Source organism: Streptomyces zhihengii, assembly GCF_016919245.1.
Taxonomy (GTDB): Bacteria; Actinomycetota; Actinomycetes; order Streptomycetales; family Streptomycetaceae; genus Streptomyces; species Streptomyces zhihengii.
Genome location: NZ_JAFEJA010000003.1, coordinates 115,343 through 173,013 on the forward strand (window position 1 = coordinate 115,343; position 57,671 = coordinate 173,013).

Genomic DNA, 57,671 nt, shown 5'->3' on the forward strand with positions numbered 1-57,671 from the left:
CCGGCACCGGATGTCTCCCCGTGCCCGCCCACACGTCGGAAGGCTCGACCAGGCCTTGGAGCGCTGACTCGAAGGCATCGGCCAAGCATCCCTCCACCCTCAAAGTTGCCCACGCCGGCCAGGGCTACGTCGACGAAGTGCTGGACCGGTGCGGGAGGAGTTCTGTTCTCCACGCTGTTGCGTTGAGGCGAGGATGACACCTACATCCCAAGCAAATGGGTGTGCGTAGCAGTCCTGGCTCCTGGTTCGCGTCTCAATGCTGTCCCGCGGGCCGGGAGACATGGTCAGCTGAACTCACCTGCCGATCCGACGGCTCTCTCTGGCTCCGCCAGTCGAGGGACTACCTGCGCCGATGTGCCGGAGGGCCCGCGCCGTCTGGCGCACGACATGCGCATCAGGCGGCGCGGGCATCCGCTGGCCAGCTCCCCGGGGGCACCTACTCCCGGGGAGCTGGCACAGAGCCGTACCAGGGCTACTCCCCCAGTAGTTCGCTCAACTGCTGGCGGAACTCCCTACTTGTTCCGGCCCTGAGATCCTCCACGAAGGCCTCAGGACCGCCGACGAGTTCGACATAGCGGGATAGGGCGGCCTGACGCTGACCGCTGCGAGTCAACTTGTCAAAGGCGATCTCCATGGCCGCTCCCCCGTCGTCCCACGGCATCTTGATCTGAGGCTTGGTCAACGGTTCAGGCCTGGGCTCTGGGACGTGAACCGCCTCCGGTTCGTCCGCCGCTACCGGTGCGGGGGCTGCCTCCTCGCCAGTGGCTACCTCCGTCATTACGCCGTAATGAACACCGTGACGGGTCGAGGGCGCCGCTTGGCCATCACTCTGTGCCGCTGACGCAGGAGGAGACAGGGGACCGGGAGGCGTCTCAGCTCCGTTCTGCGCGGTCGGCGCCGGGGCAGAGGGGGCGGCGAGCGGCGGTGCTGCCGCCTTCCGCTGCCTCTCGCTCTTGAGACGCTCAAGGTGCGCTTCCTGCTCCTCGGGCTTCTTGTTTCCCACTCGGCGCAGAAGATCCGCAGGCTCCTCTCCAGATGCCAGCTTCTCCTGAAGCTCCGGAGTCAGGCCGAGGAGGGCAAGACGCTGGGAGACCCACCCCTGCGAGCGGTGCAGACGTGCGGCAAGTGCCTCCTGGGTGCCGTGCACGGACAGGAGTTGCTGCAGGGCGCGGGCCTCGTCGAGCGGGTCAAGGTCGCGCCGGTGAATGTTGGCAACAAGCGCTGATTCAAGGACTTCGTCGGGATTGCTGCCGAGGTCTTCGTTGAGGGTGACGTTGATGTCCGCGAGTCCGGCTTCCCGGGCGGCTGCCAGGCGTGAGTTGCCGTCGATGGCAACGTACTTGGTGCCGGCCTCGAGCTCGTCTTCCTTGCCTGGGTTAGCTTCCAGGTAGGAGAAGCGGGACATGATGCTAATGGCCTGCTTCTGCCCGTGGTCGCGCAGACTGCCTGCCAGCTGAGACAAGTCACCCAGCTCAGTGCGGGGGTTGCTTGGGTTGAGACTGATCAGGCTAAGGGGCAGCGTTACCGGCGGCGGGGCGCCGTCGGTGGGGGCGTTTGTCGCCGCGTTGATGGCCTGGCGCCGGGCGCTGACGGGTTGCGTCTGCGCGAAGGACGCGCCCGTCCCCAGCTTGGATGCCTTACTCATACGATCTCCCGTGCCAGCGCACGCAGGGCGACTGCTTGTGTGCAACGCGGAGCGTATGCCAGAAGCGGCTGCTTCATACGGACGGCTTCCTTTTGTTCCTTCAAGTCTCCAATGAGGCCGACGACGCGTGGGTCCCTTATCGCCATCCAGCTGTCGAGGGATGAGGTGGCGATGTAGCCGCGGCGGGCGTCGTAGTGGTTGACGACGATGCCGAGGTAGTCGAGCTCGAGGTTCATGTCCGCACGGAGGTCGCTGATCTGTGCGGTGAGGAGACCGTAGGCGTCGGCTGAGCTGTCCTCAGCCTGGACGACAACCAGGACGCCGGAGTTCCCCGGACCTTCGCCGTCGCGACGCCGGCCGTAGTAGACGGCCGCGTCCATGCTCAGTCCGAGACTCGGCGGGCAGTCGATGAGGATGACGTCGTATTCCTCTTCGAGCGGCATCAGCGCCCGTTCGAGAGCGGCTTCACGGGCCCGTACGCCGGACAGCTTGACGTCAAGGAGAAAGGCGTCAGTGCACGAGGGCAAGAGGTGCAGGCGGTCGCCGAAGCGGTCGTCGTCGACGCAGACGACGAGGTCCTTCAGCTTGCCCTTGGAGTCCCCCGCCATGTGCTTGGTGAGGCTGTCACCGTCCAGTGGCAGGAGTTCGTGGCCGAGCTGCTTGGTGAGATGGCCCTGCGGGTCGAAGTCGACGAGGAGCACACGCAGGCCAAGGCCAGGAAGTTGCTCATGCGCGGCATCTTCCCCCGTCGCATCGTGGGTGCCAGCGCGGGCGTGGGCGAAGTGCTTTGACACCCCGACAGCGTGTAGCTGATCAGGGTCTTCAGCCAACGCCTGACCGGCGCCAGCGGTGATCGCGGTCTTGCCCACCCCACCCTTTTGGTTGCAGACGATCATCCGCTTAACGACCGAGGGCCGCTGCACGCCAGGGGCTGGGTTCGTCTCCAGCCACAGGGAGACGGATTGTGCGAGCCCTTGGACGAGGGACAGACCTCGGGCTGCGCAGTCACTGCGGAAGCCTTCCCATTGCCCGTAAGGCAGCCAGGTCGAGAAGGATTTGGCACCCGTTGTGTCGATGGGAGAGAGATTGGCTCCCAGACCGCGCCACGCGGTGATGCCTTCTTCGACGGCGTGCTGGATGTCGATGCCGCGCTGGGCGGTGCGGATCTTGAGTTCTTGCTGAAGGGGGCCGGGCAGTTTGGAGACAACCTTCTCCCGGTCCCCAGATGTTGGCGACGTCATGGGGACACCTTACTAACCTCAGAGATCAAAAGCTGCATCGGCGCGTTACCAAGTAGCTAGTGGCGGAGGCTCAGGGTGCGGTTGACCCCGAAGTACGCAACGAATGCGCTAAGAAGGGCAGCCCCAGGTGGTCTACCTGAACCTCAAGCGCCGTCCCGCTCTCCACGTCCACCTGTCGATCACAGCAAGGCGTCGCATGAGGCTGCGCGTTCGGCTGGGGACTCCAGATACGCCTTGGCACGACTGCGCGGCCGCTGCGCCGAAGTGTGCCTCGGGTGACGAGTGTTCGACATCTTCTACGATTCTCGCTCCTGCCCCTCCTCGCCAAGAGCGGCACCCGGAGCTTAGGCTCCGCAGCCAGCGTCGCGAGAGGCGCATTATTACGCCGTAATAGTTGGTCCATCTCGGCGAAGCCTGACAACACCGCCCGGCTGCCGACTCCGCCAGCGCCGACGACAGATGTGAGCCCGATACCGGCCGAAAGGATGTGGTTCGACGGGAACTTCGGCTATGGGCGCCCGGTGACCTTATACCGATGCCAGCTGTCAACCGTGATCACCATCGAATGCCTACCTCAGCAAGCGAGAGGACCTGGCCTGGGCCGGCCACTTGTCAGCTCTCGCCCTGCATGAAGAGCGGTTGCCTCGACGCGTCTCTGTCCCAAGGAGCGTCTGCGGGGTCGACCGCTGTATGAGGGCTGAGGAGCTGGCTGCGGTGCGGGGGCGGCTGGAGGAGTTCGTTTCTGAGGTGCGCGCCTCTGACACGGTGGGACCAGCGCTTGAAGGGGTGCCTTCACCTGCCCGCCACTACTGTTGGAGGGTCGGCGGAAGTCGACGCAGCCGATCGGCTCGGTGCCGACCATCAGCAGTTGCAGCAGTTCGTGACGTCCTCGACCTGGCAGGTCATGGACGTCCAGGCGCGGCTGGACTGGTGGGCGGTGGCAGAGGTGCGACCACGGCAATACTCCGGACTCTGGGGCGGCGACTGCCTGATTGGTGTCAGTGTCCATGCTGCCTCGGACACGGCTTCGTGTCCGCTGTTCCGGTGCCTGTTCCTGCCCGCAGTCGTGGGGCAGGAACAGGCACCGAGACCCGCCGCCGGGCTTGCCGGAGACCGGGGCTCACCCAGCCGAGTCCCGGCTTGCTCTCGGCATGCTGAACGAACTGGCCGGCCACGGGCTGTGGACCGCCGTGCTGGTCCTGAACAGCGGATGCGATGCCAACGCAGACTTCTGCCACGGCCTGGAGGACCGAGGCATGGCCTACGTCCTGCAGGCCGAGACCGAGATAATCACCCACGGAGAGAAAGCAGCGCCTCATCAGCCTGAATACTCGGGGCTCTCGGCTCCCGCCCGCTGCCCCGCTACCGCACTCCGCCCGGTCTCCTTACGCGAGCGATCCTCTGCTGGCGGCCGGATGCCACCACCGGCGGACCGTGACCTGCCGCAAGGACTCGAAAGCAGCGATGAGTTCGCGCTTCGTCCACCTGTGAGTCCGCCTCGCCGGGCGCCATCCGGAACCAGCCGTAGACGGCACGATTGCACTGGTCTGCTGATCGCGCAGTGGCCCGAGGGCAGAGAGGTACCGGTGACGTACTGGCTCTCGAACCTGCCCGCCGACATCCCGGCGTTCTGGCTCGTCTCGCGAAGGTCTGCTGGAGGATCGAGCATGACTACCGAGAGCTGAAAAAGACGTGTCAGTCAGGACGGCGACGCGTATTACGTCGTAATGAAACCCGGTGTGCTACTCCGAGCACTGCACCAGCGCTGCGCGCTGCTGCAGCCTGGGTGTCTGAGGCCGCGGCCGCCTCTGGCGTGTGCGACGCTCTCCCGCAGCGAAGGCCAGCACGGCCGGGAGGTCGAACGTCGGCACATCATCACCCATAGCCCATGCCAGCAGTCAGCTACGACCGAGATAGCGATGCTGGGTCTGCAGATGATCGGGCACCTCAGCGATCGTGCCGCTGACCACGATGCACCGTCTGACGATTGCGCCTCTCGTCGTGGTGTCCGGAGAACCCAAGGTTGCGAGTCGGCTCAGATGTCGAACGAAGCAGACAGGTGGAGCCTCGTATCTGCCCGCAGCTGCCATGAGTGATGGCGCCCTGCAAGTGACTGCCTCTGGAGTACCAGCCTCCTGTGGCCACTCGCTGCCGCAGAGGATTCTTGAGTTGCTTCACCGAGCGCAGGTCAGCGTGCGCCAGGGCTGGAGGGCGAGCAGGCGACTATTACGCCGTAATACCAATGCGGTGGGAGCAGCGCTCGTCTGTTGCTTGGGCTCACCCCCTCCTAACCCCGGTCGTGTCGTCGGACCGGATGGGGAACGGCAGACTGTATGAGCTTCCGAGCATCGACTCCGGCTGGTGGCCTTCAGGAGCTCGCATCCCTGTGTACAGGGCTCCCTGAGCGCTCGCTAGTAGGGCAGTTCCTGCCAGTGGTCGCCGAGGGGGCCGGCAGGTGCAACTTGTGCAGGTCCTCGCTTCAATGCGGGCACGCTTGGTGCTGCCTAAGAGCCTCGGGAGTCTTCGCCGAGTCAGAACTCGAAGACTCGTTCGTGGGTCATTCGGCGGCGGTGGAGGGATGGCGTGGCCACCCATGAGGACGCCATGGCGCGGCAACTCGATGGGCATGGGCAGCCTCACCTGGTGTTAGGGCTGACAGCTCCGCTACGGGATCGGCGACAGACCGGGCGGGGCGCGCGCTCCTCCCTATTACGCCGTAATGGAGAGCCACGCCGAGCCGACCAGCTGCGCTCCGCGGTGTGGGATGCATCGGCTCGAGGAGCATCGCGACACCGGTGAAAGCTGTGTCGGGGCAGACGTATGCGAGCACCTCGTCCTCTTGGCCGCGAGCTCAGGCAGGTTGCAGGATTGGTAGACGTCGACCAGGTCGACTTGCTCCTCGAATCTGGGAAGCGACCCAACGTCTGCGTGTCGACATGCTGCCGACCATCTCTGCCTCGGCACGAACTCCGACCGCAGCCCGCCGCTCGGGACGAGTATCGACATCCGCTCTCGTGGATGCACTAGCCATCACGGGCTTCCCGGCCGGGCCGACTGCTTCCGCACTCTCTGAGTGGCAAGCCTGCGTCGGAATCTCACTCGATCCCGTGAATGACCACTCCTTCGTTGGTATCACCGCCACGACGGCCATGCCGTCGTGCGTCGCAGCTCGAAGTCACCCTCTGCCCCTGCCTACGTGCATCATTCGCGAGGAGCTTGACAGCTGGGTGCTTGTCAGGCGGTGCCGATAGCGGACCCGTGCCGTATGAGCAGTGGGGGTCGGGGATCACCGATCAGCTCCATGTCCTCGCTACGTGAGTGAGTATTACGCCGTAATACGAACCTGACGTCGGCTAGCTGGCGCATGTCATGGTTGCCGGTCGGTGGGGATGAGGGGTAGGTGCGGGAGGTTCTACGTGCAACCTTGACTTGGTGGGCTGCGAGAGCGGAAGTTCCGCTAAGAGGCACTGGTGCCGGATATCCGAGCCGATGCCTGCCGCTGCGTGCAACCAAGACCAGAGCGTGTCCAACAGTTCGAAGAGAGGCGGCGATACGGCGAGGCCGCAGGACGCAGTCGTGCCGTGAACCACCTGGGCGCGGCATAATGCCGATGTGCTCACCTGGGCCATGGCTGAGTGCTGGCTGGACGGGTCGTTCTTGTCAGGCACATGCAGTAGGTCGAGCAATACGACGGCCCTGCAGCGTGCACAGAACCTGAAGTGGGACATGTCTTCAGGTGTGAGTTGATGCCTTGGTTCCGGTAGGTCTCGTAGTCTCACAGGGCCCAGCGTGAAGGCGCGGCATGGCGGTAGCCATCCACGCTTCTGACGCGCTGGCGGATGGAGTTAGCGACCTTGCCGAATTCTGCGAGGTGCTGGTGGGAACCGGCGGTTGAGCAGGTTGACTGGGCGGAGTATGCCCCCTCCCTGGCTGGCCGCCCGGACCTGCGATGAGTCACCACGCATTGACTCGTAGCCTGACTTACTCGCGTACGAGGCCAGAGCCCGATTGAATGAGAGGCCGTGTTGCGCAGGACGCAGCCCTCCCCTTTCGCGAGTTGTGACCGAACTGATGGATAGGCCATCTCTGTCCTTGCGGCGGCGGCTCTCGCTGTCGCTCTTGGTCAGCATTCGCGCAGATTGTCTCCCGTTGGCATTTGGTCCGCTGGTCTCTGCGATCCGGGATGGACACGCCTACGCGCCTGGCGAGCATCTCAGCGGTGAGAGGACGAGGCATACGCCGCCGTGCGCGATGCGCACCGATGTCCCGTGCGTCACACACGTGGTGGGTGCCTTCCAGATTGCGTGGTGAGCGCCAGCCGCAAGGCGCCCTGTCAGCCAACAAGCTAGGGGTTGGTTGGGTGTCATTACGTCAAAATGACACCCAACCAAGGAACGACAGGTTTGACGGCTGGCGAGCGTAAGCCTGAGTCTGTGTGTTCTAAGAGGATGTACTTCCCCGCAGCCACTCGGACAGCGATGTCTTGGTGGCGGCAGGCGCATGGCCGTCGCGCCAGCGGCCACGGAGGGCTTGGCATAGATCGCCCTGACTGATAGGTGGTTGGTCTTGGGGAGACGCCCGAGGCACTTTGCGCGTTATACAGGCCAAATACGGCTGCAATCGTTAACTATCCGTCGCGCTGGCCCTCTGGGGGAGAGGATCAGGCTGCCGGGAACCGATATTGGGTTGGGCTCGGACCGACCGAGCCGGAGAGGGCGGCCATGGCCGACGAGAAAGATCCTGACTGGGCCAGCATTTTGCGATTCGATCAAGAGAGGTGTCTTGAGAACTGCAAGCATGATGCAGGGGCCGCTGAGCGTCGAGGTGATGTGAGTCTCCGAGACCGGCTCCTGCTGCAAGCTGCCCAGTTGGAGATGTTGCCCAGGCTTTGGGAGTTCGGCGTCCAGCTCACCGAAGACGAATACCAGGATGCTCAGCGTGTGCGCTCCTGGTTGATACATGAGCAAGGCGGAGGCGCGCACGGAGATGTGTTGCAGCGTCAGCGGTCAGGCTCGGCGTCGGACGTCAGGTACTACTGGTCTACGGACGGCTACATTCTGTACGTGACGACAGCTCGTCAGGACGGCCGGTACGTAGCCAATCACCGCTTCCTCACACCTGAATGGGCCGAGCTTCTGCGTGAGACCATCCCCGAGCTTGGGAGGCTGGTGACACACTACGAGGCGAATCAGGCCGCTGGCAGGGGCCACGAGGGCATCGATGACACGTTCCGCATGCCACTTGACGGAGTGACTCCTCCTGCGCCACTGAGGCTGTGGTGTGAGCGTGTCAAGCGAGAACTGCAGCGTAGGGCTGAGAGGACTGCGCTCCGCAGCCAAGGCATGAGAGCTGACTCGCCGGCTGGCCCTGATGCGGGCTATGCCACTGAAGGTTAGGTCGGGAGATTGCCGTGGATGCGGGCTACGCGCTGGCGTAGGTCTGTCTGAGAAGCGGACATCGGCCGAGTAGATTTCTATCGGCCTTCCAGGCTGCTCCCCCGGGATCGGCACCACCTGACGGTGGTGCCGACAATGGCAAGGGCAGCAGGCCCGCTCCTCGCGTATGCGGGGATCGCTTTGTACGCGGCGTGCACGTGAGAAGGGCAGCCGCAGCGAGGGCCGGAAACGCATCTCACACCAGCCTTGCCGTTGAGCGTCCGGTGTCTGTGCTCGTTGGGGCCTGCGGATGCGGCATGTATTAGTTCGCAGGATTCTGTCGATGCTGGCGGCTGTTGCTAGAAGTCGGCAGGCCGGCGCGTGGCGCTCATGCCTGAGTGGGGCCGTTTCTTCCCGTTACCGTCTGCCAGCGTCACTGCACCACCACGAATTTCGTTGCACGGATCGTTGCACTTTTCGTTGCCTCTCAAGTTCAGGGAGCCCGGCGCGTCGGCCTGCGTTCCGTGGGTCTCGGGGAGCGGTTCAGGAAGCCCTGGGTGCAACGATGAATGTTGTGTTAGCTGCATCAAATGCCATGACGAAGTAAGCATCGAACCATGCACGTACTGATGCAACTAGAAAAACAACTTAATGAGCAACGTCTCGTGCCACGATTCATGTGCTCGTGAAACGAACTATAAATAAATCTATGCTTCGAGCGATCTATGATTCTTGGGTTGCGACGTGGGCACTAGCTCGCGGGGGAGCGATCCATCCAGATACGTATGCGACTGTCGAGCCGTGTGACGCTACAGGTCCGTATGTAGCTACGAATGACACAAACCACATTGCTTTTTCTCTATGGATAGGACTGTGACTCGCTGAAGCGGCTTGGCGATCCTTTTCTGCAACTGACGGCCTATCATCGTGTCGTGCCTACTTGGTGACTGTGCATCGGTCAACGTAACCAGTGCTCTAGGGAACGGCTTCACCTATCAGGCATCGAGCACGCGGACGTGCAGGCGACCTAGCTCCAATGCCGTGTAGTTAGGGCTCTGGGCTGCTTGTCAAGCAGGCTGATGAAGTGACGGAGCTCCTGCTAGAACCGTGTCGACCAAGATCACTGTTCAGCAGGAGCTCCGTTGGCCGCCAAGTCTGTCATTTCTCGTGAAGTAGCGGTTGCGGCAGGGGCGTTTGCCCCCGGCCATCTCGGCGAGCTGACACGGATTGTCCCGTTCGAGATGGTCGATGAGGTGTTGGCAGATACCGGCAGAACCCAGCAGCGGATACGGGACCTTCCCTCGCGCGTGGTGGTGTATCTGCTGCTGGGCGGGGCATTGTTCCCGGGGCTCGGATGGCAGCAGGTGTGGCAGCGGCTGACGGCCGGCCTGGACGGACTGCCGACGGCGACTCCCACGGCCGGCGCGCTGGCCCAGGCCCGCAAGAGGCTCGGGACCCGACCGTTGCGTCACCTGTTCGACTTGCTTCGTGGACCGGCCGCGGGACTCGGGATCGCCGGAACGCGGTGGCACGGACTGCTCGTCTGCGCCATCGACGGCACGTTGATGGCAGTGCCGGACAGCCCCGCGAACCAGGCCGAGTTCACCAGGCACCGCTGCAACAATGGCGGCGCGGGATACCCCTCACTGCGGCTTCTGATCCTGGTCGCCTGCGGAACCCGAACCGTCATGGACGCGGTATTCGGTCCGGCCACCGACGGTGAGACCACCTACGCTCCACGCCTGGTCCGAAGCCTGCGGGAAGACATGATCGTCCTGCTGGACCGGAACTTCGCCGTCCAGGCCCTGATCGAAGCAGTCACCTTGAGGAGCGCACACGTCCTGGTCCGGGTGAAGGAGAACCGCAGACTGCCGGTCCTGCGACGCTTCCCCGACGGCTCCTGGCTCTCCCGGATCGGACCCGTTCCGGTCCGTGTTGTCTGCTGCGAGATCACCATCAGCACATCACAGGGACGACGCACCGGCGCATACCGGCTGGTCACAACCCTGACCGACCCCTTCACCCACCCCGCCGGCGATCTGATCGGGCTGTATCACGAGCGGTGGGAAATCGAGACCACCTATCTGGAGATCAAGTCGACGATCCTCGGCGGTCGGGTCCTTCGTGCCCGCACTCCCGCCGGTGTCGCCCAGGAAGTCTTCGCAGTGCTGGTCACCTACCAGGTCCTGCGGCTGGCGATGGCGGACGCCACCGCCAGCCGGCCCGGGACCGACCCCGACCGGGCGAGTTTCTCCATCGCCCTGAACACCGCCCGCGATCTGGTCATCCAGGCCGCAGGCGTGTTCAGTGGCGCCGTGATCGACCTCGTCGGCACCATAGGCCGCCGAATCCTGGCCGCCCTCATGCCCGACCGCCGTGTCCGCACCCGTCCACGCGTCGTGAAACGGGCCATCTCGAGATACAACGCAAGAGGCACCGTCGACCGCACCACCTACAGGGCCACGATCAGCGTCCACATCCTGACGCCCGCCCCTTGACACCGCCCACGGCACCCCTAACTACACGGCATTGGACCTAGCTCTGCCGTGAGCGAGGAAGGAGACGCACTCTCCCTGCCGCGCGCGTGGTCTCCTTGCATGTGCACCACGACCGGGAACTGGGGGGTTGCCAGTCCGCCTGCTCCCGTGATGCCGATACGACCCAAAGTGCAGCCCGGTCCCCGGATCTCACTGTGCCTCTGCAGGCCCGATGCGATGCGGCGGAACTAAACGGGCGACGGGATGCTCTCGGCTGGACCCAGCTGCGGTCCACTCAACTACTGCCGGGAGACGGCAGGGTGAGCACCCCGGGCCATCGGTCGGCCCAGGGGGAGCACCTGAGTGTGGAGGTAGCTGCTACAAGCCTCTTACTGCAGCGAGTCAAGGGTGCACGCTGCCTCATACCTGTTAATGTCGAGCAAACGATCCCGTGTCACTAGAAGCAGAAGCTACGGCGGACGGTGGAAGCAACCGCTCAATCAGGGCAAATGGGCGTCTACTCAGGGCCAGAAGGCCTTCGACCACTCGTTCTGACTCTGGTGACAGCTACACATACGCACGATTGACGCAGAGAGGCAGGGCCAGCGATGAGAGTCATCGCCGTAGCGACGCAGAAGGGAGGGGTCGGCAAGACCAGCACGACCGTCAACCTCGGCGCGGGGCTCGCACTTGCGGGAGCCCGAGTGCTGGTCGTCGACCTCGACCCCCAGGCGCAAGCAGGCACCGCACTGGGCGTGAACCTTGCGGGGGAGGAGCAGTTGGCTCGCTCCCTCGGGTGGGTGCTGCAGGCCCGGCTCCAGGGAATGCGGATGGATTTGAGTTCAGTCTGGTTCGACCGCAGCGAACTGCTTGCTGAGTTCGAAGACGCTGGCAGCCTGCACTTGCTGGCTTGTGAAGAGTCCACTATGACAGCTGCTCAGGACCTGATTCACAAGAAGGGGTATCAGTCCACCCCCACGTTGCGACGGATACTGCTCGAGTTGGAGCAGCTGTTTGACTTCGTTGTGATCGACACTCCGCCGGCTGTGTCCTCTCTCTCCGCTACGGCGCTGGCCGCTGCCGATTACGTCATCACTGTATGCATCCCTGAGTACCCTGCCTTGAAGGGTGCAGCTGCCACCCGCGGCACGGTCAGCTACGTCAAGGAGCGCACGGGAGAAGAGTGCGACCCGCAGTATCTGGGGGCGGTCCTCAACAGGTCGAGTCCTCCGTCGAGGTGGAAGGCCCAGGAAGTCAACATCCGCAATGGAATGCTTGACGCCAACCTCGCGCCATTCCTGACGGATGTTCGCAGTGACAACCGCATCAGTGACTCGTTCGCGTACGGGGTGCCCTCTGTGCTCCGCTTTGCCAGTCACACGCCTGGCAAGATGTATGGCGAGCTCATGTCGCAGATTCTTGCACGCATGGAGCAGCCTGTAGAGAAGTGGGAGCTGCCTGAGCGTATCGAGAGCGAGGCTGTCGGTGCCTGAAGATGAGGCGGCGGCCGGGCAGCAGCGGCCGAAGAGGAAGAAGCGGGCGCCCGCCCATTTCAAGCCGGGTGGCTCGGCGTTGGTGCAGAACCTAATCGCCGGTGCCAGCGATGTAGCTGACCGCTCCTTTCTCGGAGCGGGCGGAGCGAACCCCGACGGGACGCTGGGCGTGGTTCCAGAGCCCACACAGGTGCCGGTGGTCCCTGACGGACTCACCGCACAGGTCGCTGCTGCGGGCGAAGCTGATACGGCTCCTCAAGCGTCCCTCACTGTGGAGCCTGTGGTCGCCGGCATCCCGAAGCGGTCTGAGGCGGATACTCAGGTAGGCCGGCAGGTGGTCGGCAGGCCCCGCCCGGTCCGAGCGGAGGCACTTTCATCGCCGGTCGTTAAGTCCGAGACGTCAGACGGGGCCTTGCAGCATCCGGAACCGACGGCAGCTGTCCGCCGGGAGTTGGCGGCGCCGGCACTACCTGACGAGCGGGACGGCGCGAGCCCCGGGGGAGGGCAGGAAGCGTCTGCGCCAGCGAGGTCCGACGGTGCTGGCGTAGTGACTGTGCCCGAGGCTGGCTCGGCAATGGAGGGGGTGGATGCTCAGCAGGTCTGGGCCCACCATGCCATCCATGAGAGCTTCGCTGACGCCAAGCTGCGGTCGGCACGGTGGAAGTCTCATGGTTTTCGGATCTCTCCGGAGGTTCTGGGAAATCTGAAGGAGCGCCTCAACGCTGACCGGCGTTCGACGGGGAATTCGGGCCTGGCTCTGGGGCACTATGTCGATGCTGCTTTGCGGCACTTGCCGAAGGCTGTCGAGGATCAGATCGAGATGGCGGCCGCGTTCGAAGCGAAGCAGCTGTGGGACCAGGAGCGGACCCAGCCGTCGAACTATCGGGTGGGGGAGTCGGCGTATCTGTTGATGAGTACGCTCAAGTTGGCGTTGCAGGAGGCTGATTTCGGGCGGCGCGGTACGTACGTGGTGTCGGCCGCCATCGAACGGTTGCTGGCGTCGCTCGCTGCCGAGGGCCCTCTGCGGCGGCCGGATCGGCAGCGCAGCTAGCGTGTGAATGTGAGATGGGGCCGATGACTTCTGCTGTCGTCGGCCCCTTCTTCATGACCGGGTGTTGCAACTAAGAATGCAACGCTATCTCTTGCGACGTGTCTAACGAACACTCTAACGATCCACTCGTCCCGCAAGCCCACCGCACCTGTGACACTAGAGCCGTTCGACCGTCAGAATGCCGCGAGAATGCAACCTCTCGTGAAAACACCATGGTCAAGGCGTTCGACCCTGGAGAGCGACACGCCGGTTCCTCTAGTGTCGCGAGAAAAGGACGTCCCACTTCGGCTAGTCTGTCGCTGACGATCATCGGAGTATCAGGAGTCGAGTGGCGATGGAATCCGAGACGCTTAGCACGAGCGCTGTGGCGGCCGCGGCCGGGCTCAGCGAGTCCTGGGCTTGGAAGGCCAGGGACCAAGGCGTCCTGCATGAACCGCACTTCGAAGAAGAGGTCGTCGCACTACGCGTCTACGCATTCGTGTCGCAGATCGTCTGGCCTGGAACACGCCGGCCCCGCAGCGCGCGACAGGACCTGGAGTTGTGGCAACAATCCGCCGTCGAGGCCGCTCGTCAGGCGGCGTCGGACTCGAGCACGACACCGGAGACGGCACTGTGGGTGCTCGAGGACAGTGTGCACCTTGTGACCACTCCGGCCGACCGGGCCGCCTTCGACCTGAAGACCCTCGGCGGGCGCGTCGCCTTTCGCATTCCCGTCGGCATGTGGATCGCCGACCTGCCAAATGCCATAACCGCTCTCGCATCACGCCGCCGACGCGGCGCTGGCTCGAAGCCGGCCGCCTGACTTCGGGTCGTCCGTCGCGTGGTCTCCTCGGGGCCACGAGACGGACGACATAGCGGTCGGGCCCGGGATGTGGGAATCCCGGGCCCGACCTGTTGACGAGGAGGTGACAGTCACCCACATCCCTAAATGAACACCGTCGCGCTTCCGGCCTTCCCTCTCCCAGGTGAGCCGGATGGCAATGAGGGTTTCTCTCGTACCACCTCGACAGGAGCACATCATAGCTACCAGTCAGAGGCTCGGCTCAGTTGTGCCCGCTGGCGCCCTAGAAGCCGGGCCTGAATCGTCATCGTCATGTCTCAAACTGTCCGTCTCACCCAGCGGTGTTCGTGCACGTGAACCGCGGTCCGTGGGGGAGCCGCTCCTGCTGACACGGTCACGCCGCACTGCACTTTCCACTGCCGTGCAGAGTCTGCTGCAGGACGAGCGACTCCGCGACGCTTCCGCGTCGGTACGACTGGCCGCCGTCGTTCTGCTGGCGAAGGCGCCCGCCACATCATCGACCATCAGGACGCTGTACCGGGACCTGAGTGGATGGCTCGGGTGTTCGGTTTCGCATGTCGGGCATACCGTCTTGCCGGGGCTCAAGAGCCTCGGAGTAGCGGTGAGCCAGCCGGAGCGAACCTCTGCCGGCACGGCGGCCGTAGCGATCAATCTGCTGCCTCTGCAAGAGGCCCGTGCGACGGGAAGGACCCACCCTCTCGCACTCCTATCTCAACGCGACCTCGCGACGCTGCTGTACCTGGCTGAAGCCGTGCTGTGCCCGGGATGGGCTCCGCCGGGCAAGGCAGTGACACTTCCAGGGTTCATGGCGCAGCGCCGCGGCCGCGATGCTGCGGCCGACCGACTTGCGGCGCTGCTACTGGTCTTGGCCTCTCGCCAGGACGGACGTGTGCGCATGCGGCCCGGTCGTGTGGCCGAGGGGTTCGGACGCGCGGATGCCACGCTCGCGAGACTCCTCGGCTCCTCTCTTCCCACGGCCAGTACGGTAATCGGCCGCCTGGCCTCCGATGGCATCGTCACGGTCGACGCAGAGCGCACACGGCTATCCATCCCACTGATCACTGCGGCGTATGGCCGGGCGCGCTCCAGTGCTGCCTCCGAATGCCCCGAGTCTGCTCCGCCGGATCCACCACCGCAGGACTGTCCGCGTTGCCAGAGCACAGGCACCGAACCTGCCGGCAGCGATGAAGTGGTGCCTACGGAAGGTGAAGGGTGGGCGCAGGAGAGTTTCGATGACCTCTTGGCCCAGTGGCACGCGGACTCAGCTGCTGCATTTCGGGATCAGGTCAGCGTCGACAACAGGTCACTGCAGGTCACAAGCCCGAACCTCGACGGCCAACGCCTCCGCGATTCTGCAGACCATCACACTGACCACCCTCCGGTGGTTACTCAAGTAGCCAACACTGCAGATGGTGATTCGTGCTTTTCCGGCTCCGCCGTGGTCAGTTGGAGCCCGATGCGGTCACGCGGGTGCCCACGCGAGGCTCGCCCGACAGAATCCTCGGCGACGAGCCCGCTTCGCGGGGACAAGCGCACAACACCGACGGTCGGATCGATCGGCAAGGTGCGGATCCCGGCAGATCTGGAACAGGTCTTGGCTCCCATCACCACGGTTTGGGATCAGGTCGGCAGAGTGTCAACCGCGCACATGCTGATGACCGATGTCCGGAATGCAATCACTGTCCTGCGCGCCCTGGTCGCGGACGATGCTAGCGCGAGGGCGATGCTGGCGAGGCGGCTTCGGCGCCGCCTGGACCGGGAGGAAGGCCGTGTGGTGCGGGACCCAGTCAGCTGGCTCCGGCATCGCGCGCTTCCGCAACGACCCCAGTGCTGGTCGGCGCTCTGTGACGACGGGCTGCGTCTGGACACCGGCACATCGTGTTCCAGCTGCGCGGTAGCCCTCGAAGAGCGTCGTGCCTGGCGTCGGAGTATTGCTCTGCGTGTTTCCGGGGAAAACAGCCACTGCGTCACAGCCGTTCAACGGGCACGTTACGAAGACGAACTGCGCCTTGCCGCCGCTCAACGCGCTGCGTGGGAGTCGGCTCGCACGCAGCAACGCATGGTCGCTCGCGCAGCTTTCGATGCACGTGTGAAGGCAGCTCGCGCAGACTTTGAAGCTGCTGCCGCGTTGCAGCGGGAGCGTCCGTGCAGTGTGTGTGCAGAGCCCTCAGCGGACGCCCGCTGCGCAGTCTGCACATTGCAGGTGTCCATCCGTCGCCTTGTCAGCGACGCAGTTGACATCACTCTCGCCATGCGAGCGGACCTTGACAACCCTCTCAGCCTTAAGGACCTGTCGGCTCTGGTAGAGCGGGACACCTGGCGGATCGTCGGTGACATCAAGCCGACCTGCAGCTCCAAGGACGCAATCACCACCGCCTACGCCCGGTTCGAGCGTGCCGAACAGCTGGTGCGGACCCGGCGGAGTGCCGCACACGCAAGTCTGCGCGCTCACTCGTCGATCATTTTGACCGAAGCCGAACGCCTTGCTACCGCGCTGTCTCCTTCTGCAGACCGGGACGGGGTCACGCGCACGGCAGTAGAACGCTCAGCGCATCAACTCCTCGACGACCTTATCCGTGAGGTACGCGATATCCGTGAGAGGGTCCCTGGCGCTCAGCTCTCTGCCCGTAGGAGCGGCTCACCGACGTGGGCAGAGCGATTGCGGGCCATTGCAGGTCAAGCGGCGTGAACGAAGAGCCAGCCTGGCCGGTCTCAGACGTGGGCTCCTCGGCAGGGTCGTTCAACGTGACGATGGCGCCCGCTCATGTTGAACGGAGGGCCCGCGCTCCACTATGACGGGGGCTTATGCTTGCGGCTCCTGTGGGGTGCCTGACCGTACGGGTCAACAAGGCGGCCGGCCGTCTCGGCGGCGCAGCTTGGTCCGCAGATCTTCAGTGAGATTGGCTTGTATTGCAGCCTCCCCGTCTCGCGCGGGGATGGTCCCAAGGGCGGTTGCCGTGGACACTGCATTGCGTATGTTCCCTGCACATGCGGGGATGGTCCGGCGCGTGCCGCGCGATGGCATCCTAGGATGGTGCTCCCCTTGAGGGGATGCCCCTAGCCAGGGCCGCGGAGTGCCGGGCCGACTCGGCCCACCAACGTCATCGTTCGGTGTTCCCCGCCGTCATGCGGGGCTGACTTCGTGACAGGCCTCGGACGGCCAGGCTGTCTCATGCTCTTGAGTAGATTCGGAGCGTTTTCATCTACTTCCCCGCGTCACCCCCGCCCGCGCAGGGACCCTTCCGTTGTCGTCCAGGGTGGAGCCCAGGGCCGGTGCATCCCCGCGGATGTGGGGAGAAGGGATAAGGCGGCTTGCTGGGCCCCGCGTACCGGATCATCCCCGCTTACGGGCAGACCTCATTCTTCCACTCGTCGAAGCGAGGCTGCGAGAGCTGCGTGCGTTCTCGGCTACGGACCAGTGCCTCCGCTACTGATCATGACGGCTGCGGTGGGTTGGGTGGTGATTGGCCGCCATCGCTGAACGCGTGCCAGCAGGCCGCCGTCCCGTTCTGATCCCCTACGACGCGTAGAAGCGGACGCTCCCAGCGTGCTGCCGGGATGTTCCGTCTCCGTGTCCTGAGCACGCGAGTGTGCTGTGCTCCCCGCGTTCAAGCGGGGCTACTCTCGGGCGCCCTGCATGGAGCGCTCACTCTGCTGGTCTGCCGACTGGACACGTGGCGTGACGCTTCTAGATCCAGCTGTTTCAACCTGCTACGCAGTGTGCTGTCATCCAGCGGGCATCGGCTGGCCAGGATGAGGGAGTGGTTGCCGTCCGGGGTAGCAGGGAGCCGGATCAGCCCTGGGCGAGGCACAAGGCCGGGCACCGTTGCGCCTCGTGAGCGAACCGATGGGAGGTGGTGGCTGGCATCTTGCCAGCTGGCGTGCGCTGGCAGGCTGCGTCGTCGAACTGAGAGACAGGGCGTCGCCACGGGCTTCTCCTCGCAGCGCATGAGCGCCTAACTGCGCCTGCTCACAGGAGCCCAGCGCCTGTCTTGAGGGGCCCCGCTCTAGGGAAGTTGTACGGGATACTGTTGCCGGGGCTGGGCAGCTCGCCAGGCGCGTGTGAAGGACGGCACGGGACAGCCGAGCCCCGCGGGGTCAGAGCGGAGGGCAGACGACTAGGTATGGTTGGCGCCAGGGCTAAGCTCTGTCTCCTTGGTCGTCCACAGGCTTGGGCGTCTGCGAGTGATTCATGATGGTGCCGTCGGGATTCCGTCCGAAGGCGGCCTCTAGAACAGCCGAGAGGTCCTCCTCGGGGACCGTGGTAAGCAGGTCTGCCACAATCTGAGGAAAGTCGTCATCGTCGATGACACCCATGTGTTCCTGACGTAGTTGGTAGATGATCTCGACGAGCTCCGGCCTGAGCTGCATCCAGGCACGAGAGCTACGGATCTCTTCATCAACCTGGTGCATGAACCAGCGCATGACCTTGTACGGGACGTCAGTGTGTTCTGTGCTCGGGTTGAAACACACTGTCGGCTCCCGTGCCGGATTCTCATCGGGGATGGTTGCGGTCACGAGATTCCGTTGCCCGGCCACGAGATCCAGTTCCAGATACCAGGCGTCATCGGCCACAGAGTAGATCGCGGTGATCGCATAGTCGCCGTCAGGGTGTCGAAAGACCATTGGTGCACCCTGCCACCATGGGTTGAGGACGTGCCTCTCCAAAATGTGCGGCCCGACGCCCCCTACGCCCGAGCCCAGATGGGGATGGCAGCGAAGTAGAGCGCTGCCCAGCAGGCGATGGCGAGCCTGTCCGTTCGCATGGCCAGGCCAAGCCACTGGTCCTCGACGTCGAAGCTGGACGGTCGGCCGCCGGCGCGGCCTCGCCGCAGTCGGTGACCGACATGGTCGGCGGGCTGCGGGATCACGGCACGGATGCCTTGACACCGGAGATGCTCACGGTCGCGCGGGATCAAGACGCGTGATCCGCCAGGACGGCGTCCGGCCGGGGCCGCAGCCCTTCCGGCTCGTTTCGCAGATACACAGATACCGTTCATGATCATCTCGAAAGCTGCCGCGTCGCGCGCCTGTCCCACCGTGACACGCACAGCCAAGGGCCACGCGTGACTGTCGCTGACGAGATGGACTCTCGTGCTCAGGCCGCCGCGAGCACGCCCATCTCAGGGTCATCAGGGTCAGCCCGGAGTGGTGCCCCTTCGTCCCGGCGCTGGCGGCGTGCTGATGGGTCCGGCGGACGGTGAAGTCCACTGACGCACAGTCCAGCCGATCTCGTCAGCGCTACCGGTCACTACGAGGAGCGCGGCGTAATTCCGTTGCCAAGTACCGTCTCCAGCCCACCTGAGCAACTATTTGTGAGCGGTCTGGAATGACCCAGCTCCTCTGGCAGGTCCCGCCGCGGCGAGATGGCGCGGTACTTCCACGCGATGGCGTCCAGGGTTTGACAGTGGGTAGCCCACCGTGGACGGGATCGCCCGGCATCAACGGCTTGATCCGGTCCCACATCGCATCAGTGATCACTAGCTAGCCGGATAGGCATGTCCGATCAAAAAGACACGGATCAAGGAGACACGCTCTCGCACGGCTGGCGGCGCCGCGCCCAGGGGTGTTGCCCTGCCTAGCGGCCGACCTTCCGGAAGACTGCCCCTTCGAGGAGCTGGGGCGTGCGGTTGCGCCGTGCGCTCAGGCACTCGATTGACTGTGGCCACCACGGCTTGACCGGAGAAGGCGGAACGTCTAAATGCGGATCAACGCTTGCAGTAAGCCTCAAGGTCATGGACTTCAACGGAGACTCGAGGAACTGCCCCGTCGGCCCTTCGAAGGTGATCCTGCAGCAGATCGATGACAACTTCAGAAAGCGCTGCTTTCGTTCCATCTGTCAGCCCTGGAAGCAGCCCAATGCCGATGTGAACCACAGCGTTGCGGCTTCCGTCGCCGACAAATGCCTCATCGGCAAGATAGAAGCGAGTCTTGCAGGCTTCGAGACGCACGCCGATGGACTCGACCATGAGTGCGTGGAGGGCGAGCGCAAACGCCCGTCGATCGAATGCTGACGGAACCTCGCGCGAGTAGTCGATTGTTATCTGCGGCATGACTTGCTCCGGTATGGCGCCGACAGAGTGCGGCCTCCTGGCCGCCCTGACATGCGATGCTGCCCCACCCCAAGCCGTCCCTCCTCATGCCGGGCGGCGTACTGCCTGTACTCACACCTCTAAGTGCCTGCATTTTCACCCCGCGCTGCTCGCGCCCGCCCCTGCCAACCAGCCAGGGGCGGGCGCGCGAAGCCTACGCCAAGCGGTCTTGATGGCTGTCGGTGGTGTTTGCGCGAGATAAAGAGGTTCTGATTTGAACTACCTGGGCGCGTGGCTGCGTACTGGTATGTGAAGCCCGCCCCACAGAGTCGGGTACAAACCGGAGAGCGAGCGCAACGGCACTCGCCACCTTGCTGAGCCGATGGCTCAGCAAGCAGAGAAGGGGAACACAATGACCAGTTCTGCAGAGCGCTACCGCGAAGAGTGGGCCATCAAGACCGGACGCCGCCTTCACGACGTCTACGTTCCCACCTCCTTGCAGGACGAGCAGACAGAGCAGGCTGTTGACCTCGGCGAACGGCGTGCGCGGCGACGGCCTCTCACGATGGTGGCACGCGGACGAATCGCGGCTTGAGAGTCACCTTTCCCAGCATGATCAATTACTGAACTGCACTTGCCGGAAGACTGCGAAGCCTGCTCCAGGATGCGCTGTGCAAATCCATTCGGGGTGAGGTCATCGATAGAGGTGGCAGCCCCGGCGGGCGAGTCGGCGTCGGACAGGTAAGAGTGGAGCTCTCGCAGAGATCATCAGCCGGTGGCGTCGGCCGTTTCTGCCGCCACTCAAGCGAGGGCTACTGAACTTGATTGGGTGATGTCGGGCGGGCAGGCTGCAAGGGGAGCCTGAGGAATGCGCTGGCCTGCCGCTGACGGGCCTGCGATTGTGAGGACGTGCCAGAACACTTGACGATGCACTCGCCGTTGCCGGACACGAAGTAGTCGGCAGGATCGATCCGGATCACGAGCCGGACGGTCCGCGCCGAGGAGATCTCGGTTCGCCTGGCGATCGTCCCCGACGAGCAGCTCGAGCAGGGGAGCTTGATGAGTCCCCGAAACCCGAGCAGCGCCCGGCGGGAGACCAGCGTCTGGATCCGGCGGAGTGGACTGGGAAGCGATAGCCAGCTTGAGGAGCACGTCACGGCGCTGGTCCGACTGGTCAACGGGTGTCGTGAGGAACTGACGCGCCTGTCTGTCGATTGTGATCTGGAGCTGTGTCTCGGTTTCGGCAGTGAGAACGGTCAGGGAGGCTGCGTCCTGACGGCGCACCTGCTCGCCGGGGTCGGCGGGCTGGGACTCGACATCGTTCTCGACCTCTATCCGCCCACGTAAGAGGTGGGTGTCGTTGGGGGAGCGTCGCCTCCGGCAACGTCGGGTCGACGGGCTTGGCGGTTAGTCGAGGATGAGGCCAGTGCCGGCAAGGCAGCCGTCGACCAGCTCCGGACGGTACTGGATCTTCTTGAGCCGACGCTTTACGGCTCTGGTGATCTGGCTGAGGTCGGCGGCCGCGAGGTTGCCGAGGTCGCGCTTGACCATCGACCAGATGCCCTCCTGCGGGTTGAGGTCCGGGGCGTAGGTCGGCAGCTGGAACACGGTGAGCCACTCGGCGCTCGCGGCGATGAACTCCCGCATTTCGGCGGTCAGGTAGAGGCGGACGTTGTCCCAAACCAACACGATCGGGCCACCGAGCTGGGCGTGCGCGCGGACGATCAGATCGCGGAAGTCCCGCCAGCCGAAGCCCTTCGGCTCGTCCTTGCGGCCCCGGTACTCGCGTATCGCGTAGATCAGCCGGGACCGCTCGCCCGTTTTGCAACAGGTCATACCCGCCATTGACACGCGTCCGGAGCCACGTCCCCGCACCCGGACGACGGGGGTTTGGCCGATCCGGCCCCAGGTCCTGGCACGCGGCGGAGTCATCGACTGCCCGGCTTCATCCTCGAAGACCACCCAGGCATCACGTTCCGCCGCGATGCACTTACCCGCGGCCAGGTCTCCTTCCTCCAGACCTCGACCGCCTCGTCGTCGCGCTCGATCGCCCTTCGGGCGGGCTGCTGCCAGGACCAGCCGTGCCGCTTCAGCAACCGCCAGGTGCCCTCCACGGTGTACGAGACGTGGGAACAGCCGACCGATCAACGTCTTGATCCGGGCGAGGGTCCACCGCTGATCGGCCCAGCCATGTGCCAGCGGGCCGCGCTCCAACTCCCGTTCCAGCCTGCTGAGCTGGGCCTCACTGAGTCGCGGTCGACCTGGCGAGCCCTTCGACAGCACCCCGTCCTCGCCCTGCTCGCGCCAGGCCCGGCGCCACCGCTCCACCGACCTGTAGCGCGGCAGCGATCTCCCCGTTCTTCTGACCGGCATCAAAGCGCTCCACGGCCTGCAGCCGTAACCGCTACCGCGTGCCCCTCTCGGCGTCGGTCAGTCCACCACCCTGCCCACACCTCACGCCCCCAGAGCTACCGGCACCAGCCTCCGGGTGTCAGGCGAACGGCCCCGACATCGCCCAATCAAGGTCAGTAGCAGGCGAGGGGACACCTCGACACCGCCCCGGCCGCACACTGGTGGGTCCACCCCTTCTGGCTGGCTCGGCGCGCCGGCCAGATGTGTAGCGACAATGACACCGAGACGACACGGTTCTCCAGCGCTCGGTGCCGCAGACGCATTGCTGCCATACGCCACGATGACACCTTCGCCTTGGCCGAGCGGCTCACCCAACTGCCCGCGAGGGTTTGAACCGAGGCCAGCCGGTCTCATGCTGCAGGGAGATCCGGCTGCTGCCAGCGCGTGGGGCGACCTGCTCCGCATGTCCGACAACGCAGTAACCGTCCCCATGCTCATGAGAGTCGCAGACGAGCACCCCCCTCGTTATGAAGGCTTGCATTGCCGAGGACAGCCGCTGATCGTCACTTTCTCAATGGCGCTTGGCGTGCCTGAACGTGGAGTGGTCACACCCTGGCCCAGCGGTGGACGCTTCAAGAGGCCTGCAGGGCACCGCGGAAGGACTACCTGTCAGCTCTGAGAAGTCAGGCATTGCAAGAGCGAGTTGCCCGGTTCAAGGGACTCGTAGCCCGGCTTCCGGGGAGGCGCCCCCGGTGTGCGGCCGTTGAGGGCAGCCCTCTGAGCGTAGGCAAGGTGCAGCGAAGCGGCGATCGGGCAAAAAGATGCATGCACTCTGCCCATTCGGCACTTCAATGTTCAGTCCCTGCTAGAAGATGCAGATCAGAGGCCCCTTGCGGCACTAACAGGGACTGAAGGGACCGAGGAAGGTAATTGTCCAGCGCGGGTACGAGCGCGCATACGCGCGGGTGCAGGGCGTAATGACTAGACCATTCGCTTTGAGGACTTAACTTGAGGATTGAGTCCCTTCAGTCCCTTCTTCCGCCTTGGCGGGGCTCTGACCTGCGGATACGCGGCGGGGACTGAGGCGTGTGGGAGCGCTGGGTACATCCCGACACGCGCTCCAGTCCCTCGCTGACTCCTCGCCGCCACGCCAGGCTGCCGGCGACGACACGACGGCCCTGCCGAAAAGGGAATCCTCCTGCGTTAGGCTCCCCCATAAGAAAAATTCAGTCCCTTCAGTCCCTCAGTCCAACTCGGTAGTCCCCTGATCAGGAATCTTGTAGACCCCTGGCGGGGCAACAAGGCCTGGCCAGACCAGAGGAACAGACGACAGTGCAGCGCTACGCCGATTTGACTTCGCCCGGAGTCGCGCAGCCTCCGCGCCCCTCGGACATCGCCCGCTGGTTCGCAGCCCAGCAGTGGCCAGTCCACCCTCTAGCTCCGGGACGTAAGACTCCGATCGCCAACTGCGAGTCATGCCGCACGCGCTCCCACGAGCCTGCTGAGTGTCCCTGCCACCCAGAAGGCCGTTGGTGCCACGGATTTCACAGCGCGACGACCAACCCAGCGACGATCGATCGTTGGTGGGCCTTGGAGCCCCGCGCTGGCATAGGCGTGTCATGTGGGCCAGCACACCTCATCGTTCTGGACGTGGACGCTCACGCTGCGCAGGTCCCGGCGCGGGCCAGGCTGCTCCCGGGAATCCCGATTCCCGACCGTGTGAACCTTGACGGCCTCGCTTCCGGGTTTGACACGCTTGCACTCCTCGCCGCCTACAGACGTGAACAGAACCCTGCCGAAGATGCCACGACCCTGCGGGTGCGGACCCCGTCGGGTGGGATGCACGTCTGGTACACCAACCCCCGCCCTGAAATCCGGTACCGCTCGAGTACCGGCTCGAGCCTCAAGGCGGCTCTCGCCTGGCAGGTCGACATTCGTGCCCACGGCGGATACATCGTCGCCCCCACCACCCGCACGTCCGCGGGCTCGTACCTTCCACTTGGGGCCGTCCGCCGCCCTGCAAGCCTCCCCGCCTGGCTCGCTGCCGACCTTGAGCGCACAGGGCACGTCGTGCAGTCCGTCCCATTTCCCCGCTCCAGGCAGCGGATCCGCAGCCGCTCTCCCCAGTTGGATGCTGCACGAGCTCTCTTGCAACCGCTGCTGGAGGCCATCCGCGAGTGCGGTGCCCGTGCGGAAGGAACCAGCTTCACTGAAAAGCTCAATCGCGCGGCCTACACCGCTGGTGGACTAGCCAGCGCTGGCCATCTAGACCAGGACAACGTCCGGCACCAGTTGGTCGATGCAGCCCGCTACGCCCGCCCACACCAGGACCGCCGTAGCGAGATGATCATAGATGCAGCCCTTGCCGCAGGTGCCAGTCGCCCGTTTCACCCCAAAGGACTCGCATGAGTAGCGCCGAGAGCAACCGCTTCAACGCCGCTGCCGCCGCTCAACAGATGTTGGACTTCGAAAGCCTCAGCCCGGCTCGGCCCCATCATCAACCGCAGACTCCTACCGGCCACACGAGTACGTTGCTGCCACCCATGCTGACTGACCGCGGCAACGCCAAGCTCTTCGCCGAGCTCTACAGCGGTCAGTTTCGCCATGTGGAAGGCCTCGGCTGGTACTGCTGGGACAAATTCCGCTGGAAGCGAGTAGGCGGAGAGAAGGCAGCGTTGTGGGCCGCCGGCGACATGGCGGAGCAGATAGCCGCCACCGATCCCAATGGTGTGTTCACCGATCGAGACATCGCCCGGCATCGCCAGCGCAGCATGTCCACCAGCGGGATGAAAGCACTACTCCACCAAGCCAAAGCAGCACCCGCACTCAGCCTGGAACCGGACGTTCTCGACGGAGACGCCTACTCCCTGTGCACTCCCGCTGGCGTCGTCGATCTCCGCACAGGTCGCATACGGGAGCCGGACCCTCTGCGGGATCTGCACTCACGCGCAACGAATGTCGCTCCCCAGCCCACGCCGACCCCCCGATGGCAGGCCTTTCTCGAGGACACCTTCGGTGAGGACGCCAAGGGCCAGGAGATGATCGACTTTCTGCACCTGCTGCTCGGCTACTCGATCACCGGCGATGTGGGCGCGCAGGTCCTGCCGTTCTTGTGGGGCAAAGGGGCCAATGGCAAATCGGTTCTGCTGGACGTCATGATCCAGATCATGGGCGACTATGCCGACGCCGCCCCGCCAGGCTTCCTCATGGACAAGGGGATCTTCGCCGAACACTCCACCGAACTCACTGAACTGCATGGGCGGCGCATCTTCGTCTGCAGTGAACTGAAGCCCAACGACAAGTTTGACGAAGCGCGAGTGAAACTGCTGACCGGCGGGGAAAAGATCAAAGCGCGGAGGATGCGGCAGGACTACTTCAGTTTCTCGCCAACCCACAAGCTGTGGCTACTAGGGAACCACCAACCTGAAGTCGGCACCGGGGGCTACGCCTTCTGGCGCCGCATCCGGCTCATCCCCTTCGAACGGGTCGTCCCCGCAGAGCGCAAGATCGACAACCTAGCGGGCGAACTCGTCCAGGAGGAAGGCCCCGGCATCCTCCACTGGTTGATCCGGGGCGCCATCCGCTACCTCGCCACACGGGACGCTCTCACCGGACCGGCCACTGTCCGCCTGGCCACGGCCGCCTACGAGACGACCGAGGACCACATCGGCCGGTTCCTGACCGAATGCTGCGTACGCCAGGCCCAAGAGACCGGCGATCTTCGTGTAGAACAAGGACTCCTCTTCGCTGCCTACACCGCTTGGTGCAACGCTGAGGGCATCAGAGCTGACACGGCACGGCCATTCGCAAGCCGCATCCGGCAGGAAGTGGGACTGGCCTCGCCGGCAGAGATGCTCAAGTCGAGTGGGAAGAAGTACTACCCGGCGCTTGCTCTGCTCCCAGAACACGACGCAGTCCGCAACGACGATGCATCTGCCAAACGCACATGACAAAGCAACCCTGCCGTGCAACAGAGAGTCGTCATACCATGGAGACGCCCACACCAAGGGTTCGTCTGCTTCCGGCCCACCGGCCTCACCCTGCGACCGGCCTCGCATGGCCATCTCACGATAAGGAGCTCCGTCCATGAGCTCGCTGCTTCACGAACGCCAGCTCGCACATGAAGCGAACGTGGTGTGGCTGGAAGACCTCGACAACCTTGACTATGTCCGTCAAGCTCTGGACAAGAGTGGCCGCCGAACCGGGAGACCTCGGTACGCCCGTGATGGCCGAATCGTTGGGTACGCAGAGCTCGACGCGGATGCCGAAGCCAGCCCGGATAGCGGTCTTTTCCAGCGACGCACCTTCTTCTTGTTGCCACATGACAGGCCCAACGAACCGGAGGGCCTGTACAAGGAAGGCGCTCCTGGCGAAGCGGTTGACCCCCGCACCGTTCTGCCACGCTGTGTCGGTGAGAAGACGCCTCGGTCGCAAGGGAAGTGCAGCGGGACGGCAGTTCCCTCCTGACGTTGCGCCCGTCATGTACGTGCGATCGCCTTGGCGTGGGTCGGCAAGTAGCGGGAGCGGCACCATCAGTGCATCGCTACGTTGGGTGAACCTGCCGTTGGAGAGCCTCTTCTGGTCATGAGGATGGGAAGGCGGAACGTCCCGGGGTCAGTTGTCGGAGTTCAATATTCGGCGGGACTGGACAGGGGAGCCGGACCGCTGTCGCCGGCGGGAGTGCCGGACGAAGCCGCTGTCCGCGGGGAGAAGTGGTGCCTGGCTCTCAGTCTGCCTGCTGGACAGACTCATGGGCTGGGGGCTGCAGGCCCGGGTTCCTTCCCAGACTCAGGCAGAACGTTGTGCACTTCCGGGCACGCTCTTGCGTCAGGCTGGGCGAGGTGGACGAGGCTTCCTATCCTTTCCACGTGAGCAGCCTTGTCAACGCCAAGGAGACGCATGGAGCGCAGCCCTCATTCCGACTGCACGTGGGCCGCTCCTTGCGTATTCGGGCTGTGTCTGGCCAGTGGCCCGCGGGCGGCTCAACAGTTGTGACAGGGAAGCCCACGTACCTGCTGCCCTCGATGTTGTTCTATGGCGTGAGGCGCAACTTCATCGACGTGCGTAGTCGGCCAGCTCGACCTGCAGGTCCAGCGGACGCTCGCCCTTCGACTGCACGACGGTCCTTCAGGGACAAGCCGCGTACGGAAGCCTGCATACACCGGTCAGGCACCTGCGACGTCGAGGAACGATCCTTCACCAGTGCTTGTCCGCACTCTCCGATAGGCCTCGCGCGTATGCGCGCCTATCGCGAGGGGGCCAACCGCACTTGCGGCCAAGCAGGGCCAGCAGCGTGAAACTGACCCCGAACCTTGGACCTATGGGCCCACGAGCCCTCGTGGCGCGAAGTGTCGGAAACACGCTGCTCGTGCATCCCCGCCGCGCGCTGAACACGACAGCACAAGCCTTCGCCGAAAGCCTGGCAACGGACCACCAGCACAACCTTGTAGTTCTCGATCTTCCCCCGCGGCCCGAATCATCGGCCCTGGAGTCCCTGGCCCGTGTACTCCATCGGCGTTCAGGGAGCTTCCGCTTGGTGCCGGGGCAGCACTGCTCGGGTGCAGAGGTGAGCGAAACAGCGCAATGGCTGGCTGACAAGCTCGATCGCGTCGTATTGGCGCCGGATGGAACCCTGCTGGCGACGGCCGGCGGGGCCCTCTTCGTGCCCCCTGGCGCGGGGCTGGGATGGTTGCGACACCAGTCCGGCAGGCCTGCTATGCCGGACTCGCGGCGCTTTCCCAAGCCTCACTGGGAGTACTCGATCCCTGACGAACCCGTAGCCAGCGGACAGTACGCCACAGCCGAGCCGATAGCGGGAGGGGTGTGGCTGCATTGTGATCAAGGCGAACTGGATGAGGCGCGCCAGCAGCTGGCCGACAGGGTCATCGCTGACTCCGAACTGCTCGCCGTAGTGCTGGGAGCGCCAGGCGGCGCTCCGCTGCCGCTGCAGAGCGTAGTGGCGTTCTGGGACACCCTCGCGACCAGCATGCGGCCACGAGTTCGGTTCGTTCCCTACGGTCGTGTCGAACTGCCGGACAATGTTGAACTGGGGCAGGCCCTCGCCGACCTGCTCTCCCACGGTGCGATCGTGTACAACGGCCTGCCGGCAGTCGGGCAGGCCGGTGACGCCGTCCAAATCCACACACTTCGCGAGGACGGGCCACTCGGCTGGCGGCCCTACGTGAGTGAGTTGGCGTATACACCGCAGGCCCTGACCGGTGGGCGCCCCTCTCCACCAGTGCCTCTCAGCTGCCGACCGCCGATCCAGGGACTCAAGGAGATCCGCCGCGGCGTTTACCAGTTCGCCGCCGACGCAACGCTGGAAATCGTCCAGAGCGGCCTGTGGCTCCGGTCCCCTGAGGAACCGGAGGACTCGGACGGCATCCGACACAGGCCTGCTGACGCCCGGCACGCCACCATCCTCTTCGACGAGTCCACGCCGCAGGTAGCGGCACGCATGCGTGGCCTGGCACACGAGCTGCTCGAACAGCTCGACCCGTCAACGCGACGTCACAGTCTGATCGTGCCAGCCGGTGGCGCGGGATCACGCAGTGTTCCGGCGGCGGCAGAATCGAATGGTGCCAACTCTCAAACGGCCTCTACACCGGTCATCGAGCGGTATGAGGGGCCTGACACGTCGGTCAGCCCAGATGCGACGATCAGTATCGCTGAGCCAACACCATCCCCCTTCGCGCCTCAGAACAGTCAGCGACTGACGCCTCTGCCACCGCGGCCGACGACACCTCCGCTTGCGGCACCGAACCCCGTAACTCCAGTTGAGGCACCCGCAATGGCTCCCATGTGGGTGCCTACGCCGACGCAGAGCACTGCCGAGCCCCGCTCTCAAGCTGAAGGCGGCCCGCAGCCCGGAGTCGACCGAAGGCGAGACGACCCGACGCCAGCACCCTGGAGCAGCGCACTCCCGACAGTCGCAAGCCCGCCTCCCACCGGCATGCGCCTCGAGTCGGCCTCGACGCCCATTGCTGCGGCCTCTGCCCTTGCCGGAGATATGCCTGACCTGCTGGCGAACCAGGAAACACCGTCAGGTGTTGCGCTAAGTGCCGCGAACGATGGGCACGCCTCTGCCTCACAGCGGGATGCGGGACACAGCCAGCGACCGGACGACCTGCCGGACACGCCGGCCCAGGGCGCCGAGGTGAATGACAGTGCCCTCCAACGGGTGACAGGCTCAGCCCTCTCTGCCCTAGACGACGAGGCGAGTCCGTCGCCCCCGGCAGAGGACCTAGGCCTGGAGGGTGAACCTGAACCCGCAGCACCACCGGTGCATGTTCAGCCAGTGCCGGACGAGTCGGCCAGCGCTACACCGCGGGCCATGGACCTCTCTCGCGAGCGTGCGTCTTTGCGAGCCCACCTGGGGCAGCGGTACGACGCCGCTGCAGGTTCGGTGTCCCGGGTCATGTCGGAATCTCCGGGCCTGCGCGCCGGCGGCAGCATCCCGGGCATGGTCGACGACCTCGTGGCTGTGTTCGTCTACCTGACCAACACAGCGGGGCAAGTGAACGATGCCCTGCGGCGTGGTCAAACCGGCCCGCACGTACCGTTGGCCCGCTGCGTCACGTCCGGCCTGACCCGATTGCCGACGTACCGCGGGGCCACGATTCTTCGCGCCACATTGACCGAGGACGAACGAGCTTGGTACCGCGAAGGTGCTGCCGTGGTCGAGTGGGGCTTTTGCGGTGCGCTGACCACAGCCCGTCCCGGTCTGCCTGGAAATACGGACATCCTGATCTGGTCCAGGACGGCCCGCCGGACAACGCTGATGGATGCACAGGTTCCCGACCGCGTCCTGTTTCTTCCAGGCACGGTTTTCAAGGTTCTACATACCTCCAGCGGGGACCGGAACCAAATCATGTTGCGCGAACTTGCTCCCTCGGAGGTAGCTGCAGACGGCGCCCCCACAGCGCGCGTTGCACTCGACGACACCGCCCTGACCGGCCTCGCGGCTGCCGCAGAAGCGGTTCGGAGCGCGCGCAGTATTGAGCCTCTACCCGAGGCCTATACCTGGGCCTTCCACACCCCGCCGGGATTGATTCCCGTGACCGCTGTGCCGCGGTCGGCGGATGCAGATGAGACCGTACCTCCAGCAGACACAACGGGATGACGCGAGGGCGCCGTCATGGCGTCTCCCCGTCACCCTCTGCTCGCAAGGAAGTGAGCAGTTGCGCGTCGGCAATTGAGTAGTTGGTATTTGCCAACATGCTCCTCCTGCGGAGCATCCTAGGGGCAGTTCAGGAAGATGTAGCTGTACGACTGGCCACTTCACCCTGAGATCCCTCGGAGTGTGCAGCCGCGACCGGTTAACTTCCTAAGCGGCTACGTAACGCGGTCCCTCTGCTCGACGGCCCCCGGCGGATGCCGCAGTAGGCAATGGCATGACTCCTCTCCCACCCGCTTTCACCACGACCTGCGGAAGGAACAGATGCCCCGTCAGGCCTAAAGCCACCGGCCACTGGTCGCCTGCCAGCCATGAGGCGGTCAGGAGCCAGGTGACGGCCCACGCGGCGGCTACCGGAGCGATGCCATGAACTGTTCCGCGCACAGAGCACTCTGAGGCTCTGCGTGCACTCCGAGAGGGCGGCGCGTTGGATCCGGCACCTGTGGAACGTCATATGGCTGACTCCTCGGAGCGACCACGCCGGCGAACCAGGCCAGTGACGGACCACGGATGGACGACGTCCGTGACGGCCACTCGTGAGGAGGCCCAGGCGTGTCACGCCAGGTACTGACCGTCGCCCCGGACGGGTCGGCAGGCTTTCGCACCATCGCGGAGGCGCTCGCACACGCGCGCACTGGCGCGGTGATCAGTGTCCGCCCCGGCACATACGCCGAGAACCTCACCGTCTCCACACGGGTGACCATTGTCGCCGAGGGCGCTCACGGCAGTGTCGAAATCTGCCCAAGGCGCGGAACAGCCGTAACGCTTCAAGCCGACGCTGCCAAGCTCACGGACCTCGTTCTGCGGGGCAAGGACGAAGATCTGCCCGTAGTGGACGCCCAGCGCGGCCAGGCCGCCATGGACGGATGCGAGATCGTCGGTTCGGCCTGGACAGCTTTGGTTGCGCGAGGCACCGGTTCCGTTGCCCTACGAGACTGCAGAGTGAGCAACCCCCGTGGCGCCGGTCTCGTCATCACGTCGACGGTAGAAAGCTTGGTCGAATCCTGCACGATCGAGCACCTCGAGACGTCAGGTGTCGTCATTGGTGACCGCGGCAACTTGAGAATCCTGAACTGCACCGTTCGCGACGCTCGCGGCAACGGCATCTTCGCCAACAGCGAGGCGCAGGGCGAAGTGAAGAACTGCGACATCTCGTCCACCACCAAGCCCGGCATCGCTCTCGAAGAACGCTCGAGCATCCAGGTGAGCCGCACCACCGTGCACGATGTCGACGTGGCCATCCACATCGCCAGCGAGGGCCGGACGACACTGGACGAAGTAGAGGCGACAAGCACCACAGGCGCCGGCATCGTCGTGTCCGGTGACGCCAACCCCGTGCTGCGCGCCTGCCGAACTTCCCGCACCCAGGGCCACGGAGTGCTTATCGTGGGTCAGGCACGCGGCACGTTCGAAGGGTGCTCGCTCGACTCCTCCGTCGCGCCCGCACTCAAGGTGAGCGGTTCATGCTCTCCCTCACTGATCGGGCTCTCTGTCCGCGACTGTGCTGACACGGCTGTCCTGTTGGAAGAGGACTCCACGGCAGAGTTCGACCGCTTGGAGATCTCCGGCGCAGCAGGCGCCGGAGTGAGTATTCGCTTCAGCGCCAACCCGCTGCTGCGTCGCGCACGGATCGTCGGGGCGAAGGGCAACGGGGTTGAGGTCGTCCAGGACGGCCGAGGGCGCCTTGAAGACTGCGAGATCGTAGACTCCGGAGGAGCCGGCATCCGTGTCGACAGTGGAGGGAACGCGCAGATCGGCGGGGGAGTGGTGCGCGCATCCGCGGCCGGAGGGCTTTCAGTCGGGGCAGAGGGAAGCGCTTCGATCCGCGACTGCGAGATTCACACTGCAGCGCGCGCCGGAGTGCTGGTCGAACAAGACGGCAATCTGGCCGCCACGCGTGTGCGCGTCGTGCGCAGCGACGGACACGGAGCACTGCTGGCTACCGGCGGCCGTGGCTCCTTCAACGCCTGTGAGTTCAGCGAGAGCGCCCGCGACGGTGTGCATGTGGAGTCGACCGAGGCGGTGTCACTCGTCAACTGCACCACCCGTGACAACCGGGGTGGGGGTCTCATCCAGACGCGGCCCGGGGACCGGCTCGCAGTGGACGGCCTCACCAGTTCGAACAACGGCAGACGCGACGCCTACGGCCTCGGCGAAGCCCAGGGTGCGGACCCGGCAGGGACGGGACCTCTCGGGGACGGCTCGGCGGAAGCGCGGGAAGAGGGTCCTCTCGCCGAGTTGGAGCTGCTCATCGGCCTGGACAATGTCAAGCGCCAGGTTCGCATGCTGGTGAACTTGACCCAGCTTGCTCAGCGGCGTGCGCGGCTCGGCATGTCAGCGCCTCCTATGAGTCGCCATCTCGTTTTCGCCGGCCCCCCCGGTACCGGTAAGACCACCGTCGCCCGGCTCTACGGCGCGGTTCTCGCGGAGCTCGGGGCCTTGCGCTCAGGGCACCTCGTGGAAGTCTCTCGCGCCGATCTGGTGGCGCAGGTCATTGGCGGCACCGCCATCAAGACCACCGAAACCTTCAACCGTGCCCTGGGCGGCGTGCTTTTCATCGATGAGGCATACGCCCTGACCTCTGACAGCCGTGGTTCAGGTCCGGATTTCGGACGCGAGGCCGTGGACACCTTGCTCAAGCTCATGGAAGACCACCGCGACGATGTCGTCGTGATCGCCGCCGGCTACTCCCAGGAGATGCACTCGTTCCTCGGATCCAACCCCGGCCTTGCCTCGCGATTTTCCCGAACGGTCGAGTTCGAGAATTACAGCGTGCCCGAGCTGGTCATGATCATCGAAAGTATGTGTGCCACTCACCAATACGAGTTGGATGAAGGAACAACCAAGGCTCTGGCCGACCACTTCGAGCGCATGCCACGCGACGCTACCTTCGGTAACGGCCGTGCCGCCCGACAGGTCTTCGAGGAAATGGTTGACCGCCAGGCATTCCGTCTGGCCACTCATCCGGACGTCGGGGAGTCCGATCTGCGCACGCTCCTCGCCGAAGACGTGAGCGACGAAGCCGCAGCAGCCATCAGTGACGACCCTTCCCTTCGCCCACGGGAAGACGATCCGCTGGAGCAACTAGCGGAGATGGTCGGTCTCGAAGAGGTCAAGCGAGACGTCACGGACATGGTGAACCTCCTGTCCGCCGCACGACAACGCGAGGCTGCAGGCCTCCCCTCGCTACGGATCAGCAACCATCTGGTCTTCACGGGCCCACCCGGCACCGGTAAGACCACCGTTGCCCGTCTCTATGCCACCCTGCTCGTCTCCCTGGGGGTTCTTCCCAGAGGACAGCTGGTGGAGGTGGCCCGGGCCGATCTCGTCGGCCGCTACATCGGCCACACCGCCCAACTCACACGCGACGCCTTCGAACGCGCCATCGGCGGCGTGCTTTTCATCGACGAGGCCTACACACTGACGCCACGCGGCCCGTCCGCTGGCTCGGACTTCGGCCAAGAAGCCGTGGACACATTGCTCAAGCTGATGGAGGACCACCGCGACGAAGTCGTCGTCATCGTCGCGGGATACACCGACGAAATGAACCATTTCCTTGCCTCCAACCCGGGACTCACCTCCCGGTTCTCCCGGCGAGTACGCTTCACCGACTACTCCTCGCAAGACCTGGTCACCATCGTTCGCCAGCACGCAGCAGCATCGGGATACGAGTGCGGCCCAGACACCGCGGCCATGCTGCAGACCTACTTCGACTCGCTGCCCCGCGACCGCAGCTTCGGAAACGCACGTCTGGCCCGGCAGGTACTGGAAGAGATGAGCACACGCCAAGCAAGTCGCCTGAGCGCTCTGGCCGCCCCCACGATCGACGATTTGCGCATGCTGCTCCCACAGGACATAGGCCGCAGGGGAGCGGCACATGGGTGACGGTGGACGCCGCCCAGCGGGCGGCGATCTGCACGGGCGCCCCCGCTGCCCCCGGAACGACGCACGACCGAGTAGTTCAACAAGGGGCTCGCGCAGCGGTTCCGCACGAGGTCACCTACGCTCAGTCTCCTGCGTGCTTGCCTCACTGCTTGCCGTCTCCGCCCTGGGGGTGCTGCCGGCGGCGGCCACTCCGCGGGAGCCAGTCAAAGTGCCTCGCATCCCTACGACCCTCTCCAGTACGAGAGGTTGCACCGGCCCGTCGAGTGCCAAGATCGAAGGCTCACCATGGGAGCAGCAGCAGCTCGAACTGACCCGCGCATGGAAGATGGCCAGCGGGGAGGGAGTGACGGTAGCCGTCGTCGACACTGGCGTATCGAGGACAGCCACAGCCGTTGCCGGACGCGTTTCCAGCCGCGGCGACGCGAGTAACGACTGTGTCGGGCACGGCAGCTTCGTTGCCGCGCTCATCGCCGGTCGCGTAGATGAGCGGGTGCCGTTTGGCGGAGTAGCGCCGAAAGCGCAAGTTCTTGCTGTCCGGGGCACGGACCAACGAGGGCTGGCCAGTGCGGGGACGGTGGCACTGGGCATACGCACTGCCGCCGACGCCGGGGCAGAGATCATCCACGTCTCAGCGGCGCTGCGCACCGGGTCGGCTGAGTTGATGACGGCCGTCGCCGATGCATTGGGCAATGGTGCTGTCATTGTCGCGCCGGCAGCCCCCGATGCGGAGTCCGCAACCGGTGCTGACGCTCCGCAGAGCTATTGGCCGGCTGCCTATCCAGGAGTGCTGTCCGTGTGGGGGGTCGGTCCTGACGGCAATGCGCCGACTGGAACGCCGGTGCCCCTCGAGGCCGACCTCCGAGCGCCCGGTGACAAGATCGTCAGTACTGGTCCACGGGGGTCGGGTCACTTTCTTGGCTCAGGATCTTCCCTGGCCGCCGCTTTCGCAACGGGCACTGCCGCACTCGTACTATCCGACGAGCCTGACCTGACAGGCCGCGAAGTAAGCAGGCGCCTGCTCACCACTGCTTTTCCCGCACGAGTTCCTTACCTCGACCCCTACGCAGCCGTGACTGCGGTCCAGGACAGAGCTGCGTCTCCTGGCGTCGTTTCTCGACGTCCAGCGCCCGTCGACATGCCGGTCACCAACCCGGCCGAGCATCGCGCCATCAGCCGCTCGATCGTCGTCCTTGTCGCAGGTGTCCTTCTCATCGTCGTGGTCGCATGCGTCGTCATCGCCGTTCCCCGTGGGCGTTCTCGAGGATGGCAGCCCCGAAAGGCGCAACCTGTACACCCGAATGCGAATGACCCATCTGTGTAAGAGATCTTGAAAAGGCCTTACACATGTCGATACGTGACGAGGCAGGGGCGAAGCCGAGGAAGGCCTTGTGGATGTCGTCGCGTCACGGCGTACTGGCGCACCCATCTGACCCTGCGCCAACTTGCTCCGCTGTTCGGGATCTCGAAGTCAGCGGCCGATCGCATCATCGGCCGCACCGGTCCGTTGTTGGCGCTGCAAGCCAGGAAGCGGTTCCGCAGGGACACAGTTCTTATCGTCGACGGCACGTTGGTGCCCACCCGCGACCACAAGATCGCGGAGCAGTCGAAGAACTATCCGCTACTCCACGAACCACCTTGGTCATCGACGCCAGCACCCGCCTGATCGTCGTCGTCGGCCAGCCCTTGCCCGGCAACCGCAACGACTGGCGGGCCTGGACCGAGTCCGGCGCCAAAGCCGCCGTTGGCACCACGACCACCATCGCCGATGGCGGCTACCGGGGAACAGGGCTGGTCATCCCACATCGCCGCCATGCGAAGAACCAGGAACTGCCCGCCTGGAAGCAGACGCACAACAAGCCCCACAAGCAGGTCCGGGCCCGTGTCGAGCACGTATTCGCCCGCATGAAAACGTGGAAGATCCTTCGCGACTGCCGACTGAAAGGCGACGGCGTCCACCACGCGGCCTCGGCATCGCTCACCTGCACAACCTCGCACTCACCGGGTGACGGCGACGGTGTTCATCTCACGGATCCATCTCGCCGTTGGTCCAGTGGGGTGTGACGGGGTCATGCCCTGCCCGTGCGGTCGATTGCGGCGGCCCGCAGCAGCCCCAGCAGATGGCAGCCCGGGTATGTGCCGAACACGGGGAACTTCCACCGGTAGTAGCAGGACCAGTAGCTCACCACCCGGCGCTCGGTCCGCGCGAAGAACCCCGGATTGCGTGCGATGAAGTCTCCGTATGCCAGCCGCTGGGCGGACCCCTCAGAGGGCAGGTCGGAAAGGCCGTGCTGGATGGACTTCAGGATCTCCAAGACGTACTCGCCGGCCAACTGCACCACGAACGGCACCGCCCACGGATCGTCAGAACTGGCGATTTGCTCCAGGTGACGCTGGCGGACCAGCCCGTCGCTGTGCCGTGAGTACAGGCAGTGGAGGATCGCCTGCTGCACCCCTGTCAGGGCGCGCACCACGTCGTCGGGCAGCTCATCCTGATAGATCCGATACGGAATGGCGACGGCTTCATCGCCCACGTACACCGAGAACGGCGACACGGGTGCGCTCCGGGCCTCCGGCATGACCGCCAACACCGCCCGAACGTCACTGGCCAGCTGGTGTGGGAACGCCGCAACCAGGTCATCGTCGGTCATCGCTATGGATCCAGGCTGCTGCATGGCGGAAGCATAGGCGGGTCCGCTCATCCTCGCCCCAGCCTCCGCCGACAGCAGGTTGTCCGCCTTGCCACCGAGCATTGCGGGACAACCCTTAACTTGATCTTTAACCTGTGCGGCGGGGGCGAGGGGTTGTTGACTTCTTGGTTCGTTGTATCGCGGAGCCTGGTTTGCCGACTGTGTGCACGTCGTGGCGTGGGGTGGGTCGGGTGTTCTTGCTTCCGAGTGGCCGCCCGGGGCCGGGGCGGGAAGATTTGGGTACTTCGGCTGGGCAGGCGGCCTTCGGCCGGAGGTGCCGAAAGTCGCGGCGGACTCGTGCGGGGGTGAGCCTGTGGGGCGGGGACGGTTTCTCCCACGGCCGCCGGCGGTCTGCCGCCAGGGGGCGGGCGAGCCGGAGCTGGGTGAAGACGACGACGATCAGCCAGGTCCAGCGGTCTGCGGCCTCGGGGCTGCGGATCTTTGGGCAGGTCCAGCCGAGCGTCTGCTTGAACAGGCGGAAGGTGTGCTCGATGTCGAAGCGCCGCAGGAACGCCTGCCACAGACAGTCGACGTCGGCTGTGGTGGCGTCGGTGCCCGACCACCACAGCCAGACCGGCTTCGGTGTGGCACCGCTGGGCAGCTGCTCGACTTGCAGGCGGATCACGGTGCCTTCGATGACCGGCAGGGCGCCCAACTGGGCGGTCCAGGCGGAGCGGTGGGTCAGCCTTGGATGGAGCCGGTCCCAGGAGCGGGCGGTGGCGGTGCCGTAGAGACGGGTTGCGGTCACCGTCTGCGCATCGGGAGTGTTCCAGGTGGCCGGGTCACCGAAGACGAACTCCCCTCCGTGGCGGGGTGGCCGGCCTCGAACCCCAGGCTCCCGGGGCGGTGCCGCGCGGCGCAGGACCCGGTCCGAGCGCATCCGTCCCAGTACCTGCACCGGCAGGTCCTTCAGCAGGAAGGCCAGGCGGGGCACGTCATAGCCGGCATCCACCACGATCAGGATCTCTGGATCTCCGTCCTTCCACTGCCCGGCCTCGATCAGCCGCTCGATGAGCTCGCGCATCTGCCGGGCAGTGACGGTGGCGGCATCGTCACCCGGTGCCAGACGCAGCGCGTCCAGCGGCGCGGTCCAGGAGCTTCGACCTGATTCCAGTGCGCAGATCACCGAGTACGGCCAGCCGGGAACGGGAATGTGCTGGTCCTTGCCCCGGCCGTAGGTGTGGCACAGGATCCGCTGCGGTGAGGTGTGTGCGTTGGGCCGCAGCCAGCAGGTGAAGTCGGCGGCCAGGACCAGCCGGCCATCCGCTGATCGCGGCAGAGGCACCGCGGCCAGGGCCCGTCGTAGCCGGACGATATCGACCCGGCCTGCGGACAGGGCATCGTAGAGCCCGCCGTGTCCACGACGGTGTTCGCCCACCAGCGAGAGTTCCACCAGCGACCGGACCGGCCCATCGGCGCACAACACCGCGTCCGCAAGTTCGAACAGCGCGTCCGCACGCCGGGTCAGACAGGAGTAGAACTCACCCCGGAAGCGTGACAGTCCCGCAAACGGATCCTGCCGGACAACATGATGCGCCAGACTCATCCCCACGGCCTTCGTGCTGAGCGTTGTGTGTTCCTTGGTCGGATCACATGCTCAGCCGAAGGCCGCCCGCACGTAGGGCAGTTACCGGACCGAGTGATCAAGTGCGAGGACTCGTTCGGGCTCCGAGGTTAAAGATCAAGTTAACTGAAACGATGCGGCATTGTCTGCCCCATCCCCGGACGACGCTGATCAGGCTCACAGCGGAAAGGACCCGCTCCCGTGGCAGTCGGCCGCAGGAACTCGACGCGGTCGACCACCGCGGGCGACACGCGGTCCCGTGCGGGCTCCACCGCTTCATAGTCACCGTGTGTCGGTCACGAGGCACGACAAGCCTGCGATTTGCTACGAGGTCACCGCTCATGCTGTTTTCAGTCGGCTGCATCGCCGACGGCTAGGGGGTGGAACCACGCCCGGCAGGCCGCCGTCGATCACCCGCAAGGTCGTCGGCTGAGCCGCTTCTCCCGATGTATTCAGCGCCACTGGCACAACGGAAGCGAACGGTGGCGGCTCGGAGCGGCTTCCGACCATCTCGCACGAGCGGTGCCGGCCGGGCCGGCCGGCACCGCCTTCCCGCCTCGCGAAGGCGAGGCCTCGTTTGCCCGTCACAGTGCGAGGCAGCGGGTGATGAATTCGAATGCCCTGTCCTGGCTGACGAACCCCAACGACCGGCAACCCACCCGAAGAGTCGTTCCTTCAGGAGTCCGTAGCCTGATGGCCTCAAGCGCGCCGGACGCTAGGCGGCACCCTGATCGTCGACGGACAGCGAGTCACCCGCCACGTGAGCGGTTTGTATTAGCGTCGACTTGCGTCGGACGATGTGCTGAGCTCGTCCTGGCGGAAGGTTGCGTGGCTTCACGTTGCCGAAGAGGTATCCCTCGGACGGGGGACACGACATCAACAGTCCTGGGGTGTTCACGTCATCCAGGCGCCTGAGCAACTGGTCGCCCACGCCCCGTCCGACGCCAGCTGAGGAACGAACGACCACCAGATGCAGTCCGACCTCGAAGCCGAGAGGGAGGAAGTCGAAGAGTGGTCCGAACGGCTGGTCGAAGGACGTGCCTCCGCCAACCATGTCGTAGTCGTCTACGAGGACGAACAGGCGAGGACCGTTCCACCAGTCACAGCGGCGCATGCGCGCCGGTGCGATGTCGGACCCGGGAAGGCGGAGTTTGATCGCTCGGGCGGAGCCTTCAACCAGCTCCTTGAGGCCATCCATGGAGACTGCGTGTCCGAGGCGGTATTCCTCGGGCACGGCGTCGACGAGACCGCGGCGGTAGTCGACCATGAGGATGTTGGCTTCGTCAGGTGTGTAGCGTGCTGTGATGGCTTTGGCTATGAGCCGGAGGAGATTCGTCTTTCCGCTTTCCGTGTCTCCGATGCCGACCAGGTGGGGGGTACGGCTGAAGTCGTGCCAGACAGGGGCGAGAACCTCTTCGTCGAGCCCGATGGGTACGCGGAGTCCCTCGTTCAGCTCGGGGATCGGCAGTTCGGTGACGGACAGTCGGTGAGGCAGCATGCGTACGGGCGGCGCGGGAGGACCGGCCCAGTGCTCCGCGATCCCCTCAACGAGAGCGATGACTCCGTCCGTCAGATCCTCCATGTTCTCCTGGCCGTTGACGCGTGGGAGAGCAGCCAGGAAGTGCATCTTCCCTTCGGTGGTCAGGCCGCGGCCGGGAATGTGTGGGACCGTGGCGGCCTTCCGGATGTCGACCACGGAGTCCATGGGGTCGCCGAGCCGCAGCTCGAGCTTGGTGCCGGCCTGGTCGCGGATCTGTGCGGACAGTTCCATCCACCGAGTGGTGGCGATGATCAGGTGGACTCCGTAGTTGAGGCCGCGGGTAGCGATCTGGTTCAAGGTGGGGATCAGAGTGTCGAAGTCCTGGCGGACTGTCTGCCAGCCGTCCACGACGAGAAAGACGTCGCCGTGCGGTTCCTCTGGAAAGTCGCCCGCCGCCCGCCTGCGGCGGAACGAGGCCATGGAGTCAATCCCGTGGTCCAGGAAGAACTGTTCCCTGCGGTCTAGCACGGCCACTACTTCGGCCACAGTCCGACTGATTCGTTCACTGTCCAAGCGAGCCGCTACGCCGCCGACATGAGGGATGCCCACGAGGCCGGACAGGGCACCTCCACCGAAGTCCAGGCAGTAGAACTGCACCTCGCGCGGGGTATGCGTGAGGGCGAGTGCCGCGATAAGAGACCGGACGACGGTCGACTTTCCACTCTGCGAGCCGCCGGCGACCGCTACGTGCCCGCCTGCGCCGGACAGATCGACGACCAGCAGGTCTCGCAGCTGCTCGAAAGGCTTGTCGACAAGGCCTACGGGCACTCGTAGCTTGCCTGTTCCCGGCCAGTCGGCCGCAGTCAGACCGCGCTCCGGCTCGGGTGCGAGGGACGGCAGCAAGGAGTCGAGCGTTGGTGACTGTTCCAACGGAGGCAGCCATACCTGGTAGGCGGGCGGCCCGGAATTGCGTAGCCGCTCGACGGCGAGTGACAGCAGTGTGTCGCCGGATTCCTCGGTCTCTGCTTCGGGTTCAGGGGCTGGCGCGCGTGTCGCCACCCAGTCTGACGTCCACAGAACCACCTGACTGGCCACCCGGGCCTGTGCCACTGCACCCCTGCGATGACGATAGGGGCCGGAAACGTACGCTGCTCGGAATCGGGTGAGTGCTTCGACACCACTCTTGAGGAACCCGCTTCCCGGCTGCGGGGGCAGCTCGTAGGCATCAGGCACGCCCAGCACTCCGCGGCTCTCCATCGCGGAGAACGTGCGCAGTCCGACCCGGTACGACAGGTGGCTTTCGAGCTGATGCATTCGGCCCTCGTCCAGACGCTGCGAGGCAAGGAGAAGATGCACACCCAATGACCGACCGAGGCGGCCGATCATCACGAACAGGTCCATGAACTCGCGGTGCGTGGCGAGCAGCTCACTGAACTCGTCCACCACGATGAATAGGCTAGGCAGGGGTGCGAGCTGTGGGTTTGAGGTTCGCGCCTTCTCGTACTCGAGGGCTGAGCTGTAGCCCGCGGCTCGTAGCACCTCCTGCCGGCGGATCAGCTCACCGTGCAGGGCGTCCTGCATGCGCTCCACGAGCGCCACTTCGTCGGCCAGGTTCGTGATCAGGGCTGACGTGTGCGGGAGCTCGTCCAGGCCGAGGAATGTGGCACCGCCCTTGAAGTCCACGAGGACAAAGTTGAGCGTCTCGGAAGAGTTGGTGAGTGCGAGGCCCAACACCAGTGTCCGCAGCAGTTCGCTCTTTCCCGATCCGGTTGCCCCGATCAGCATGCCGTGCGGCCCCATACCCCCTTGGGCCGACTCTTTGATGTCGAGTTCAACCGGGACACCGTCGGCGCCGACGGCGATGGGCACGCGCAGCCGTTCGGACGGATTGCTGCGCCGTCGCCAGAAGGCTGCTGGGTCATGCCGGGTCAGGTCTGAAATCCCGATGAGCGTCGTGAGCTCGACGTCACCTGCCAGAGGCTCTGTGACGTCCGCGCCAAGGCTGATCCGGTAGGGGGCCAGCAGCCTCGCCAACGACTCCGCTGCCATAGGGCTGACGGCGTCTGGTCGGCCGAGGAATGTGCTTTGTTCCTTACGGTTGCGGTCGGTGCGAACCAGGTCGATCGCATCGGATTGCACGTCCAGGCGCAGTGTTGTGCGGCCGGGCCGCCAGCGCAGTTCACCCGACAGGTCGAGCACTACCGTGTTGCGGAAGCCTGTGGTGTCCAGACGGTGGCCCGCGGGCACAATGCCCCCGTCCACCACGATGACGGTGAAGGGCTCGTTCTTGGCCGGGAGTTCCTCCGGATCGAACGCCGGGCGTTCGGTGAATTCCGCTCCGAGGATGTCTTCGAGGGCATTGCACGAGTTGGTTATGAGCCGGGCGGGGCCGGCGCCGTCCTGTTCCTGGGGATGCAGGTTATGCGGCAGCCACTTCGCCCACTCCCACTCTTGCCGCCTCTCGTCGGACACGCACAGCGCGATCCACAGTTCCTCGGGCGGATGGAACACGGCGAGTTGGCACACCATGGCGCGAGCCGCAGAGCGAATGGCGTCTTCGTCCCCGCGGAAGGACACACGCGACCAGGAGCGAAGGAAGAGGGCGATCGGCTGGTCGGGCACCGAGCTGTAGGCCCGCATGAAGCGGCGAAGCGCGTGGGCGCACAGCGGCTCCAAGTCTTCTACCGGCTTGGTGGACAAGGGAGTGAGGCGCATCGCGAGCTGTTGATCGCCGACAGCGATCCGAACCTCCGCGAAGTCGTCGTCCTTGGGGCGACGCTCCCAGAGCCGGCTTGTGCGAGCCATTGACGCGAGGGTGGTGGGCGCCGGGTGCAGCCATGCGAGAGCCAGTTGCTGCTCGATGACTGCGTTGTGCACCTTTCGCCGGATCTGTGACAGGTAGCGCAAGTAGTCACGCCGCTCGCCGCCCAACCGGTTCTTCCGGTCGCTGCCCTGGCGCGCTACATGCCCGATCACCATCATGACGGACGCCAGCACCATCATGCCTACGGCAACGTAGGTGAATACGTTGCTCGAGCCTCCTGGGCGGATGAACATCACCGTCATCGAGAGGGACATCATGCCCATCGGCAGATATGTCCATACAGCGGATGAGTCCGCCACGGTCTCCGGCAGCGTTGGCGGCTCCTGAATGCTCAGCTCCCCGTCTGGCATGTCTGGGCCACGCCGCCGGGCCGGGCGGCGAAAGAGGATCACGCTCAACGCAACGGCTCCTTTGTCAGAGACTTAACCAACCGTACGGCTGGCTGACTGCATCTCAGGCCATCCTGAAAAACGAGGGTAATTGTGGGAAAACCTTCGAGTATTTTCGGGTCGCATGTCCTGGCTGATGTGCGGAAAACTGCGTCCGGAGCAAGGACGCTACAGTCCTCCAGAACACTCGCCAGTATTCTGCCTCTCAAATCTACGGCAGCCGCTTCCAGTGGCCGTAGTCGATAGGTTCAGGGAAACAGAGGACCATTGCGATGACAGACAACTCCGCTGCCGGACTGTGCCGCATCACCGTACGCGCCCCCTCACGGCACATTGACCTTGCAGTCCCCGCTGACGTCCCGGTGGCCGACCTGCTTCCCACGGTCCTCCGCTACGCCGGCGAGAGCGACCAGGGCGGCAGCCTGGAGGAGCAGGGTCTGGATCACGGCGGCTGGGTACTCCAACGCTTGGGCGATGCACCACTCGACGACGCAAGCACCCTCGACTCGCATGACTTCCGCGACGGAGAGGTGCTCTATCTGCGGCCATTCAACGACGAGTTGCCGCCAGTGCGGCTCGACGACCTCGTGGACGGCATCGCCACCGCCACTCGTGACGGCCAGCGCCGATGGAGCCCGGAAGCCAGCCGTCGCCTGCTGCGCAGCCTGCTGGGCCTTGCCCTCACTGCCGGACTGGCCATACTCGCCCTGTCGAGCGAAGGCGGCTTCGTCCGCCTTCTCGCAGTCGCCGGATGCAGCGTGCTGCTACTCCTCGCGGCTGCAGCGGCAAGCCGAGCGATGGGCGACTCGACCGTCGGGGCAACCTTCGGCTTCATGGGCGTCCTCTACCTCGGCCTCACCGGCTGGCTGCTGCCCGTATACGACATCAACGGCACAGAGGTTCCCAGCACCTTCAGCGCCCAACTGCTGGCTGCCGCAGCTCTAGCCGCAGGCGGGGCTGTCCTCGCCGTGGCAGCCGCAGGAACACACATCGAGATCTTTCTGATGTCTGCCCTGGCAGCTGCCGCTACCGGGGCGGCCAGCGCCGTGCAACTCGCCTTCGATATACCTATTGGTGCCGCCTCGGCGGCAATTGCTGCACTGGCAGTAATCTTCGGGGCTTTCATTCCAGCCATCTCCTTCAAGTTCGCTGGAATGCGCATGCCAGCACTGCCCACCAATCCACAGCAGCTGCAAGAAGGAATCGACCCTTACGACACAGGAGATGTGACCGCGCGAACGGCGCGCGCCGCGGTCTGGATGACCGCGCTCTATGGCGGCACTGCAATGGTTTGCATCGGCTGCCTGACGGCCCTCGTCCTCCACGGTGGAACTCCCGCCATGTGGACCGCCACAGTGCTGACGGCACTCCTGCTGCTGCATGGCCGCGGCATGGTCAACGTGTGGAACCGTCTCTCCCTCGTCCTTGCCGGTGCTTGGGGAATCAGCATTCTCCTCCTGGCCTGGTCACAATCCCTCCAGGCAGAAGAGCGCATCATCCTGGTGTTGGCACTGATGGTGGTGGCCGTTGCCCTGGCCATCATCTCGTGGAAGGTACCGGGACGCCGGATCGTGCCCCACTGGGGCCGAGCCGCCGAAATCCTCCACACGATGCTCGCCATCAGTCTCTTGCCCCTCACCCTGTGGACGCTCGGCGTCTTCGGGACCCTCCGGGCCATCAACGGCTGACCACAGGGAAGCAGGACATGCAATCCAAACGAGACCAGGTTCAGGCACATGCCTTCCTGATGAACCGGCTCACAGCCGGCATGCTGCTCGCCGAACCCGACGCCCCCGAAAGCCCTCTCGGACGCACCACACGCGGGACCGTATTCGGGCTCGTCATCGCCGTCGTCATCGCTGCCGGCGCTGTCGTGTTCGGCCTCATCAAACCCGGAGGCCACCAACTGAGTGGAAAAGAGTTGGTGGTCAACAGAGACACCGGAGCCCGCTACCTCTTCGTCAACGACGAACTCCGCCCCGTCCGCAACTACTCCTCCGCTCTGCTCATCGGCGGAAAGGGCCTGAAGACCGACGACGTGCGCACCGCATCGCTGCGCGGAAAGCCGGTGGGCCTGCCGGTCGGCATACCTGACGCCCCAGACTCCATACCCGACAAGAAGGACTTGGAAGCCGGTGCGTGGCAGGTCTGCTCCGTCATCGACAGTAAGTTCTCCACGGCCTTGGTGGCGGGTGCCCCAGCCGATGGCAGAAGGCTGGGAGCCGACGAAGGCGCGATCGTGATCGGCCCGGACGCTGCCACCACATACCTGGTCTGGCAGGGACAGCGACTGAAGATGGATGGTGACGCAAGTGCGTCCCTCGGATACGGATCGATCACCCCACGCCCCGTCTCAGCAGCCTTTCTGCAAGTCCTGGCCCCCGGCCCCGACCTGAGCCCGCCCCCAGTGCAGGATCGGGGAGCCATCGGACCCGTTCTGGGTGGCGCTCAAAGCAGGTTGGGACAGGTCTTCCAAGTGCAGGTGCCGGGGTCGGCTCCCAAGTACTACCTGCTCAAGCGGGAAGGGCTTGTGCCTCTCACAGACACCCAGGCCGCACTCGTGCTCGGCAGTCCCGCCACGCGCCTCGAGGCGTACGGCGGCCTCCCTCCGCAGCCCATCCGGCTGGCAACAGTGGAACTGAAGGAAAATCAGGCACCAGGTGCAGACGGCCGGGAAGTGGCTACCGGCCTGCCCCTGTCGCCGCCGCGAGCAACACCAACACCTCGTGGGCAGTCCGTCTGCAACCGTGTCGATCCCCGCAGCGGCACACCCCGCGTGTCCACAGAACTGGTGCCCGTGAAGTCGCTCACCCCCTTTGCGCAGGTGGAACCCGGCAGCGTTCAGTCATCGTGCATTCAGATGGACCGTATCGTCGTACGCCCTGGACGTGGGGTCTTGGTGCAGGCGCTTACGGCGGGCGGTCGGCCAGCCGGCGGATCGACCTACCTCGTGTCCGACAACGGAGCCAAGTACCTGCTCACGCAGCAAGCGATCGAAGCGTTCGGCTATGCCGAGACCAAAGCGCAGACTCTGCCGTCGCCACTTCTGTCGATGTTGCCCACGGGACCCGATCTCGACCCCGTCACGGCGATGAGCGGTGTCAAAGGCCCCATCACGTCGGCATGCCCAGGAGACGAGGCCGGTAGCTAGACGGCTGGCGAGGGAGGCCAGGTCGGGCACGAAAGTGCTGAAGCCAACGTAGGAACGGGCCAATGTGATGCCCCACTCGAACCTGCAGACCGGGCCACTCGTACCCATGACTGATCGCCTTCTCCGAGCGTAGCGGAAGGCGATCGCAACCAAGAAACAGGAGGCAAGAATGGCTGCTACTGGCAGGCAGACGTTTGACTTTCAGAAGACGCAGCAGGGCATCAGCGCCCTCAGCGATGGCGCCGGTGACGTCCGGCGAGGCCGGACCTCTGTTGAGGAAGTCAAGAGCGTCCTGCTTCCCGGCTACCAGGGTGCAGACGGCGCCGAATTCGGTCGTCTGCTCAACGACTGGCTCACGCAGTGCGAGGTCGTCGCCCGCAAGCTCGACGAAATGCAGGCGACCCTCGAAGAGACCCTGCGGTCCAAGACCGGAAACCAGCAGGCGGCCCAGGAGATGATCACGCAGGCCCGCAACAACTCGGGTGCCAACGCCATCTTCAGCCGACTCGCACCCTGATCACACCCACCCCCTCCGGGAAAGCACACAGAAGCGAGGTTCACACATGCCCTACGGTGATGACGGCATCGTCCACGTCAATTACGGCAGCGTCGGCGAAGCAGTGACATCGATGCAGCAGATCACGACCGCAATCCGTCAGCGCCTTGCCCAGCTGGAGACCGGCCTGCAGCCGCTCGTCAACAGCTGGGAAGGCCAGGACCGCGAGGCCTACTACGTCAAGCAGCGTGAGTGGAACGCCGCGGCGGAAAAGCTCAACGCCATTCTTGCGAGCCACGGTGGTCTGCTGGACGACATCGGCGCAAGCTACGACCTCAACGAGCGGAAGCTGCGCCAGGGCTGGGAGAACGTGCAGATCGGCTAATGGCATGGTCGAGACGGCTCCGTCCTCTCCCCGACCACCCGACGCTCCGACGGTCATAATCCGGGCAAACCTGGGCCGCGGCGACGCTGAGCACGCACTCCGTGAGGAAGCGCGTGAACAGCGTCGCCAGCAATAGCGCCATGCAGGTGAGCGGCCCGGATGCAGGCCGTCGATGCGTCGTGGAAGGGCGGACCGTCTCGCACCCGGCCTGTCAACATGCGCCTTGAGGGTGTTGATGGGTTTTCGGTGGGTGGTCGGTTGCGGGATGAGTTGTCTGAGGATGAGGAGGGTTGATTGTGCCTGAGCATGGTGCGGGTGGTGTGTCGGGTTCTGGTGGTGGGGTGTCGGGGGCGGTTCCGGTGCCGTCGGTGCCGGTGTCGGGTGTGGGTGGGTCGTCGTATTCGGCTGATCCGGCGCGGGTGCAGTACGGGTTGCGGGAGATGCAGAAGATTGCCGGCCTGGCGCAGGAGATGATGCGGGATTTTGAGGCTGCTGTTGCTGTGACGCGGGGTTGGGAGGGTGAGGGGGACAGTTTCGCGAGGGAGAACAAGCCGAGGGTGGCGGCGGAGAACAAGGCGGCGTCCGAGACGGTTCGGGCGGTTGCGGAGGCGATTTCGTCGGCTGCTGACGCGACGGCGGGGAATGTGAAGAGTATTCAGTCTCATCAGGGTGGCGTGGTGGACGCTGTCCGTGAGGAGGCGCGTAAGAGCGAGGGTCTGGGAAGGCGCTGAGCGTGTATGGCGATTGAGCCCTCTGAGGATTTGCAGCGGCTGATCTTTGTTTTGACCGGTGAGCGGTTTCTTGAGGCGGATGAGGATCGTGGCTATGCGAGTCATGATCCTTATGTTCGTCTGGCGAGGCGGGCGCGGGATCTGTCGGGGACGATTGAGGGCTCGGTTGGTGGGATTGGTCGTGCGTTGCCGGGGGAGGCGGGTGCGGCGTATGTGCGGGCTATGCGGTTGTTGGTGAATGATGGCGGCCGTAATGCTTTGGGGGAGTTTGCGGGGCAGTTGGACCGGATTGCTGATGGTCGGGTCCGGACGTCGATGAATGTTACGGAGTCGAAGTGGCAGTTGGTCGCTGAGCTGGTTCGGTTGTTGATCGAGCTGGCGGTGTTGGCGGCGATGGCGTTCTTCTCGGGGGGTTTGTCGGCGGGGCAGCAGGCGGTGGCGATGCTGCGGTCGCGGGTGTTTTTGTTGACGGTGCTGGATGCGTTGTTGAGTCGGACGCGGTTGATGCCGTCGTTGAGTGAGGCGTTCGAGGAGGCGTTCCAGACGTTTGCGGTGCGTCTGGCGTTGATGGTGGCGGGGCCTGAGGGGCGTCGTCCGAAGGGGTTTGATCTGGGGGATATTGCCCGGTCGGCTGTGGTGGGTGGTTTGGCGGGTGCGTTCCATGGGGTGTTGTCGGGGACGGTCGGGAAGGCGTTGACGGGCCGGTTGGGGCGGCCGTTGGTGAAGGATGTGTCGGGGGACGTGGCGGTGAAGGTTGCGCCGCGGGGGGTGTTCACGGCTGGCAACGGGGTGCGGGCGGTGGGTGCGGGTGCGGGTGCGTTCGTGGCCGAGGGGGCCGCGGAAGCCGGTGCGGAGTTCGTGACCAATGGTCTGTTCGACGGCCGGTGGAAGGTCGAGGCGTCCACGTTCTACGGCGCCGGGATCAGCGGTGTCACCGAAGGCGTCCTCACCGCCGGCGTCGTCGCCGGCGCGTTCGCGTTGAAGGACAGCATCTCCCGCATCAAGAGCGTCGCCACCAGCACGGGTGACGTCCGTTCCGGTGACGCGGGGACCACCGCCGATCAGGCGTCGGTGGTCAACACCACCGACCTCACCGCGACCGGCACCGAAACCGGCCCGGTCACCAGGGTGGCGGGCGGCATCGTCACGAGCACCCAGACCACCAGCGCCGCCAGCCACGACACGGACGCGCACAGCATCGACACCGCACCGGCCACAGCCCCCGGCACCACGCCACCGGCAACAACCAGCAACAACACCCCAAGCCCCGCCGCAGCCTCGCTAGGAACACCTCCCGTCGACAGCCCTAAGGCTCACGGTGGAGCTGGCGGCCCAGCATCAGCTGCCGCCAAGGTGACGGAACCCGTCGTACAGGCTCACACACAGGGGCGGAGCGAAGCATCTGCAACTCGCGTCGAGTCACTGCTGAGCAACACCTCCGGCCCGGAGGCTGCGTCTGAAGCGACGGAGACTGAGAGCGATCGCGGGGGCCTGGCTGGCACGGACACAGGATCTGGCGAGCAGGTTGCTACGCCTACATCTTCACCCACGCCGAGCACGGCGACAGATCCAGCGACCAGTGTGCAAGCCCGTTCAGCGCCACCGATACAGCATCCGAGCAATGCTCCTGGCACACCTCCGGTTGCCGCGAGCGGGCAGGGAGCAGGTTCCTCCACTTCGAGACTGCCAACTGAGCAAGGTGCAGCGGCAGGGACGGCGGCAGCACCGAACGCCCGGCCGGCGGAAGGGGTGTCGTCCCAGACCGCTGCCGGCATGGGACAGCGGCCGTCCGGTGGTCTGCAGGCGGCCGCAGACACCGCTGCCTCCGACCTCACCCGCGCGGGAGAGCAAAGTCAGGGCTCGCCGTCCTCAGACCTTGATCACCTATCTGTATCTGTGCCCACGCCGTCGGACCCCCCGACTGCCAGGCTTGACTCTGCGCATGCCATGTCAGCCACAGCTTCGCCCTCCGATCATGGTCGGAGGGTGCAGACCAACGCCGCATCCGGCGAGCAGGCGAGCCTTCATACGGAGGGAGTCGACGAGTCCCCAGCGAGCCAGACCGGGCTGATGTCAGCCAGTGGCGTGTCCAATGCTGGGACCGACACGCGCCCCTCGGGCCCCGGGCCTGTCGCTACCTCCCAAGGACCGGCCAATGCAACTTCCTCCGCGGGTTCGGTGGAGCGGACCGCGCATGGCCGGCCAGCAAATCGGACGGGTCAAACACTCGCGCCCACAACCCCTGCGCCGGTGGGCGATCGGGATATACGGATGGAGTCCGCCGCGACTCCCGGAGCAACTGGCGACAACCAGCGGGAGGGGCAGAGAGCCGAGAATCAGGCGCCCACTGCGGCCTCTACGCAGACGACGTCGTCAGGGGAAACACAGTCACTGCCCCGTCTTGACGAACGAGGTGACGACGAAGGACGCAACGCCACCGTAGGAGGCAATGACCGCGCGACACAGTGGATAGCACCTGATCACACCTTGGCACGCGCTGAGGACGAGGTCGCTCGGGGTGCTGCTTCGACGCCAGCCACGAGCGGTCAGGTCGGCGGGGCTGTCTCGGCCTCTGCGGGTGGTGCGCTGGGGAATGGCCAGACAGCTGATCGCTTGAGAACACCGGAGTTGTCGCCGTCCGTTGCTGAACCTGCGCTTGACGTCACGCGTCTGGCGAATGAGTGGTTCGGGGTAGGCCGCGCCTCCCTCGAGATGGTGGTCCGCGCTCGGCGGTTGATCACGGCAGTGGCACGACACCAAGGCCATCCCCTGGGCGCAGAGGCGCCTAGTGGTCGTCCGCAGAGCCCTACGTCGTTGCCAGCCGGCATCGCGGAACTGGCGACTGTGCTGCTCGGAGTACGCGACGCCGAACGAGTCGCGCGGGATACGCCCGCGGTTCTGCCCGCAGTGCTGGTGCGCCTGGTTGGTGACGTCGAGCAGGCACTCCCCGCCCACAGTTCAGCCAGCGCTGGAGTGCAACACCCGCCCCTGGTTGAGGCAGCGCAGATCTACCTCACCGCGCAGGCACTCTCAGAGAAGAAGCGAGAGCGGCTCATACGCCGGGCAGAGAACCTGGTCCGTTCCGAACACAACCTGCACGATCCGTCGGTCCTGCGCGGAACTCAGCGCTACACGCTACGCGAAGGCATCACCACGCTGGTGGCTGCGGAACATCACCGCAACGGATCTGAAGCAGCACTCGAACTCGCCCGCGCCCTGGCTCAAGCACACCGCACACAACGCACCCGTCTCCTCGGGGGTGGAAAGCTAGTATCTGATGAACTCCTGGCGGAAGCAGTACGCGCGTGGCGGGCAGCAGAACCCGCACGACGCAACCCGAGAGTAACGACGGTAGTCCGCGTCGGCGGACAGGAAGTAGCTGTTGGCAGGCTTGTGGCCAACATCGCCAGGGGGCACCGGGGGGTTAGCCAGGATTTGGCTGATGTGTTGGCGGAATTGACCGACGTGCGAGTGACACCGAATCCGGCTCAAGCACGGAGGCGTGCATGGCCCGAGGCTCTGCTAGTTGAAGCGCTTGAACTCTATTATGGCGATCCCCGGAACGTTGGTGCGCCACCGCCCAGTACTGCGAAGGTGGTCATCCGCGGCCAGGAGGTGCCCTTCGGGCGAACCCTCTACGAGCTGGGACGTAACCATGATTTGTCACAGTCGCTGATTGCAGTACTCGAGCGGGCAGGCCGCATACGTGCAGCGGAGTGGGGCATCGCGCCTGAGGAAGATAAGCTCGCTGACAGTGCAGGCAGACAACAAGACCAGGTCACGGAACCAGGCCCGGCTGCCTCAACCTGGTCATACCCCGGCGGAGTTACACAGACTGTAGGGCATGGATCGGCCGCTACCGTCGGAGGGCAGTCGTCCCCGCTGAGTTTCATCGGCGGGCCGGCAGCACACGCTGGGCCGTCCTGGGGCTCCTCCCATACAGGTCAGGCATTTGATACAGGCTCGGGAACGACCGGAGAGCTGTTTGCTGCAGGGGAAGCATGGTCGGACTATTGGATAATCGGCGCGCTTGAGGCGTGGCGTGCCCAGAATCCTGGTGTGCAGGGATGGGTCCCGCCGGCTCAGTTTGTGCAGCCTGTCGGTGGGCGTCTGGTGCCGCTGGGCCTGATCTTCGCCAGCATTTGGAGTGGGCAGCAGACGGCGTCACCTGAGGTGGTGAATGCTTCCTGGCGGTTGGCGGGATTGACCGCCATGGGAGCGCAGGAGGCCAACGCCTGGAGCGAACTGATCGGGGAACTCCTGCATCCTGCGGATCAGTTGGCAGGCGTCGCAAGGGGATCTGCCACGGATTCGGCGGTTAGCTCCCTACGCCAGTTGGCGAACCCGATCTCCGATCAGGTGTGGTCGCCCCTGGAGCCAGGTCTGAACGCTGCGGTCTCCGGCCGGTCGGTGCCGCTGCCGGATGAAGGCAGCGCTCCATACTTTTACGCGGTCGACTCACAGAGCGAGCAGGCGGCGGATCCAGTCATTGCCGGTGACCTGCACTTTGTAGGCCGGTCGTGGGACGCTCCCATGCCAGGGGGCGCAGTTGCGCGCGCGGAATCAGTGCTGTCGTTCCCCGTACCAGGGCTGGATTCGCTACCCAGCATCATGTCGCATGCGCGGAGCACTTGGCCTTCTCTCGGACCTGCTGCTCAGTGGGAGCCATCCACGCGATCTGTCAGCGGATCCCAGAATCTCGTTCCACTCTGGAACGGCGCTACAGACGCTGCCGTCATGTGGCCCGCCGAGCCCTCAGGAATAGTCCCGATGCTCCAGTCCGGTGACACAGAGTTTGGAGCTTTCCCAGAGCCAAGTACTTGGCCGCCGTCGATCGAGACTGTGGTGCAGTCCCCTGACCGGGCCCAGTACTTCACGGCTTCCGGATCCGCTACCTCTTTCGAGGCGGCACTGTACGGCTCACACACTGACAACGGTCTCTGGTCTAGACATACGAGTGGCAACCTGCACGGGCAGTCAGCCAGCAGTATCGAAAATTCCATGCAGCAGCACTTCAGCGCTCGTAGCCCGCGTACGATAAATTACGGTCGGGGTCACCATAAATTGACCGCGCCCCGCCGCAGGCGCAACCCTGCACCTCGGTTCGGCGTGCCGTCGGCATTTGACGTTCGCACGTTTAGTGTCGAGGGCATTTCGGTGGCCGACCTAACTGTGCGAGTCGCCGTTCGGGGGTCGGCCCAGGATTCTGATTACGTATGGTCGGCGCTGCAGTACGGAGTAACAGAATTCTTCAACCAACCAGTTTACAACCTTCCTGACGGAAGCGTTCTGCACGTTACGGTGGAGAAGGTGCAGCCGTCTGAAGATCATCATCTCCTGGTTAATCTGGTTGGTCGCGACCAGGTCATGCATCAGACGAACTGGTGGCCAGATGCCTTGCCCATGGAGTACGCGCACGAACTAGGTCACCAGCTTGGTCTACGTGACGAATACCGCGCTCACGAGAAGCAGGGGCGCTCGCACGTCGCAGGCACTCTCATGGGTGACTTTAAACAGCCGGCACCGCACGACCTCCCCTTCCTCGGCCTCCGAACTCGCCACCTGCAACTACTCGGGGCGCTAATCAGCGATGCCCCCAGCATTGCAAGCCCCATGAACATGGAAATGCAGTCGGCAGTACACCAGGGGAACTTGGACCTGCTGCTTTTGTCGCAGAGTGCTCATTGGCGTGATGCACGATCTGCCGCAGTGCCACTCACTCGTCGGCATTTCTATTTGGATCCAGTCACTGAACCCGACCCCCCAACATCGAGTTCAACTCTGGCGCTGGGTGGAGACACGACGCGTGCCATGGCTGTGCCTTCTGCGAGGCAGGCGACCGCCCGGCATGACGCTGCTGCGACCACTGAGGGCGATCTAGGGGAGTCTGCATCCCTGCCCCGCCAGCCCGAGGCGACTGACTCACCGACGTCAGAACAAGATCTCGCCGCCTGGTCCTGGGCACGTCTGTGGTTCGGTGTGTCTGAACCCTCAGCACACTTGGTCGCTAGCGCACAGCGGCTGGCCGGCGTGGCACAGCGGCATCTGACAGAACAACTGCAGGATGAAGACGTCGCGAACGGTGTGCCCGCGGACTCCTCCACGGTGCAAACAGCTCTGGCGGCACTCGCCACCGCTCTGCTGGGTGTGAGAAACGCGGAACGGGTAGTCCGGGATACACCGACGATTCTTCCGCAGCTGCTCGCGCGCCTAATCGATGCCGTGGATCATGCAGTCGCCACGAAGACTACGGAGACCCAGGGCGTAGAGCACCCCCCGCTGGTCGAAGCAGCCCGGTCGTATCTTGCGGATCAGGCGCTGTCAGAGAATGAGCGGGAGTGGCTCAGGGGGCGAGTCGAGAACCTGGTTCGCTCTCAACACGACCTCTACAGCGAATGGCTGCCGCGTGGAACCCGCCGTTATTGGCTGCGCGAGGGTGTCACCACGCTTGTGGCTGCGGAGTACCACCGCAACGGGTACGAAGCGGCGCGCGAACTCTCCCACTTGCTCGCTCAAGCCCACTCCACACAACGGACTGGCCTCCTCGGAGGCGGGGACATCGTCTCCGACGAGCTCCTCATCGAGGCGCTGCGTGCCTGGCGTGCTGCCGATCCCGGACACCGACAGCTCCGGCCAACGTGGGGTGCCGTTCAGCACGTGCAAGGCCGTGAGGTGCCGCTAGGCCGTATCGTCTCCAACATCAAGAACCAGCACCGGGGAGTCAGCCAGGAAGTAGCGGAGATACTCGGGGAACTTACCGACGTGCGAGTGAACGCCACTCCCACGCGGGTGCGGCCCGAAACCTGGCCGGACGATCTGGTCATCGAGGCACTGGACGTCTACTACCTCGACGCTGCTCGGGTAGGTACGCGGCCGACATCCACCGCCACAGTCGACGTTCGCGGGCGGCAGGTGCCGCTGGGGAGCATCGTCTGGGGCATTGAGCGTGGTCTTCGCACACGGGTGTCAGACGAACTTCGCGCAAGAGTCCTGGCCAGGGGAATGCCTCCTGCCGGGAGGCAACGACAAGATCATGCGACCTTCGGCGCAGGAGCCGTCGCAGGCCCTTCACGAGTTGTCCCGCGCTACGAGGCCTTTGGCTTGACGGAGGCCGAAGTGACTCGGACGGCTTCCCAGATGCGCAATCCGTGGCCCGACGACATAGTGCTTGAGGCGCTCAGTCTCTACTATGGCGATCGCAGGAATGTCGGGCGGCGACCTGCTCGCACGGAGACCGTCGAGGTCCACGGGCGCCAGGTCCCGCTAGGACGGCTTGTCTACGACAGTGAGCGCGGCGCAAGAGCGACTTCGCAAGCACTGGCCGACGCCCTAAAGCGCCTGGCTGGGATTCGTCCCGCCCCCGGAGCATCCCAGCGAAGCCAGTGGGAGCGACACCCTCCTGCGCCGCAGGCCGGCGGAGGTGAATCCCGGCTGCGTGAACATGCCCAGCGTGTCGTTACAGCCGACACTACGCATGGGACTGCAGCAACATGGTCGACATCCCTCCGCACTGACCATGATTCCTTGAACAGGGTGCGCGCCGTAGCCGATGCAGCACTCACGCGGTCGTGGCACGACCCGATGTCGACGACGTGGCCAGCATTCAGCGAGGCGAGTTGGTCGGATGCCAGCGCACGAGGCTCGGCTGCCCGACACGACGAACGGTTCGGCAGCGTGCGATGGCCGGATAGTTGGGTCGTAGCGGCGCTGAAGACTTGGCGCGCAACAACCAGTGCACCGTGGTCTTCGCTGCCTTCACGAGATGCCATTCAGGTTGTCGACGGCCGTCATGTGCCCCTCGGCCAGATATTTGCGAGCATCGCACGTGGTGAGAAGAAGCCGTCGCCGGAGCTGACGAAGGCTGCCTGGGAACAGGCAGGTGTCTTCGCCATGAGATCAGAACCAACCGAGGAAGAGGTGCTGCAGTGGACTGAGGCAACTATCGGCGAAATCCAGCAGCCTGCCCACTCGTCAGCGGGGGGTGCTGCTGCGCGGAGGCCTGCAGAAGCTGCCGGAACCGGTTCGCCCCGACCCTTCGCGGACTCAGTCCCTGAGCTGTACCCCGTGCCCGAAGTGGGGCCTTCGTACGCTGGGACGCGGGCGCAATCCATCGCTGGCGATCCGTACTCTGCACGTTTCACGCCCGGCGACGACTTGGTGACTTGGGCACAGGCCTCGCACGAATCTTCAGATGAGAACGCATTCTGGTCGTGGGACGGGGCCACCGGCGGGGAGGGCCTGCTGGCCGCCTATGCAGGAACCGCGGGACGAGATCGTTCCACGCGCGGCACAGTAGAACGCCGGCGTTCAGTTTCGGGAGCCACTGAAGCAACGCCGTGGGCCGCGGGTCGCGTGCAGGAGCGAGCGTCCTGGCATCGTGCGGCAGGCGCCGGTACACCCGCGGCGCAAGACCGTCGGGCAGGGGGAAGTTCCCGCCATCCGTCGATGATGGGGCCTCCCCCTCGTCGGGCCCGCAACACGGCTCCTGGCTTCATGGTGTCGTCGGCATTCGACGTCCGCACCTTCCGCTTCGACAACATGCCCTTCACGGATCTGACGGTCCGCATCGCCTTCAGGAACTCGCTCACAGACACCGCAGCCGTCTGGCGGTCCCTGTCGCAGGGAGTCGACGAGGTCTTCAACCGGCCCGCGCACGGCCTGCCGGACGGCAGTGTTCTGCATGTCACGGTCGAACAGGTAGTTGAGGCAGACCATGCGCACCTCGTCGTGGACATCGTCGACCGCAGTCAGCGTATGGACCAGGCCAGTTGGTGGCCCGATGCCTATCCGGTCGAGTATGCGCACGAGTTGGGTCACCAGCTCGGATTGCGCGACGAATACCGTGACCATGGCGGGCAGGGCAGGGCTGACATCTCGGGCAGTCTCATGGGCGATCTGGGTGCGATGGCACCACACGATCTCCCGTTCGGCGGTTTGCGTGGTCGACACCTCCAACTGCTCGCAGCGCTCATCAGCGATCATCCGGGTTCCACTGCCCAACTGGCTGTGCATGCGCGCTCTGCACGTAATAGCGGGCACCTGAACATCGGATACATGACGCGCAGCCCTGATTGGGGACGTGCCCGGAATGGGGCACGCCCGTACCTGCGTCGACACGAGTGGCTGGATCCGTTGACCCAGCCCTCCTACTTCTCGATGCGTGCGCGTCCGCAGTTGCCTGTCACAGGCAGGTGGCCCAATGCTCCTGCCGCAAGTGAGACGCTGCGTGGTGCGCGCAGCGATCACGATCATTCGGACCGAGATCCGTCCTACGCAAGGGCGGAGTATCTGGAGCATCAGCAGCACGTAGAAGGCTTTCTGGAGCGGCTGTACGGCGACTCTCTTGATCAGCAGGAGTACGAACGCAAGCGTCGAGGGTTGCAAACGCTACTGTCGATGACCCAGCAAGACTCGGTGACCTCGTTCGATGTACAT

General features: G+C 64.8%; 29 protein-coding genes and 3 pseudogenes (1 of these 32 cut by a window edge). 23 read left to right on the forward strand and 9 right to left on the reverse strand.

The genetic code is table 11. The features are described from left to right. Positions 1 to 472: 472 nt before the first annotated feature. Both JE024_RS38640 and JE024_RS38645 read right to left on the reverse strand, forming a co-directional pair. Entirely contained in the window at positions 473 to 1,645 is a 1,173-nt protein-coding gene (locus JE024_RS38640; protein WP_205378663.1) for a ParB/RepB/Spo0J family partition protein, read from the reverse strand. After that, positions 1,642 to 2,886, reverse strand: a complete 1,245-nt coding sequence (locus JE024_RS38645; RefSeq protein WP_205378664.1) for a ParA family protein — start codon at positions 2,884 to 2,886, stop codon at positions 1,642 to 1,644. The genes JE024_RS38640 and JE024_RS38645 overlap by 4 nt, the downstream gene beginning before the upstream one ends. Before the next feature lie 1,007 nt (positions 2,887 to 3,893). On the opposite strand from JE024_RS38645, the gene JE024_RS42490 reads away from it, so the two are divergent. The 7 genes from JE024_RS42490 (at position 3,894) to JE024_RS38680 (ending at position 16,773) form a co-directional block, all read left to right on the forward strand. Next, positions 3,894 to 4,571, forward strand: a complete 678-nt coding sequence (locus JE024_RS42490) for a transposase (protein WP_372449924.1) — start codon at positions 3,894 to 3,896, stop codon at positions 4,569 to 4,571. Positions 4,572 to 7,607: 3,036 nt separating this feature from the next. Beyond that, the gene (locus JE024_RS38655; RefSeq protein WP_205378666.1) at positions 7,608 to 8,282 is read left to right on the forward strand and encodes a hypothetical protein; all 675 of its coding nucleotides are present in this window, start codon (positions 7,608 to 7,610) and stop codon (positions 8,280 to 8,282) included. Positions 8,283 to 9,421: 1,139 nt separating this feature from the next. Continuing rightward, the gene (locus JE024_RS38660; RefSeq protein ID WP_205376374.1) at positions 9,422 to 10,759 is read left to right on the forward strand and encodes an IS4 family transposase; all 1,338 of its coding nucleotides are present in this window, start codon (positions 9,422 to 9,424) and stop codon (positions 10,757 to 10,759) included. A 587-nt stretch (positions 10,760 to 11,346) separates the two neighbouring features. Next, the gene (locus JE024_RS38665; RefSeq protein WP_205378667.1) at positions 11,347 to 12,231 is read left to right on the forward strand and encodes a ParA family protein; all 885 of its coding nucleotides are present in this window, start codon (positions 11,347 to 11,349) and stop codon (positions 12,229 to 12,231) included. 547 nt (positions 12,232 to 12,778) lie between these two features. After that, positions 12,779 to 13,282, forward strand: a complete 504-nt coding sequence (locus JE024_RS38670; protein WP_244883688.1) for a hypothetical protein — start codon at positions 12,779 to 12,781, stop codon at positions 13,280 to 13,282. A 334-nt stretch (positions 13,283 to 13,616) separates the two neighbouring features. Next, positions 13,617 to 14,084 carry a hypothetical protein gene (locus JE024_RS38675; protein WP_244883690.1) on the forward strand — a complete coding sequence of 156 codons (468 nt, stop codon included), beginning with the start codon at positions 13,617 to 13,619 and terminating at the stop codon, positions 14,082 to 14,084. Positions 14,085 to 14,484: 400 nt separating this feature from the next. After that, entirely contained in the window at positions 14,485 to 16,773 is a 2,289-nt protein-coding gene (locus JE024_RS38680; RefSeq protein WP_205378669.1) for a hypothetical protein, read from the forward strand. Positions 16,774 to 18,224: 1,451 nt separating this feature from the next. Here the strand turns inward: JE024_RS38680 and JE024_RS38685 are convergent. Next, complete coding sequence (locus JE024_RS38685) at positions 18,225 to 18,710, reverse strand: hypothetical protein (RefSeq protein ID WP_205378670.1); 486 nt, start codon at positions 18,708 to 18,710, stop codon at positions 18,225 to 18,227. 62 nt (positions 18,711 to 18,772) lie between these two features. Then, positions 18,773 to 19,550, reverse strand: a pseudogene (locus JE024_RS38690) (transposase). Positions 19,551 to 19,819: 269 nt separating this feature from the next. Here JE024_RS38690 and JE024_RS38695 point away from each other — a divergent pair. The 3 genes from JE024_RS38695 (at position 19,820) to JE024_RS42495 (ending at position 21,463) form a co-directional block, all read left to right on the forward strand. Next, a complete protein-coding gene (locus JE024_RS38695) occupies positions 19,820 to 20,098 on the forward strand; it encodes a hypothetical protein (protein ID WP_205378671.1) in 279 nt (92 codons plus the stop codon). 430 nt (positions 20,099 to 20,528) lie between these two features. Further along, the gene (locus tag JE024_RS38700; RefSeq protein WP_205378672.1) at positions 20,529 to 20,711 is read left to right on the forward strand and encodes a hypothetical protein; all 183 of its coding nucleotides are present in this window, start codon (positions 20,529 to 20,531) and stop codon (positions 20,709 to 20,711) included. Between the two features lie 380 nt (positions 20,712 to 21,091). Next, entirely contained in the window at positions 21,092 to 21,463 is a 372-nt protein-coding gene (locus JE024_RS42495; RefSeq protein ID WP_372449925.1) for a DUF4279 domain-containing protein, read from the forward strand. 60 nt (positions 21,464 to 21,523) lie between these two features. Here JE024_RS42495 and JE024_RS42625 read toward each other — a convergent pair. Then, positions 21,524 to 22,574: pseudogene (locus JE024_RS42625) on the reverse strand (IS630 family transposase). A 1,286-nt stretch (positions 22,575 to 23,860) separates the two neighbouring features. Between JE024_RS42625 and JE024_RS38715 the strand changes: the two are divergent. The 7 genes and pseudogenes from JE024_RS38715 to JE024_RS38745 form a co-directional block, all read left to right on the forward strand. Beyond that, complete coding sequence (locus tag JE024_RS38715) at positions 23,861 to 24,877, forward strand: bifunctional DNA primase/polymerase (RefSeq protein ID WP_205378943.1); 1,017 nt, start codon at positions 23,861 to 23,863, stop codon at positions 24,875 to 24,877. Continuing rightward, a complete protein-coding gene (locus tag JE024_RS38720; RefSeq protein ID WP_205378674.1) occupies positions 24,874 to 26,418 on the forward strand; it encodes a DNA primase family protein in 1,545 nt (514 codons plus the stop codon). Before JE024_RS38715 ends, JE024_RS38720 begins: the two co-directional genes overlap by 4 nt. 136 nt (positions 26,419 to 26,554) lie before the next feature. Beyond that, positions 26,555 to 26,935, forward strand: a complete 381-nt coding sequence (locus JE024_RS38725; protein ID WP_205378675.1) for a DUF6009 family protein — start codon at positions 26,555 to 26,557, stop codon at positions 26,933 to 26,935. 2,995 nt (positions 26,936 to 29,930) lie between these two features. Next, on the forward strand, positions 29,931 to 30,590 hold the full coding sequence (locus JE024_RS38730; protein ID WP_205378676.1) for a hypothetical protein: 660 nt from the start codon (positions 29,931 to 29,933) through the stop codon (positions 30,588 to 30,590). Positions 30,591 to 31,196: 606 nt separating this feature from the next. Then, the gene (locus JE024_RS38735) at positions 31,197 to 34,529 is read left to right on the forward strand and encodes a right-handed parallel beta-helix repeat-containing protein (RefSeq protein ID WP_205378677.1); all 3,333 of its coding nucleotides are present in this window, start codon (positions 31,197 to 31,199) and stop codon (positions 34,527 to 34,529) included. A gap of 325 nt (positions 34,530 to 34,854) precedes the next feature. Then, complete coding sequence (locus JE024_RS38740) at positions 34,855 to 35,850, forward strand: S8 family serine peptidase (protein WP_244883781.1); 996 nt, start codon at positions 34,855 to 34,857, stop codon at positions 35,848 to 35,850. An 81-nt stretch (positions 35,851 to 35,931) separates the two neighbouring features. Next, a pseudogene (locus JE024_RS38745) lies at positions 35,932 to 36,535 on the forward strand (transposase); the annotation flags it as partial. A gap of 60 nt (positions 36,536 to 36,595) precedes the next feature. Here the strand turns inward: JE024_RS38745 and JE024_RS38750 are convergent. The 3 genes from JE024_RS38750 to eccCa form a co-directional block, all read right to left on the reverse strand. Then, the gene (locus tag JE024_RS38750; RefSeq protein ID WP_244883694.1) at positions 36,596 to 37,177 is read right to left on the reverse strand and encodes a hypothetical protein; all 582 of its coding nucleotides are present in this window, start codon (positions 37,175 to 37,177) and stop codon (positions 36,596 to 36,598) included. A gap of 127 nt (positions 37,178 to 37,304) precedes the next feature. Continuing rightward, positions 37,305 to 38,762, reverse strand: a complete 1,458-nt coding sequence (locus tag JE024_RS38755) for an NF041680 family putative transposase (RefSeq protein ID WP_205378680.1) — start codon at positions 38,760 to 38,762, stop codon at positions 37,305 to 37,307. Between the two features lie 733 nt (positions 38,763 to 39,495). After that, on the reverse strand, positions 39,496 to 43,434 hold the full coding sequence (gene eccCa / locus JE024_RS38760) for a type VII secretion protein EccCa (RefSeq protein WP_205378944.1): 3,939 nt from the start codon (positions 43,432 to 43,434) through the stop codon (positions 39,496 to 39,498). A 311-nt stretch (positions 43,435 to 43,745) separates the two neighbouring features. Between eccCa and eccD the strand changes: the two genes are divergently transcribed. The 5 genes from eccD to JE024_RS38785 all read left to right on the forward strand — a co-directional run bounded on the left by eccD (position 43,746) and on the right by JE024_RS38785 (position 48,236). Then, the gene (gene eccD / locus JE024_RS38765) at positions 43,746 to 45,161 is read left to right on the forward strand and encodes a type VII secretion integral membrane protein EccD (protein WP_205378681.1); all 1,416 of its coding nucleotides are present in this window, start codon (positions 43,746 to 43,748) and stop codon (positions 45,159 to 45,161) included. A gap of 17 nt (positions 45,162 to 45,178) precedes the next feature. Beyond that, a complete protein-coding gene (gene eccB, locus JE024_RS38770; RefSeq protein ID WP_205378682.1) occupies positions 45,179 to 46,624 on the forward strand; it encodes a type VII secretion protein EccB in 1,446 nt (481 codons plus the stop codon). Between the two features lie 169 nt (positions 46,625 to 46,793). Then, positions 46,794 to 47,141, forward strand: coding sequence for a hypothetical protein (locus tag JE024_RS38775; RefSeq protein ID WP_205378683.1), 348 nt, complete (start codon positions 46,794 to 46,796; stop codon positions 47,139 to 47,141). A gap of 46 nt (positions 47,142 to 47,187) precedes the next feature. Continuing rightward, positions 47,188 to 47,505 carry a WXG100 family type VII secretion target gene (locus JE024_RS38780; protein WP_205378684.1) on the forward strand — a complete coding sequence of 106 codons (318 nt, stop codon included), beginning with the start codon at positions 47,188 to 47,190 and terminating at the stop codon, positions 47,503 to 47,505. A 440-nt stretch (positions 47,506 to 47,945) separates the two neighbouring features. Beyond that, positions 47,946 to 48,236 carry a hypothetical protein gene (locus tag JE024_RS38785; protein ID WP_205378685.1) on the forward strand — a complete coding sequence of 97 codons (291 nt, stop codon included), beginning with the start codon at positions 47,946 to 47,948 and terminating at the stop codon, positions 48,234 to 48,236. A gap of 1,061 nt (positions 48,237 to 49,297) precedes the next feature. On the opposite strand, the gene JE024_RS38790 is transcribed toward JE024_RS38785, so the two are convergent. Beyond that, positions 49,298 to 49,495 (reverse strand): hypothetical protein, encoded by a 198-nt coding sequence (locus JE024_RS38790; RefSeq protein WP_205378686.1) that lies wholly within the window; start codon positions 49,493 to 49,495, stop codon positions 49,298 to 49,300. Between the two features lie 7,234 nt (positions 49,496 to 56,729). On the opposite strand from JE024_RS38790, the gene JE024_RS38795 reads away from it, so the two are divergent. After that, positions 56,730 to 57,671 carry the beginning of a DUF8616 domain-containing protein gene (locus JE024_RS38795; RefSeq protein WP_205378687.1) on the forward strand. 14,004 nt of this gene lie beyond the right edge of the window, so the window shows 942 of its 14,946 coding nt (coding positions 1–942); it begins with the start codon at positions 56,730 to 56,732; the stop codon falls past the right edge of the window.

Excerpts from the sequence above, each read along its gene's own strand:
- JE024_RS38640 (WP_205378663.1), bottom strand. The coding sequence starts at position 1,645 with ATGAGTAAGGCATCCAAGCTGGGGACGGGCGCGTCCTTCGCGCAGACG.
- JE024_RS38645 (WP_205378664.1), bottom strand. The coding sequence starts at position 2,886 with ATGACGTCGCCAACATCTGGGGACCGGGAGAAGGTTGTCTCCAAACTG.
- JE024_RS42490 (WP_372449924.1), top strand. The coding sequence starts at position 3,894 with ATGCTGCCTCGGACACGGCTTCGTGTCCGCTGTTCCGGTGCCTGTTCC.
- JE024_RS38655 (WP_205378666.1), top strand. The coding sequence starts at position 7,608 with ATGGCCGACGAGAAAGATCCTGACTGGGCCAGCATTTTGCGATTCGAT.
- JE024_RS38665 (WP_205378667.1), top strand. The coding sequence starts at position 11,347 with ATGAGAGTCATCGCCGTAGCGACGCAGAAGGGAGGGGTCGGCAAGACC.
- JE024_RS38675 (WP_244883690.1), top strand. The coding sequence starts at position 13,617 with ATGGAATCCGAGACGCTTAGCACGAGCGCTGTGGCGGCCGCGGCCGGG.
- JE024_RS38685 (WP_205378670.1), bottom strand. The coding sequence starts at position 18,710 with ATGGTCTTTCGACACCCTGACGGCGACTATGCGATCACCGCGATCTAC.
- JE024_RS38695 (WP_205378671.1), top strand. The coding sequence starts at position 19,820 with ATGGACTTCAACGGAGACTCGAGGAACTGCCCCGTCGGCCCTTCGAAG.
- JE024_RS38700 (WP_205378672.1), top strand. The coding sequence starts at position 20,529 with ATGACCAGTTCTGCAGAGCGCTACCGCGAAGAGTGGGCCATCAAGACC.
- JE024_RS38720 (WP_205378674.1), top strand. The coding sequence starts at position 24,874 with ATGAGTAGCGCCGAGAGCAACCGCTTCAACGCCGCTGCCGCCGCTCAA.
- JE024_RS38725 (WP_205378675.1), top strand. The coding sequence starts at position 26,555 with ATGAGCTCGCTGCTTCACGAACGCCAGCTCGCACATGAAGCGAACGTG.
- JE024_RS38730 (WP_205378676.1), top strand. The coding sequence starts at position 29,931 with ATGGTCGACGACCTCGTGGCTGTGTTCGTCTACCTGACCAACACAGCG.
- JE024_RS38740 (WP_244883781.1), top strand. The coding sequence starts at position 34,855 with ATGGCCAGCGGGGAGGGAGTGACGGTAGCCGTCGTCGACACTGGCGTA.
- JE024_RS38750 (WP_244883694.1), bottom strand. The coding sequence starts at position 37,177 with ATGACCGACGATGACCTGGTTGCGGCGTTCCCACACCAGCTGGCCAGT.
- JE024_RS38755 (WP_205378680.1), bottom strand. The coding sequence starts at position 38,762 with ATGAGTCTGGCGCATCATGTTGTCCGGCAGGATCCGTTTGCGGGACTG.
- eccCa (WP_205378944.1), bottom strand. The coding sequence starts at position 43,434 with ATGCCAGACGGGGAGCTGAGCATTCAGGAGCCGCCAACGCTGCCGGAG.
- eccD (WP_205378681.1), top strand. The coding sequence starts at position 43,746 with ATGACAGACAACTCCGCTGCCGGACTGTGCCGCATCACCGTACGCGCC.
- eccB (WP_205378682.1), top strand. The coding sequence starts at position 45,179 with ATGCAATCCAAACGAGACCAGGTTCAGGCACATGCCTTCCTGATGAAC.
- JE024_RS38775 (WP_205378683.1), top strand. The coding sequence starts at position 46,794 with ATGGCTGCTACTGGCAGGCAGACGTTTGACTTTCAGAAGACGCAGCAG.
- JE024_RS38780 (WP_205378684.1), top strand. The coding sequence starts at position 47,188 with ATGCCCTACGGTGATGACGGCATCGTCCACGTCAATTACGGCAGCGTC.
- JE024_RS38785 (WP_205378685.1), top strand. The coding sequence starts at position 47,946 with ATGCAGAAGATTGCCGGCCTGGCGCAGGAGATGATGCGGGATTTTGAG.